At 70.4% G+C, this 55,660-nt stretch carries 55 protein-coding genes, 4 tRNA genes and 1 pseudogene (1 of these 60 cut by a window edge); 26 read left to right on the top strand and 34 right to left on the bottom strand.

What is annotated here, in order from left to right:
- The 3 genes from J2X68_RS10385 to J2X68_RS40280 form a co-directional block, all read left to right on the top strand.
- A protein-coding gene (locus tag J2X68_RS10385) for a hypothetical protein (RefSeq protein WP_020132649.1) crosses the window boundary here: on the top strand, positions 1-448 show its 3' portion. Its footprint begins 155 nt before the window's first position; only the last 448 of its 603 coding nucleotides appear in the window; its start codon lies beyond the left edge, outside the window; its stop codon occupies positions 446-448.
- A gap of 172 nt (positions 449-620) precedes the next feature.
- Positions 621-911, top strand: a complete 291-nt coding sequence (locus J2X68_RS10380) for a hypothetical protein (RefSeq protein WP_054238774.1) — start codon at positions 621-623, stop codon at positions 909-911.
- 116 nt (positions 912-1,027) lie between these two features.
- The gene (locus tag J2X68_RS40280) at positions 1,028-1,423 is read left to right on the top strand and encodes a hypothetical protein (RefSeq protein WP_399039650.1); all 396 of its coding nucleotides are present in this window, start codon (positions 1,028-1,030) and stop codon (positions 1,421-1,423) included.
- Between the two features lie 216 nt (positions 1,424-1,639).
- On the opposite strand, the gene J2X68_RS10370 is transcribed toward J2X68_RS40280, so the two are convergent.
- Positions 1,640-2,932 (bottom strand): hypothetical protein, encoded by a 1,293-nt coding sequence (locus J2X68_RS10370; protein WP_310432190.1) that lies wholly within the window; start codon positions 2,930-2,932, stop codon positions 1,640-1,642.
- A 317-nt stretch (positions 2,933-3,249) separates the two neighbouring features.
- Between J2X68_RS10370 and J2X68_RS10365 the strand changes: the two genes are divergently transcribed.
- Positions 3,250-3,459, top strand: a complete 210-nt coding sequence (locus J2X68_RS10365; protein ID WP_171398917.1) for a hypothetical protein — start codon at positions 3,250-3,252, stop codon at positions 3,457-3,459.
- A 102-nt stretch (positions 3,460-3,561) separates the two neighbouring features.
- On the opposite strand, the gene J2X68_RS10360 is transcribed toward J2X68_RS10365, so the two are convergent.
- The gene (locus tag J2X68_RS10360) at positions 3,562-4,239 is read right to left on the bottom strand and encodes a hypothetical protein (protein WP_310432189.1); all 678 of its coding nucleotides are present in this window, start codon (positions 4,237-4,239) and stop codon (positions 3,562-3,564) included.
- 28 nt (positions 4,240-4,267) lie between these two features.
- On the opposite strand from J2X68_RS10360, the gene J2X68_RS10355 reads away from it, so the two are divergent.
- The 14 genes from J2X68_RS10355 (at position 4,268) to J2X68_RS10290 (ending at position 17,591) form a co-directional block, all read left to right on the top strand.
- The gene (locus J2X68_RS10355) at positions 4,268-4,963 is read left to right on the top strand and encodes a hypothetical protein (protein WP_310432188.1); all 696 of its coding nucleotides are present in this window, start codon (positions 4,268-4,270) and stop codon (positions 4,961-4,963) included.
- A gap of 10 nt (positions 4,964-4,973) precedes the next feature.
- Positions 4,974-6,167 (top strand): phage tail protein, encoded by a 1,194-nt coding sequence (locus J2X68_RS10350; RefSeq protein ID WP_310432187.1) that lies wholly within the window; start codon positions 4,974-4,976, stop codon positions 6,165-6,167.
- The gene (locus J2X68_RS10345; RefSeq protein WP_310432186.1) at positions 6,164-7,453 is read left to right on the top strand and encodes a tape-measure protein; all 1,290 of its coding nucleotides are present in this window, start codon (positions 6,164-6,166) and stop codon (positions 7,451-7,453) included. Before J2X68_RS10350 ends, J2X68_RS10345 begins: the two co-directional genes overlap by 4 nt.
- Before the next feature lie 231 nt (positions 7,454-7,684).
- Positions 7,685-8,605: a phage distal tail protein gene (locus J2X68_RS10340; protein WP_310432185.1), complete on the top strand. Its 921-nt coding sequence runs from the start codon at positions 7,685-7,687 to the stop codon at positions 8,603-8,605.
- Positions 8,606-8,609: 4 nt separating this feature from the next.
- Complete coding sequence (locus J2X68_RS10335; protein WP_310432184.1) at positions 8,610-9,926, top strand: hypothetical protein; 1,317 nt, start codon at positions 8,610-8,612, stop codon at positions 9,924-9,926.
- Positions 9,927-10,083: 157 nt separating this feature from the next.
- Complete coding sequence (locus J2X68_RS10330; RefSeq protein WP_310432183.1) at positions 10,084-11,298, top strand: hypothetical protein; 1,215 nt, start codon at positions 10,084-10,086, stop codon at positions 11,296-11,298.
- Between the two features lie 18 nt (positions 11,299-11,316).
- Complete coding sequence (locus tag J2X68_RS10325) at positions 11,317-12,504, top strand: hypothetical protein (protein ID WP_310432182.1); 1,188 nt, start codon at positions 11,317-11,319, stop codon at positions 12,502-12,504.
- 43 nt (positions 12,505-12,547) lie between these two features.
- The gene (locus tag J2X68_RS10320; RefSeq protein ID WP_310432181.1) at positions 12,548-13,570 is read left to right on the top strand and encodes a hypothetical protein; all 1,023 of its coding nucleotides are present in this window, start codon (positions 12,548-12,550) and stop codon (positions 13,568-13,570) included.
- A gap of 37 nt (positions 13,571-13,607) precedes the next feature.
- Positions 13,608-14,753, top strand: a complete 1,146-nt coding sequence (locus tag J2X68_RS10315) for a hypothetical protein (RefSeq protein WP_310432180.1) — start codon at positions 13,608-13,610, stop codon at positions 14,751-14,753.
- Positions 14,753-15,493, top strand: a complete 741-nt coding sequence (locus J2X68_RS10310) for a hypothetical protein (protein ID WP_310432179.1) — start codon at positions 14,753-14,755, stop codon at positions 15,491-15,493. The genes J2X68_RS10315 and J2X68_RS10310 overlap by 1 nt, the downstream gene beginning before the upstream one ends.
- A gap of 29 nt (positions 15,494-15,522) precedes the next feature.
- On the top strand, positions 15,523-16,014 hold the full coding sequence (locus J2X68_RS10305) for an ATP-binding protein (RefSeq protein WP_310432178.1): 492 nt from the start codon (positions 15,523-15,525) through the stop codon (positions 16,012-16,014).
- 168 nt (positions 16,015-16,182) lie between these two features.
- Complete coding sequence (locus J2X68_RS10300) at positions 16,183-17,070, top strand: peptidoglycan-binding protein (RefSeq protein ID WP_310432177.1); 888 nt, start codon at positions 16,183-16,185, stop codon at positions 17,068-17,070.
- 15 nt (positions 17,071-17,085) lie between these two features.
- On the top strand, positions 17,086-17,334 hold the full coding sequence (locus J2X68_RS10295; protein WP_310432176.1) for a hypothetical protein: 249 nt from the start codon (positions 17,086-17,088) through the stop codon (positions 17,332-17,334).
- Positions 17,331-17,591, top strand: coding sequence for a hypothetical protein (locus J2X68_RS10290; protein WP_310432175.1), 261 nt, complete (start codon positions 17,331-17,333; stop codon positions 17,589-17,591). The genes J2X68_RS10295 and J2X68_RS10290 overlap by 4 nt, the downstream gene beginning before the upstream one ends.
- A 78-nt stretch (positions 17,592-17,669) precedes the next feature.
- Here the strand turns inward: J2X68_RS10290 and J2X68_RS10285 are convergent, their stop codons facing one another.
- The 11 genes from J2X68_RS10285 to J2X68_RS10235 all read right to left on the bottom strand — a co-directional run bounded on the left by J2X68_RS10285 (position 17,670) and on the right by J2X68_RS10235 (position 31,809).
- Entirely contained in the window at positions 17,670-21,569 is a 3,900-nt protein-coding gene (locus J2X68_RS10285; protein ID WP_062640268.1) for a DNA-directed RNA polymerase subunit beta', read from the bottom strand.
- A 97-nt stretch (positions 21,570-21,666) separates the two neighbouring features.
- Entirely contained in the window at positions 21,667-25,152 is a 3,486-nt protein-coding gene (rpoB, locus tag J2X68_RS10280; protein WP_310432174.1) for a DNA-directed RNA polymerase subunit beta, read from the bottom strand.
- A gap of 556 nt (positions 25,153-25,708) precedes the next feature.
- Positions 25,709-26,092 carry a 50S ribosomal protein L7/L12 gene (rplL, locus tag J2X68_RS10275; RefSeq protein ID WP_310432173.1) on the bottom strand — a complete coding sequence of 128 codons (384 nt, stop codon included), beginning with the start codon at positions 26,090-26,092 and terminating at the stop codon, positions 25,709-25,711.
- 111 nt (positions 26,093-26,203) lie between these two features.
- Positions 26,204-26,734, bottom strand: a complete 531-nt coding sequence (gene rplJ / locus J2X68_RS10270; RefSeq protein ID WP_020132671.1) for a 50S ribosomal protein L10 — start codon at positions 26,732-26,734, stop codon at positions 26,204-26,206.
- A gap of 295 nt (positions 26,735-27,029) precedes the next feature.
- Positions 27,030-27,851 carry a hypothetical protein gene (locus J2X68_RS10265; RefSeq protein ID WP_310432172.1) on the bottom strand — a complete coding sequence of 274 codons (822 nt, stop codon included), beginning with the start codon at positions 27,849-27,851 and terminating at the stop codon, positions 27,030-27,032.
- A 92-nt stretch (positions 27,852-27,943) separates the two neighbouring features.
- Positions 27,944-28,849: a hypothetical protein gene (locus tag J2X68_RS10260; protein ID WP_310432171.1), complete on the bottom strand. Its 906-nt coding sequence runs from the start codon at positions 28,847-28,849 to the stop codon at positions 27,944-27,946.
- A gap of 147 nt (positions 28,850-28,996) precedes the next feature.
- On the bottom strand, positions 28,997-29,722 hold the full coding sequence (gene rplA / locus J2X68_RS10255; protein WP_062640256.1) for a 50S ribosomal protein L1: 726 nt from the start codon (positions 29,720-29,722) through the stop codon (positions 28,997-28,999).
- An 85-nt stretch (positions 29,723-29,807) separates the two neighbouring features.
- The gene (gene rplK / locus J2X68_RS10250; protein WP_020132675.1) at positions 29,808-30,242 is read right to left on the bottom strand and encodes a 50S ribosomal protein L11; all 435 of its coding nucleotides are present in this window, start codon (positions 30,240-30,242) and stop codon (positions 29,808-29,810) included.
- Positions 30,243-30,409: 167 nt separating this feature from the next.
- The gene (gene nusG / locus J2X68_RS10245; RefSeq protein ID WP_310432170.1) at positions 30,410-31,255 is read right to left on the bottom strand and encodes a transcription termination/antitermination protein NusG; all 846 of its coding nucleotides are present in this window, start codon (positions 31,253-31,255) and stop codon (positions 30,410-30,412) included.
- 80 nt (positions 31,256-31,335) lie between these two features.
- A complete protein-coding gene (gene secE / locus J2X68_RS10240; protein WP_062640252.1) occupies positions 31,336-31,623 on the bottom strand; it encodes a preprotein translocase subunit SecE in 288 nt (95 codons plus the stop codon).
- Between the two features lie 113 nt (positions 31,624-31,736).
- Positions 31,737-31,809, bottom strand: a tRNA-Trp gene (locus J2X68_RS10235).
- 216 nt (positions 31,810-32,025) lie between these two features.
- On the opposite strand from J2X68_RS10235, the gene J2X68_RS10230 reads away from it, so the two are divergent.
- Together J2X68_RS10230 and J2X68_RS10225 are read left to right on the top strand one after the other, a co-directional pair.
- On the top strand, positions 32,026-33,252 hold the full coding sequence (locus tag J2X68_RS10230; RefSeq protein ID WP_310432169.1) for a pyridoxal phosphate-dependent aminotransferase: 1,227 nt from the start codon (positions 32,026-32,028) through the stop codon (positions 33,250-33,252).
- Between the two features lie 169 nt (positions 33,253-33,421).
- Positions 33,422-34,468 (top strand): adenosine deaminase, encoded by a 1,047-nt coding sequence (locus J2X68_RS10225; protein WP_310432168.1) that lies wholly within the window; start codon positions 33,422-33,424, stop codon positions 34,466-34,468.
- Here the strand turns inward: J2X68_RS10225 and J2X68_RS10220 are convergent.
- The 8 genes from J2X68_RS10220 to J2X68_RS10185 all read right to left on the bottom strand — a co-directional run bounded on the left by J2X68_RS10220 (position 34,465) and on the right by J2X68_RS10185 (position 39,417).
- Positions 34,465-35,520 carry a UDP-N-acetylmuramate dehydrogenase gene (locus J2X68_RS10220; RefSeq protein ID WP_310432167.1) on the bottom strand — a complete coding sequence of 352 codons (1,056 nt, stop codon included), beginning with the start codon at positions 35,518-35,520 and terminating at the stop codon, positions 34,465-34,467. The genes J2X68_RS10225 and J2X68_RS10220 overlap by 4 nt on opposite strands.
- A 169-nt stretch (positions 35,521-35,689) precedes the next feature.
- A complete protein-coding gene (locus tag J2X68_RS10215; RefSeq protein WP_310432166.1) occupies positions 35,690-37,138 on the bottom strand; it encodes a DHA2 family efflux MFS transporter permease subunit in 1,449 nt (482 codons plus the stop codon).
- 104 nt (positions 37,139-37,242) lie between these two features.
- On the bottom strand, positions 37,243-37,812 hold the full coding sequence (locus J2X68_RS10210; protein ID WP_310432165.1) for a TetR/AcrR family transcriptional regulator: 570 nt from the start codon (positions 37,810-37,812) through the stop codon (positions 37,243-37,245).
- Between the two features lie 103 nt (positions 37,813-37,915).
- A complete protein-coding gene (locus tag J2X68_RS10205; protein ID WP_310432164.1) occupies positions 37,916-38,344 on the bottom strand; it encodes a MaoC family dehydratase in 429 nt (142 codons plus the stop codon).
- A 7-nt stretch (positions 38,345-38,351) separates the two neighbouring features.
- Positions 38,352-38,834 carry a MaoC family dehydratase N-terminal domain-containing protein gene (locus J2X68_RS10200; protein WP_310432163.1) on the bottom strand — a complete coding sequence of 161 codons (483 nt, stop codon included), beginning with the start codon at positions 38,832-38,834 and terminating at the stop codon, positions 38,352-38,354.
- Positions 38,835-38,969: 135 nt separating this feature from the next.
- On the bottom strand, positions 38,970-39,134 hold the full coding sequence (gene rpmG / locus J2X68_RS10195; protein ID WP_003948671.1) for a 50S ribosomal protein L33: 165 nt from the start codon (positions 39,132-39,134) through the stop codon (positions 38,970-38,972).
- 91 nt (positions 39,135-39,225) lie between these two features.
- Positions 39,226-39,298: transfer RNA gene (locus tag J2X68_RS10190), tRNA-Met, on the bottom strand.
- 46 nt (positions 39,299-39,344) lie between these two features.
- Positions 39,345-39,417: transfer RNA gene (locus tag J2X68_RS10185), tRNA-Thr, on the bottom strand.
- 271 nt (positions 39,418-39,688) lie between these two features.
- Here J2X68_RS10185 and J2X68_RS10180 point away from each other — a divergent pair.
- On the top strand, positions 39,689-40,957 hold the full coding sequence (locus J2X68_RS10180; RefSeq protein WP_310432162.1) for a hydrolase: 1,269 nt from the start codon (positions 39,689-39,691) through the stop codon (positions 40,955-40,957).
- A 97-nt stretch (positions 40,958-41,054) separates the two neighbouring features.
- Positions 41,055-41,711: an SDR family oxidoreductase gene (locus J2X68_RS10175; RefSeq protein ID WP_310432161.1), complete on the top strand. Its 657-nt coding sequence runs from the start codon at positions 41,055-41,057 to the stop codon at positions 41,709-41,711.
- A gap of 113 nt (positions 41,712-41,824) precedes the next feature.
- Here J2X68_RS10175 and J2X68_RS10170 read toward each other — a convergent pair whose 3' ends face one another.
- Positions 41,825-42,046, bottom strand: a complete 222-nt coding sequence (locus J2X68_RS10170) for a hypothetical protein (protein ID WP_310432160.1) — start codon at positions 42,044-42,046, stop codon at positions 41,825-41,827.
- A gap of 98 nt (positions 42,047-42,144) precedes the next feature.
- On the opposite strand from J2X68_RS10170, the gene J2X68_RS10165 reads away from it, so the two are divergent.
- A complete protein-coding gene (locus J2X68_RS10165) occupies positions 42,145-42,456 on the top strand; it encodes a hypothetical protein (protein WP_310432159.1) in 312 nt (103 codons plus the stop codon).
- Positions 42,457-42,544: 88 nt separating this feature from the next.
- Here J2X68_RS10165 and J2X68_RS10160 read toward each other — a convergent pair.
- Positions 42,545-42,626, bottom strand: a tRNA-Tyr gene (locus J2X68_RS10160).
- Positions 42,627-42,851: 225 nt separating this feature from the next.
- Here J2X68_RS10160 and J2X68_RS10155 point away from each other — a divergent pair.
- Positions 42,852-43,340 carry a YajQ family cyclic di-GMP-binding protein gene (locus J2X68_RS10155; RefSeq protein WP_171398885.1) on the top strand — a complete coding sequence of 163 codons (489 nt, stop codon included), beginning with the start codon at positions 42,852-42,854 and terminating at the stop codon, positions 43,338-43,340.
- Between the two features lie 132 nt (positions 43,341-43,472).
- Here the strand turns inward: J2X68_RS10155 and J2X68_RS10150 are convergent, their stop codons facing one another.
- Positions 43,473-43,739, bottom strand: a complete 267-nt coding sequence (locus tag J2X68_RS10150) for a GlsB/YeaQ/YmgE family stress response membrane protein (protein WP_020132690.1) — start codon at positions 43,737-43,739, stop codon at positions 43,473-43,475.
- Positions 43,740-43,949: 210 nt separating this feature from the next.
- Here J2X68_RS10150 and J2X68_RS10145 point away from each other — a divergent pair, with 210 nt between their 5' ends.
- A complete protein-coding gene (locus J2X68_RS10145; protein WP_310432158.1) occupies positions 43,950-45,212 on the top strand; it encodes an APC family permease in 1,263 nt (420 codons plus the stop codon).
- A gap of 164 nt (positions 45,213-45,376) precedes the next feature.
- On the opposite strand, the gene J2X68_RS10140 is transcribed toward J2X68_RS10145, so the two are convergent.
- From J2X68_RS10140 to J2X68_RS10095, 10 genes are all read right to left on the bottom strand, one after another.
- The gene (locus tag J2X68_RS10140; RefSeq protein WP_310432157.1) at positions 45,377-45,949 is read right to left on the bottom strand and encodes an SMI1/KNR4 family protein; all 573 of its coding nucleotides are present in this window, start codon (positions 45,947-45,949) and stop codon (positions 45,377-45,379) included.
- 145 nt (positions 45,950-46,094) lie between these two features.
- Entirely contained in the window at positions 46,095-46,487 is a 393-nt protein-coding gene (locus J2X68_RS10135) for a YccF domain-containing protein (RefSeq protein ID WP_310432156.1), read from the bottom strand.
- Positions 46,484-47,347: a zinc metalloprotease HtpX gene (gene htpX, locus J2X68_RS10130; protein WP_310432155.1), complete on the bottom strand. Its 864-nt coding sequence runs from the start codon at positions 47,345-47,347 to the stop codon at positions 46,484-46,486. The genes J2X68_RS10135 and htpX overlap by 4 nt, the downstream gene beginning before the upstream one ends.
- 201 nt (positions 47,348-47,548) lie before the next feature.
- On the bottom strand, positions 47,549-49,084 hold the full coding sequence (locus J2X68_RS10125; protein ID WP_310432154.1) for an NADH-quinone oxidoreductase subunit N: 1,536 nt from the start codon (positions 49,082-49,084) through the stop codon (positions 47,549-47,551).
- Positions 49,081-50,679 carry an NADH-quinone oxidoreductase subunit M gene (locus J2X68_RS10120; protein ID WP_310432153.1) on the bottom strand — a complete coding sequence of 533 codons (1,599 nt, stop codon included), beginning with the start codon at positions 50,677-50,679 and terminating at the stop codon, positions 49,081-49,083. Before J2X68_RS10120 ends, J2X68_RS10125 begins: the two co-directional genes overlap by 4 nt.
- A 6-nt stretch (positions 50,680-50,685) precedes the next feature.
- Positions 50,686-52,680, bottom strand: coding sequence for an NADH-quinone oxidoreductase subunit L (locus J2X68_RS10115; protein ID WP_310432152.1), 1,995 nt, complete (start codon positions 52,678-52,680; stop codon positions 50,686-50,688).
- On the bottom strand, positions 52,677-53,072 hold the full coding sequence (gene nuoK, locus J2X68_RS10110; RefSeq protein WP_310432151.1) for an NADH-quinone oxidoreductase subunit NuoK: 396 nt from the start codon (positions 53,070-53,072) through the stop codon (positions 52,677-52,679). Before nuoK ends, J2X68_RS10115 begins: the two co-directional genes overlap by 4 nt.
- On the bottom strand, positions 53,072-53,731 hold the full coding sequence (locus J2X68_RS10105) for an NADH-quinone oxidoreductase subunit J (RefSeq protein WP_310432150.1): 660 nt from the start codon (positions 53,729-53,731) through the stop codon (positions 53,072-53,074). Before J2X68_RS10105 ends, nuoK begins: the two co-directional genes overlap by 1 nt.
- The gene (locus tag J2X68_RS10100; protein ID WP_310432149.1) at positions 53,728-54,336 is read right to left on the bottom strand and encodes an NADH-quinone oxidoreductase subunit I; all 609 of its coding nucleotides are present in this window, start codon (positions 54,334-54,336) and stop codon (positions 53,728-53,730) included. The genes J2X68_RS10105 and J2X68_RS10100 overlap by 4 nt, the downstream gene beginning before the upstream one ends.
- A complete protein-coding gene (locus J2X68_RS10095; RefSeq protein WP_310432148.1) occupies positions 54,336-55,304 on the bottom strand; it encodes a complex I subunit 1 family protein in 969 nt (322 codons plus the stop codon). The genes J2X68_RS10100 and J2X68_RS10095 overlap by 1 nt, the downstream gene beginning before the upstream one ends.
- Before the next feature lie 39 nt (positions 55,305-55,343).
- On the opposite strand from J2X68_RS10095, the pseudogene J2X68_RS10090 reads away from it, so the two are divergent.
- Positions 55,344-55,660: pseudogene (locus J2X68_RS10090) on the top strand (hypothetical protein); the annotation flags it as partial.

Genomic DNA, 55,660 nt, shown 5'->3' with positions numbered 1-55,660 from the left:
CGTCACCTTCAGCAAGAAGGACAAGCTGGAGCCGGTCGACGTGTGGCAGGCCGTGAGCCCGGTGCACTTCGTGTACTCGGACCGCGACCTGACCCTGAAGTTCTCGCTGATGCAGTTCAACGAGGACACGCTGCCGTTCTTCATGGGCGGCGGCGCGGTCGAGGCGGTCACCGGCTCGACCGGCGTCTACAAGTACGAGATCGCCGACCGCCCGTACGCCGACGTGCGCGCCCTCGGCCTGGAGTTCACGGACGTCCGCGCCTCCGACGGCGCCACGGTGACCTACCGCTTCGGTGTCCCGCGCGGCCAGGTCACGGCGGCTGACGACATCAAGCTGGCCCGCAAGTCGGCGGCGCAGCTCGGCATCACCTACACGGCGATGGCCGCCGCCGACGGCTCGGCGCTGGCCAGCTTCGTGATGAAGGACGCCGCGTACGCCGCGTCCTGACCCACCGGGTCGGGGCGGGCGCCGACGCCGGCCGCCCGCCCCCACCCGGGCCCCGCAACACCCCTCTCCCCCGCAGAACCCACTCTTCTGCGGACCTCTCCCTGCCGCACACCTCTCTCTTCCGCAGACCCAAGGATCCGAGGATCCACGGACCCAAGGAGCACCCATCGCCATGGCCCGTTTCGACGTCAACGCCGCCCGCGCCCAGCGTCTCGAAGCCCTCGGCCGCACCTGGTCGTTCGAGCTGGACGACGAGAGCTTCACCCTGCCCACGGAGCTGACCCGCGCCACCGCGAAGGCGCTGCGCGAGCTCGACGACAACGACGTGGACGGGCTGCTCGGGCTGCTCATGGGCGAGCAGCAGTTCGCCCGCTTCGAGCGGCACGAGGTCACCATGCAGGACATCGCGGCGATCCTGGAGGCATACGGCAAGGAGACCGGGCTCGGCCTGGGGGAAGGCTGAGCCTCGTCGGGTTCGTCGACGAACACGCCGAGGCCCTCGAAGCGGACCTGCTCCGCTATTACGGGATCGATCTGCTCGACTGGCACCGCGAGCACCTCTCCGCGCGGCGGCTCGCGGTGCTCATCAAGCAGTTGCCGCGCGACAGCGCGCTGAACCGGGAACTGCACGGCGAGGCCGCCGAGTGGTCGGTGACCGATCATCTGCTGGCCGCCGCCGTGGACCATCTGGCGGCCGCCAACTGGATGTTCGCCTGCGTCAACTCGGAGGAGGGAGACCAGCCGGACGCCCCGGCGCCGGTACCGCGTCCGGCGCACCAGGCCGAGAACGGCGCCCACGACGACGGCGACACGTACCCGGAGGACGAACGGGACCACGGGTACGAGGACTCGGGCGAACGGTCCGGGGACAACGGGCGGTCGGCTCCGGAATCGGTCCGCTCGCCGGACGGATCACGGGGCCCCGGGCCGGACGAGGCGCCGTCGGCGTTCCAACTGGCCCGCTTCTTCGGCTGATCCGCGCCACTCGTCGATCCGGCGCCACCCGGCCGACCCGCTGCACTCGGCCGACGCACTCCACCCGGCCGATCCACCGGGTGGTCCGCCGGACCGCCGGCAGGCCGGACACCACGGCGTGCACCAGACCGGACGGATCGGCCGGACGGATCGGCCGGGCTGCACAACCGGACGGCGCGGCCGGACGAAGGTGGCGGTGATGCCCGTCGGCTCCGCTCAGTGGGAGCCCGGCGGGCCGTTCCGTTCGTCCCGGCGCCGGCCGCCGGCCCGGCCCTCCAGTTCGTCCGCGAGGGCCCGGGCCTTGTCCGAGAGCAACCGGGGTTTGGGCTCGTCGCGGCCGCCCCGCGGATCGTCCGGCTCGACCGGTTCATCCGGTTCTGCGGGTTCGACCTGGACGACCGGCGCGACCGGCGCGACCGGTTCCGACCGCTCGACGTCGTCAGTCGGCTCGAACCGCGCCGACCGCTCGGTCTGCTGAGGCCTTTCGGTCCGCTCGGGCCGCCCGGGCTTCTCCGTCCGCTCGGGCCGCCCGGGCTTCTCCGTCCGCTCGGGCCGCTCCTGCGGGGGACGTTCCGCGGTCCCGGTGCCGTCCGGTCGGCGTGCCCGCTCCCGTCCGGTGGCCCCGATCTCGCCGGGCAGGGCCAGCGGCGGCACGCTGGGCCGGCCGTTGCGCCGGACCACCGGCCGCCGGTCGGACGACGTGACGCGCTTCCCCCGCACCTCACGGGCGGAGAGCAGGATGTCCCCCTCGGCGCCGGAACCTGGCTCGGGCCCACCGGCGCCTCCGGCCCCGCCGCCGTGCCGGTCCCCGTCGTGCGGGCCCCCGGCCCGGCTGCTGCTCGGGCTCGTCGGGCCGGCCGGGCCCGTCGTCCGGACAACGTTGGCCACGGCCGGGTCACCGTGCTCCCCGTGGGTTCCGTCCGGCGCGCCGAGCGGCCTGCTCCGGTCGCCGTAGGGGGCCTTTTCGGCCACGTCGGACTGCTCTGCCGGGGCGGGCGTCGGCACCGGGGTCCCGTCCGCCACGGACCGTTCCCGATCGCCGCGCTCCTCGACGCGCGTCCACGCCCCCGGCGGACGCAGCAGCTCGACGTAGGGAAGCTGAATGACCTCGCCGCCCCGCTCGTGCTCGTCCTCACGCTCGTACTCGCGCTCCCCCTCGGCACGTCGGGCCCGGCGGGGGCGGCGTCCGGTGCGGGCGTCCTCCTGGCCCTGGAGGTAGGCGGCGGTGATCCGCTCTTCGTAGGCGCGGCGGATCGCGGGCAGCTGTTCGTCGACCACGTCGGCCCAGCCCGCGCTGTACGCGGCCAGTTCCCGCCGGTCGAGTTCGCCGCGGGGAAGGACCACCAGGTCCTCCGGCGCATGGCCGAGCCGGAGGACCAGCTCCGAGACGCGGGCGATGAGATGCGGCAGATCGGAGGCCTGTTCGAGCCAGTCGATCACCTGCTCGCGCCGCACGTCGCTCGCGTCCCCGTCCACCCCGTAGGCCTTGCTCTCGTCCCCTGGCCCCATCGCGCCCCCGCGCGAGGACGGCTGTCCGTCGCCGTCCACCGTCGTCTGGCGGTCACTCAGTTCCCTTGCGGAGCGCCGCTGTTCACCTTTTCGAATCCGACGGGAGAACGGCCGGATCTTACTCCACGAACCTGAGCCGCCCTTCGGGCGCACCCCGGTATCACCGCAGGTCCCGACGGCTGAGCGACGTACGGTCCTCGCCAAAGCCGGAACGGCCCCACCGGATTACTCGTACACTAGTTCGAACACGCGTCTCGAACGCCCCAGAGACGCCACCTGTACCACAGCCCAGCGGACAGACCGGAAAGCAGGCCGACATGGTGACTGGCACGAGCAACTCCCCGAAGCAGCCGATCGACACCTACACCCGCCTCGCCCACCTCCTGCACACCACGCCCCCGGACCGCGAGGCCCTGCTCGACCGGGTGTACGAAGAGCTGCTCGCCCGGGAGTCCCGCGCCTACGCCGCCGGCTGGTCGGACGCCCTGACGGAGGCGCGGCGGGCGCGGGGCGGGCGCCGCCCGTAGCCCGCGCGGCCCCGCCCGAAGCTCGCGCCGCCCCGCCCGCCCCGCCCATGGACCGCGACACCCCCGCCCGCGCGGTCCCGCCCGAGGCGTCCGCCCGCACGGTCAGCCGTTCTTGGCCCAGCGCGAGAATCCCCGAAGGATGGCCCGCTTGCTCCACAGCCGGCCGATGTGGAAATTGAGCTGGGGCAGCACCTTGCCCTGATGTATCCCCTGCCTGGTCCAGAACGAGTAGTGGATGTCATCGGCATCCCCGAAAAGCTGCCAGAACGTGGCGTCGTCGTCGTACCGGCCGATGAATCGCGCCATCTCCTCGGCCTGGGTCATCCGGTCGAGCCAGAAGAGCACGAGGGTCGTGCCCTCGTGCCCGGCGTTCCATTCACCGATCGCCCGTACCGCAGGCAACGGCCGGCCGTACCAGGGTGCGTCGCCGACGCCAAGGCGCTCCTCCACCTTGCTGGCGGGGGCGGCGTCCTCGAAGAGCCCCCGGTCCATGTTCGGCCTGACCGCCCAGTCGCCGATCCATTCGGACAGCGATCCCCGCTCGAGCCGCGTATGGATCACCTCGGTGCCGGCATCTCCGTAATTCGAATCCGTCAATTCCTCCGGCTCTTTCGACTCACCGTAGAGGAAGACATCCACACCTCGCCCCGGATGGAATCCTTCGGCGATCCGAACGGCCCGTTCCGCAAACCAGGCGATCGAGCCTTTCCTTTTCGGCTCGAAATACCAATTCCAACTGGTGGGGACGGCGAGGACAACACGCACATCGTCAGAAGGCATGCGGGAACGCTAGCACAGGAGGGCAACCATGGGACGAGATCTCAAAAAAATCGACGAGGATCTCAAAAACCTTGAGGACAACACCACCACCAGTATCGCCGGGATAAACACCAAACTCGGCGTGCACGCCACGGACATCGCCGGGATAAACACCAAACTCGGCACCCACACCACGGATATCACCAAGCTCCAGCAGTCCTACAAAGGGCTCCGCACCACCCATAGCGGAATCTCCACATCCCTCTCGTGGATGAGCAACTCCATCGCCGCGCACACCAACGGCCTCACCGGCCTGGCGGCCAGCCTCACCCTGCTGACCGTCGGACTCTCGATCTTCAAGATCGACGAGAAGGGGATCACGTTCCTCGGCGCGACCCGGGAATTCCCCTGGAAGAAACACATCGACGAGCTGCAGAAATGGAGGTTGATGGAATCACGGGCACAGAAGGAGAGCCGCGAGAAGAAGGAAAGGCGCGAAAAGGTCGTAGACGACAACTTCCAGCACATCGAAAGACTCAAAGAGACCGAGCAGACGGTCGAGAAACTGAAGCAGCGACTCTTGGTTGTGCGCGACGCCGCAGACGCGGAACGCCGACGGCTGGAGGCAGATCCCAGGATGCGGACCGAACGGGGAATCGACCACTCGCTTCCCCTGGTCCGCGGTGTCGCCAGCGAGGTGACCGTTCTGCGCAGGGCTCTTCGCGAACTCACCGCAGCACTCTAAGGAGACATCCATGTCGTTGTCCTCAGCGGCGAGCCGGGCCGCCAACTCACTGCAACAGTTCAAGGCACAGGCCACCGGGGTCGCGACGGCGACCCAGAACCTCAGCCGTGCGGCACAGGGCGGAAAGGGCGAGATCGGCAAGCTCCGCTCCGCGTCCCAGGAGACGGCCAAGCAGCTGAAGGACCTCAAGACCGCCTCCGACCAGGCCGAGAAGTCGCTCGGCAAGGCCGGGAAGACGGGGTCCACCGCCGGCACGAATCTCGGCAAGTACGAGTCCGGGGCGAGCAAGGCGGCCAAGGGCCAGGACAAGATGAACAAGTCGATGAAGGGCAACTTCTTCGGCATGCTCATGGACCTGCTCCGGCCGCTGATCGAGAAGGTCGTCGACATGGCGGCCAACTCCAAGACCATGCAGAAGGTCCTGAAAACGGCCTTCGAGGTCATCAAGTCCGTGATCAGCACCGTCATGAAGGCCATCGGGCCGATCATGAAGAACGCGGCCAAGCTCATCAAGTCGGTCTGGAGCGGCATCAAGACGGCGATCTCGGCCGTCGTGAAGGCCGTCGCCACGGTCATCAAGACCTACGTCGGCATCTGGAAGAAGGTCATCACCACCGCGCTGAACGCGATCAAGACGGTCGTCTCCAGCGTCTGGAAGGGCATCAAGGCCGTCATCTCGCCGGTCGTCAACTGGGTCAAGTCCGCGATCCCGAACGCCTTCAGGGCCGTCAAGGACAAGCTGTCCAGCATCTGGGGCGGCCTCAAGGGCATCGCGGGCCGCGCGTTCGACGGCATCAAGAGCGCGGTGAAGGGCCCGATCAACGCGGTCATCGGCATCATCAACCGCGCGATCGGCGCCCTCAACGGCATCAAGGTGTCGATCCCGGGCTGGGTCCCGGGCGTGGGCGGCAAGAGCTTCGGCGTCAGCCTGCCCAGGATCCCGATGCTGGCCACCGGCGGTGTCGTCATGCCCCGCTCCGGCGGTGTCCCCGCGATCCTCGCCGAGGCCGGTGAGGCGGAGGCCGTCCTGCCGCTGAGCAAGCTGGACCGGCTGCTGCGACGGGCCGCCGCCCAGGGCTCGGCGTACGCCGGGACGAGCGGTGCGGGCGGCGCGCTGCACATCGAGCACTACTACGCGGCCGAGAGCAGCAGCCCGCAGCGGACCGCCGACGCCCTGATGTTCCTGGCGAAGGCGCGCGGATGAGCACCGCCGCGCTGTCCCCGGGAAGCGGGCCGGCCGACCTGCTCGCCGGGCTGGCACCGGCCCTGCGGGCCGTCCGGTCCCGGGTGGAACAGAGCACCGCCGCGGTGCGTTCCGTCGCCGGCCGGATCAAGAGTGCCGCAGGCGACATCGACCGCGTCCGGCCGGCGGCCTCCCAGGGCGCCACCGCCGTCCGCCAGGTCGCGGCGGCGGCCGACGCCGCGAGCCGCTCCGTCACGAAGGCCGGGCAGACCGCCACCAGCGCCGCCTCCGGCGTCAAGGCGGCCGGCGCCCGGGCCAAGGGCGCGGGCAAGTCGCTCGGCGCCCTGAACTCCGCGTTCGGCGGTGTCCTCGCGATCGTCGGCGCGCTGATCGAGGCCTCCGGCGTGCTCGGCGACCTCATGGGCGCCTTCGGCACCGCCATGACCATCGGCTCCGGCGTGATGCTGATCATCAACGCCCTCACCCGTGCCAACCCCGTCGGGTTCGTCACCGGCCTGCTCCTGCCCGTCGCCGGCTGGCTGATCGATCTCGCGCTGAACTCCGAGACCGGGCAACGGCTGATGGAACAGCTCGCCACCCTCGTGCTGAAGTACGTCGAGGGCTACCTGACCGTGATGGCGCCGCTGCTCAAGGGCATCGCGACCGCCGTGAACACGTACGTCACCGTGTACCTCGGGGTCTTCACGGCGGCGCTCACCGCGATCGGCGCGCTCGTCGGCACCGGCTTCGCCGTCCTGAAGGCGCTGACCACCGGGGACACCCGGGCGCTCAGCGGCAAGGTGTCGTCGGTCTGGCGGGGGTTCAAGGACGCGGTGCGGCCGGCGCTGGAGTGGATCACCAAGGACGTCCCCCGGATGTTCGCCCGGATCAAGGAGGCCACCTCCCGCACCCTCGACGCGATGGGCGGGTTCGTGACGACCGGCGCCCAGACCGTCGCCGGTGTGGTCAAGGGACCGATCCAGGGACTCATCGCCTTCGCCAACTGGGTCATCGACGGGCTCAACTCCCTGAGCTTCTCGATCCTCGGCAAGAAGTTCGGCGTCCACCTGGACAAGATCCCGATGCTCGCGGAGGGCGGCATCGCGGTCCCCGGCACCTCCCGGGGCACCGGCCGGGTGCTGCCGCTCACCGCGCTGGAGCGGCAGCGGGCGCTCGCCCGGCGGCAGGGGGCGCCGACGTCCCGGCCGGCCCACCGGGTCAAGGAGTTCCACGAGAGCGCGGGCACCGGCGCCCGGGGCACCGCGGAGGACCTGCTCTTCCTGGCCGCGGCCCACGCATGCGCCTGAACCCGCACGCGGACCCGCTGCCGCGTCCACCCGTGCGCCCACGTCCGCCCAGGAGCCCCGCGTCCACCCGTGCGCCGGAGTCCCCCCATGGGCCCGCGCCCGCCACGGCGCCCGCGCCCGTCCCCGGAACCCCGACCGCCCCTGAGCGCCCGAACACGCCTGCCCGGACGCCCGCACCCCAGCCGCACAGCCGCACACGAGCCCGCACACAAGGAGTGAGGTGACGGCCCGATGGCCGAGATCACGACAACCGCATACACCGACGACGTGGCCCCCGGCTCACTCATCACCCGCGACGGGCAGATGCAGTGGGCCGGACTGCTGATGGGCCCCGGCACCCCCTACGAGATCGACCGCGGCGGCCTCAGCGGCTGGGAGGACCTGCCGGAGTTCGACTCCTCCGACGCCGATCACCCCACCGCGCACGGCGCCTGGCCGGGCGCCCGCTACGCCAAGCCGCGCCGGGTCGGCGGCACCGTGTGGACCGTCCCGGCGCAGGACGACACCGCCTCCTCGCTCTCCGCCACCCGCGTGCTGCGCCAGGCGCTGCTGCTCGGCGACGCCGAACGCTGGCTGGCGGTGCGGCTGCACGGCGAGACGCTGGCCGTGCGGGCCCGGGTCAGCCAGCGGGTGCTGGCCGCCGACCGGACGTACACCACGCAGGGCGTCTCCCGGGCGTCCGTGCAGTGGTACGCCACCGACCCGCGCCGCTACTCGGTCACCGAGCAGAGCGCCGTCACCGGCGCCCCGCAGCCGGAGAGCGGTCTGACCTGGCCGCTGACCTGGCCGTTGTACTGGGGCCAGGCGGCCTCGACCGGGGACGTCACCGCTGACAACGGCGGCTCCGCGCCCACCCACCCGGTGATCACCTTCACCGGCCCGTGCTCCAAGCCGACGGTGACCGACCGGACCTCGGCGCAGCGGCTGCGCTACGAGATCGTGCTCGCCTCGGGCGACGAGCTCGTCGTCGACACCGCCGCCGGCACGGTGACCCTCAACGGCACCGCCTCCCGCCGGCACACCGCGGCCGCGGACAGCAGCCCCGAGGAACTCTTCGCGTTCGCCCCGGGCCGCGCCCAGCTGGCCTTCCGACCCGACACCTACGGCACCGGCGCCCAGATGACCGTGCGCTGGCGAGAAGCGGAGTGGTGACCCCATGACCGTGCGAGCCGCCTGGCTCACGGAGAGCGGCCAGACCCGGGAGGACACCCGGGTCACGCTGTCCGGACTCCTCACCCCGAACGCCCTGGTCGCGGAGAACGTCCCGCTGAAGGCCCGTGGCGGTATCGTCCCCGGCGGCTTCGCGCTCACCGGCGCCGCCGGGGGCATGACCTGCACGATCGGCACCGGCCGCGCCTTCGTCCAGGGCGGCCGGACCGGTCAGGGCGCCTACCCCGTGGCGGTCACCGACCCCGAGAGCCTCACGCTCGACGCCGGCGACCCCACGCACCCGCGCATCGACCTGGTCGAACTCGTCGTCCAGGACAGCGCCTACGACGGCACCGCGGACACCGTGGCACGCGTCCGCCTGGTCAAGGGCACCCCCGCGGCCACGCCCCGGCAGCCGGTCGGTCCCGACGGCAGCACCCTGCCGCTCTACCGGATCCTGGTACCCGCCGGGGCGTCGGCCGGCTCCGGCGGACTGGCCTGGGACACCGCCGTCACCAACCTGCGCTACGCCACGGTGGCGCTGGGCGGGATCGTCCCCGCCGCGGGCTTCGACGGCGCCTACGCCGGCCAGTACCGGGACAACGCCGGCGTGCTGGAGCGCTGGGACGGCACCGCCTGGGTCGCCTACCCCAAGGGCGTCGGCGGGATCCCGCCGGCGGGCACCCTGACCGCGGGCAGCTACGCCGGCCAGTACCAGGAGGACCCCACCGGCCCGCTCCAGCGCTGGAACGGCAGCGCCTGGGTCGCGTACCCGAAGTCCGTCGGCGGCATCGCCCCCTCCGGCACGGTCGCCACCGGCACGTACAACGGCCAGTACCGCGAGGACTCGGCCGGTCTGCTCCAGCGCTGGAACGGCAGCGCCTGGACGTACGCGGAGGGCCGCACGACCGTGCTGCTCAGCGTCTCGCAGACCAGCGAGCAGTCCGTGGTCCACAACACCTGGACGCAGATGATCCTGCAGAGCACCGACGTGGACGACGCGGACGGCTGGTCCGGGTCCAACACCTACACGGTGCCGAGAGCCGGCTGGTGGCGGGTGTCGGGGTCCGTCACCTGGCTCCTGCAGCCCTCGACGGGCTCGCGCGGTGCCCGCGTCTACCTCAACAGCGGCGGAGTCGCGCGCGCCACCTGGCTGATCGGCGCGGGTCCCGGCGCGACCTCGGTCGGCGGCACCGCCCTGATCAGGTGCGCCGCGGGCGACAAGCTCGCGCTCTACGGGCTGCAGAGCTCGGGCGTGACCATCAACACCCTCGGCGGGTCCGGCTACTACACCAACTTCACCGCCGAATGGCTCAGGTCCTGACGGCCCCTGACGGCCGGTCACCTCTTCCGTTCCCTCCCGCGTCCCCTCCCGCGTCCCGTCCCGCGCCCCCTCCCGCGTTCCCTTCCCCCTTCCCTCCCCCGTCCCCTCTTCCGCCCCCTCCCGGAGTCCGCCTCCGAAGACCACAGGAGACCAGCAGATGAACCTGCGCAGCTCATGGGTGGCCGAGATCGGCCAGACCCGCGAGGACACCCGTCTGACCCAGCTCGGCGCGACCACCCCGGCCAACCCGCTGGACGTCCGCTCCGGCATCCTGCCCGGCTCCTACGACGGCCAGTACCGCCTCGCGGGCTTCTGGATGGAGGGCGGCGCGGGCACCATGACCGCCACCGTCCACGAGGGCCGCGCCGTCGTCCAGGCCGACAGCAACCAGGGCGCCTACCCGGTCACGCTGGCCGAGCCGGTCACCCTCACCTTCGCCGACGGCGACGCCTCCTACGGCCGGATCGACGTCGTCGTCCTGCGCGTCTACGACGACCTGTACGACGACTCCGGCTTCACCAAGGCCGCCGTGGAGATCATCCGGGGCACCCCGGCGGCGACCCCGGTCGTGCCCGCGCTGCCGGAGATCGCGCTGCCGGTCTACCAGGTCGCCGTCCGGGCCGGCATCAGCGCCGGCAAGGGCGGGGTCAACTGGAGCACCGACGTGACCGACCTGCGCACGGCCACCGTCGCGGTCGGCGGCATCCTGCCCGTCTACGGCGACACCGGCAACGGCGCCTACCCGGGCCAGTACCGCGACTCCGGCGGAGCCCTCCAGCGCTGGGACGGCTCCGCCTGGGTGTCCTACCCCAGCGCCCTGGGCGGCATCGCCCCCTCCGGCGCCGTCGCGACGGCGAGCTACACCGGCCAGTACCGCGACAGCCCTGCCGGGCTCCAGCGCTGGAACGGCACCGCCTGGGTGACGTACCAGCCGGTCCCGACCTGGACGAACTACACGCCGGTCTGGCGCTGCGAGACCGGCACGGCGCCCACGATCGGCAACGGCACGCTGGCCGGGGCGTACGTGAAGCAGGGAACCGTCGTCACGTTCCGGATCTATCTCAAGATCGGTTCGACGACCAACCTGTCCGCCCAGGACGCCAACGGCGACTGGACCTTCTCGCTGCCGGCCGCGCCGGTCTCCACCGCCTGGAAGCTGGACGGACGGGTGGTGAACGCGGAGGCCTTCGACGACTCGGCCGTCCTGATGTACCAGGGCAGCGGACTCCTCGCGGTGGCCAACGGCGGAGTCGTCCGCTCGCTGCGCGACACCGTCAAGACCGGCACCAGCCCGTGGGACAAGTCGGCCCCGTTCACCTGGGCCGCCAACGACGTCCTCTCGATCCACGGCACCTACGAGTCGGCCTCCTGACGAAGGGAAACCCCTGCCATGACCGTACGTTCCGCCTGGCTGTCGCCCGACGGCCAGACCCGGGAGGACACCCGGGTCACCCAGATCGGGGCGGTCACCCCGGTCACCGACATCAAGGGGCGCTCCGGTGTCCTGCCGGGCTCCGAGAACGGTCTGTACCGGGTCACCGGTCTCTGGCTGAACGGCACCGCGGGCGGCATGACCGCCACCGTCGGGGTGGGCAGGGCCGTCGTCCAGACGTCCGTCGCCCGCGGCGCCTACCCGGTCGCCGTCACCGAACCGGTCCCGCTCGCCTTCGATGCCGGCGACCCCCAGTTCGGCCGCGTCGACCTCGTCGTCCTGCGGATCTACGACGACGACTACGACGGTTCCGGCCGCACCGAGGCCGCCGTGGAGATCGTCAAGGGCGCCGCGGCCGCCTCCCCGGTCGCCCCGGCCGTCCCGGACGCCGCCCTCGTCCTGTTCAGCGTCACCGTGGCCAAGAACGCCGGGGCCGGCAACGGCGGCATCGACTGGGACAGCGCCCGCGTCGACCTGCGCCCCACCACCGTCCCGGTCGGCGGCATCCTGCCGACCCGCTCCGACGACACCGCTCCCGGCGGCTACCCGGGCCACTACCGGGACGTCAACGACACCCTCCAGCGCTGGAGTTCCACCGCCTGGGTGCCCTACCCCAAGGGCGTCGGCGGGGTCGTCCCGGCCGGGGTGCTGACCACCGGCGGCTACGTCGGCCAGTACCGCGACTCCTCGCTCGGCCAGCTCCAGCGCTGGAACGGCGGCGCCTGGCAGCCGGCCGTTCCGGGGCCCGCCTTCGTGCAGTCGCTGGACGCCGGGACCACCGCCTCGACGACGTACACGGCCGCGCTGGCCTCCACCGCCGTCACGGCGCTCACGCTGAACTTCACCGCCCCGCCGTCCGGCTCCGTGATCATCAGCCTGGGCGCCCGGATGTCCTCGGGCGGCGAGACCGCGCAGGCGCACATGTCCCCGCAGGTCACGCTGGGCTCCACGGTGATCTGGGCGGCCGACGACGAGCGGGCCGCCTCCGGCTCGGGGGCGGTGTCGAAGTCGACGTCGACGCAGCTGCGCCTGAACTCCCTCACCGCCGGCTCGACCTACACCGTCACCGCGATGCACCGGTCGAGCAACGCGAGCTTCACCTGCGCCTTCGACACCCTCTTCCTGCGCGTCGACCCGATCGCCTGAACCACCGCCCCGCTCCCGCCCGTTCTCCCGAAAGGAGCCGACCATGCCCGTGCGTTCCGGGTGGCTCTCCCCCGACGCCCAGTCCCGTGAGGACACCCGCCTCGTCTCGCTCGGCGCCCTGACCCCCACCTCGCCCGTCGCCACCCGCTCCGGTGTCCTGCCGGGCTCCGCCGACGGTGCCTTCCGCATCTCCGGCTTCACGCTCACCGGCACGGCGAACAGCATGTCCGGCACGGTCAGCCCCGGCCGGGCCGTGCTGCAGAGCACCGACGCCCGGGGCGCCTACCCGGTCGCCCTCACCGAGTACGCACCGGTGACGTTCGCGGACGGCGACGCCCAGTACCACCGCGTCGACCTGCTCGTCCTGCGGATCTACGACGACGCCTACGACGGTTCCGGCCGCACCGAGGCCGTCGTCGAGATCGTCCCGGGCACCCCGGCCGCCGCCCCGACGGTACCGGTGCCGCCCGGCCTGTCCCTCCCGCTGTACGAGGTCACCGTGCCGTCCAAGGCCAGCGCGGGCACCGGCGGCATCGCCTGGGCCACGGCGCTGGTCGGCCGCCGCACCGCCACGGTCGGCGTCGGCGGCATCCTCCCGGTGACCACGGACACCTCCAACGGCGCCTATCCGGGCCAGTACCGGGACCTGAACGGCGTGATCCAGCGCTGGTCGGGCACCGCCTGGGCCGACTACCAGCCGCCGCTCGTCGTGGAGACGACCACCGCCGGCGTCACCGCCCAGGGCAACTGGACGCTGTCCTGGTTCGGCGCCCGCCGCACCCGCGGCGTGTGCTCGTTCTCCGTCGGGCTCACCCGCACCACCAGCGCCCTCACCGCGACGGCCGCCGGCACCACCAACCCGGGCAACGTCGGCGACGAGCTGATCTGCACCCTCCCGGCCGGCTGGCGGCCGGTCGTCGAGACGTACGCGTCCGCGAGCGACGGCTACGCCGACGGCGCCGTCCGGATCGCCGCCGACGGATCGGTCCAGCTGATCACCTGGTCGACCAGCGGCGTCATCCAGGTCGGCAACGTCGTGCGCTTCTCCGCCTGCTTCGTGCTGTGAGCGCCGACCCGAACCGGCCCTGGGAGCTGATCGCCGTATGACCACGACCACCACCCCCTACCGCGCGATCTTCTGCGATCTGCGCACCGACGACACCATCGACATCCTGCCCCTGCGGGACGTCACCGTGGACGACTACATCGGGAAGGCCGGGTCGCTCTCCGGCACCGTCCCCGTCCCCAACGCGGAGATGGCCGCCCGCGTCCGCCGCATCGAGGAGGGCCGCACCTCGGTCTACCTCCAGCGCGGCAACGACCTGTGGTGGGGCGGCATCATCTGGACGTCCACCTTGCAGAGCGACGACCGGGGCGTGCTCAGCCTCGGCATCCAGGCGGCCACCTTCGAGTCGTACGCGGGCCGCCGCCGCATCCGTCAGGACCTCGCCTTCCCGGGGACCGACGACCAGCTGGAGGTGGCGCGGAAGCTGTGGCGGCACCTCCAGACCGGCGAACTCGCCGACGACGGCACCCCGCCCGCGCCGACCGGCGGCGACATCGGCGTCACCTACGGGAGCGAGACCTCGGGGCGGGCCCGCTCGGCGTCGTACCGCGACGGTGACGAGACCGTCTACCTGGAGGCGATCGACGCCCTGGCGGCACTGGAGAACGGCTTCGAGCACTACATCGCCGTCTACCGCGACCCGGTCTCCGGCACCCGGGTCCGCCGGCTGCGGCTCGGCAGCCCGAAGATCACCACCGGCAGCACCGACCTGGTGATGGACCGGCCCGGCACGATCCTGTCGTACACCTTCCCGCGCGACGCCACCCGCGGCGGGACCACCGCCCGGGCCCGCGGCGCCACGGACAACACCAACCAGGCCGTCGAGTCCCGCCCGCTGTTCGCCGACGCCGACATCCCCGACGGCGAGGCCCTCATCGCGGTCGGCTATCCGCGGATCGACCTCGCCTCGGACCACAACGACATCGCCAGCACGACGATCCTGCGGTCCCTGGCCAACGCCGAACTCGCCGAGGGCACCGGCGCGGTGGTGATCCCCGAGATCAGCGTCCGCCTCGACGACCTGGTGCCGTCCGCCCTGCTGGGCCGCACCGTCCGGCTCCGGATCACCGACGAGTGGTGGACCGAGGGCCTGGACGCCCGCTACCGGATCATCGGCGTCAAGGTCAGCCCGGCCCAGCGCGGCCGCCCCGACACCGCCGAGCTCTACCTGGAGGAGGCCTGATGCCCCAGCTCCCCGAAGACATCATCGACCGGCTCACCCAGATGGAACGCCGCATCCAGCAGCTGTCCACCGCCGTGAACACCCGCCCCGCCCTCAACACGATCACCGGCGGCGAGGTGGAGATCAAGGACGGCACCCTCAAGGTCACCGACGGCGGCACCCTCCTGGTCCAGCGGCCCGGCAGCACCGACACGATGTTCCGGGTCGGCTCCTGGAAGGACGCCGAGTACGGCCTGGAGATCCACCGCCAGACCGGCAGCCTCGCCATGACCCTGTTCAACGGGGACGGCAACGCCAACTCGCTCCAGCCGCTGCGGATCTACGACAACGGCAACCGGGAGATCTTCTCCGACGACGTGAACAGCGGCGGCCTGGCCCGGCCCTGGCTGGCCATGCTGCCCCCGCAGGACTCGGCGCAGGCCCGCTGGCCGCAGACCACCTCGACGTCCTGGGCGACGATCGCGATGTCGTACAACCCGGTCTGGCAGCCGAAGATGCGGCTGCGGCTGAGCACCGCGGCCGCTTCCGGCGCGACCGGCCAGGTCCGGGTGCTGGTGAACAGCGCCCAGTGGGGCCCCACCGTCGCCGCGGGCACCGAGTTCGACTACACGGACCTGGTCGGCACTCCCTTCTCCTCGGTGTACACCACCACGCTCAAGGTGGAGATCCAGGCCATCGTCACCAGCGCCTCCGGCACCGTCTACGCCAACCCGGTCCTCATGCACGGCCGCCAGAGCTGACCCCGACACCACAGGAAGGCAGCGCGACCATGGACATCGACCCCACCCAGCCCTGGGGCATCGCGATCGACTACGCGGGCCGGGCCACCCTCACCGAGAGCGGCCACACGATCCACGTCAACGTCTCCGACACCAGCCTCAGCTCGGTCATCGGTCCCGACTCGATCAGCGGCGCCTACTCGCCGGTCAACGTCACCGCGCAGTTCACCGAGACCGGCGAGGGCGGCGCGGTCCTGCGCGGCACCGGCCGCATCACGATCATGCCGGTCGGCGCGGACCCGGTCGTCCCCGACCCTACGGCCGTCCAGCAGGCGGTCACCGCGGCCCTGACCGACTTCGCGGCCGCCGCGGCGGCCTACGTCGCCCTGTGCGCCCGGTGGCAGCAGGACGACGGCGACGCCACCACCCCGGACCCGGGGACCGACCCCGTGACCGACCCCGCTCCTGTTCCTGCCGCGGAAGCCGATGCCGACGGCGATGCCGATGCCGACGGCGGGACCGAAGCCGGCATCACGGCCTGAGGGCCGGGCCACAGCCCGAGCAGCACCGCGGCCCGGGCCACGCCGAGCCCGCGCCACACCCCCCACGGTCGGACCGCCCCCGCCGCAGAACCACCCCCAGCACCCCGAGCCGCTCCCCCGCCGGCCGGGGTTTTCTCCTGCCCGAACACTCCCCAGGGAGGCACCACCATGGCCAACCCCCTCTCCGCCGACGCCCTCGTGTCCGCGCTGCGGGCCGAGGGCGTCACCGTCGTCGAGCACTCCGGATGGCGCGCCAACAACCGCAATCACAAGGGAAGCTGGGGCCCGGTCAACGGGGTGGTCGTCCACCACACCGTGACCTCCGGGACCAGCGACAGCGTGAGCCTGTGCTTCAACGGCCACTCCGCCCTGCCCGGCCCCCTCTGCCACGGGGTGATCGCCAAGGACGGCACGGTCCACCTCGTCGGCAACGGCCGCGCCAACCACGCGGGCAGGGGTGACGGCGACGTCCTGAAGGCCGTCATCGCCGAGAAGGCGCTGCCCGCGCCGAACCGGAACGACACGGACGGCAACGTCCACTTCTACGGCTTCGAATGCGTCAACCTCGGCGACGGCAAGGACCCCTGGCCCGCGGTGCAGCTGGACGCCATGGTCCGCGCGTCCGCCGCGCTGTGCCGGGCGCACGGCTGGTCGGCCGCCTCCGTGATCGGCCACAAGGAGTGGACCAGCACGAAGATCGACCCACGCGGCTTCACCATGGCCGACTTCCGCGCCCGGGTCGCGGCCCGGCTGGGCAAGCCGACAACCCCGACCCCCGGCACCGGCACCGGCACCGGCAAGCCGCAGTTCCAGCCCTTCCCCGGCGCCGCCTGGTTCCGCAAGAACCCCAGGTCGGCGATCGTCACCGCGCTGGGCAAGCGGCTGGTCGCCGTCGGCTGCTCCGCCTACGCCTCGGGTCCCGGCCCGCAGTGGACCGAGGCCGACCGGCTCTCCTACGCCAAGTGGCAGCGCAAGCTCGGCTACACCGGCTCGTCCGCCGACGGCTGGCCGGGCGCCAAGTCCTGGGCGGCGCTGAAGGTCCCGTACACCTCCTGAGAAACGAGGCTCCCGATGTCAGAGGCCGCCAAGCGCACCCTCCGTACCGTCCTCCAGACCGCTGTCGGCCTGTGCGTCCTGTTGCCGACGGTCGTCGACGCCGCCGACATCCCCGGCACCCTGCCCTGGGTCGCCGCGGCACTCACCGCCGCCGCCGGCCTGACCAGGGTGATGGCGCTGCCCGCCGTGCAGACCCTGCTCCCCTCATGGCTGCGCACGGAGACCCCGGCGGGCGGAACGCCCAGCGAAAAGAGCGACGCGTGAACGAACCCTTCTCCGACCCGGCCGCCGTGGCCCTGGAACTGGAGCGGCTGCGCGGCACCGTGGAGGCCGGCTTCGCCCGCGTCGACGGCTCGCTCGCCCTGCTGGTCCAGCGCAGCGACCAGACCGACAAACAGATCGCCGACCACGAACAGCGCCTCGACGCCCTGGAACGCTCCCGCTGGCCGCTGGCCAGCATCGGCGCCCTGGCCGGTCTCGCCACGGTCGCCGTCGCCGCCTGGGAGCTGACCGGCCGCTAGCGCCGCTTCCCGGGCATGCCGAAGGGCGGCCACCCCGCGCAACGGGGTGACCGCCCTTCAGTACGTCAGACGTACGCCTTACTGGTTGTACGGACCGTAGTCGTAGTCCTCCAGCGGAACGGCCTGGCCGGAGCCCGTGCCGAACGGCGAGTAGTCGATGTCGTCGTAGCCGACGGCCGAGTACATCGCGGCCTTGGCCTCCTCGGTCGGCTCGACCCGGATGTTGCGGTAGCGGGACAGACCCGTACCGGCCGGGATGAGCTTACCGATGATGACGTTCTCCTTGAGGCCGATCAGGGAGTCGGACTTGGCGTTGATCGCCGCGTCCGTCAGCACCCTGGTCGTCTCCTGGAAGGACGCCGCCGACAGCCAGGACTCCGTGGCCAGCGAGGCCTTGGTGATACCCATGAGCTGCGGACGACCGGAGGCCGGGTGACCGCCCTCCTGCACCACACGACGGTTCTCGACCTCGAACTTCGAGCGCTCGACGAGCTCGCCGGGCAGCAGCTCGGCGTCGCCGGACTCGATGATCGTCACACGGCGCAGCATCTGCCGGATGATGATCTCGATGTGCTTGTCGTGGATCGACACACCCTGCGAGTTGTACACCTTCTGGACCTCGCCGACCAGGTGGACCTGGACGGCACGCTGACCCAGGATGCGCAGCACGTCGTGCGGGTTGGTGGCACCCACGGTGAGCTTCTGGCCCACCTCGACGTGCTCGCCCTCGCTGACCAGAAGACGGGCGCGCTTCGAGATCGGGAACGCCGTCTCGTCGCTGCCGTCGTCCGGCGTGATGACGATCTTCTTGGTCTTCTCGGTCTCCTCGATCCGCACGCGGCCCTGGGCCTCGGAGATCGGGGCGACACCCTTCGGGGTACGGGCCTCGAAGAGCTCGACGACACGCGGCAGACCCTGGGTGATGTCGTCACCGGCCACACCACCGGTGTGGAAGGTACGCATCGTCAGCTGGGTACCGGGCTCACCGATGGACTGGGCGGCGATGATGCCGACCGCCTCACCGATGTCGACCAGCTTGCCGGTGGCCAGCGAGCGGCCGTAGCACATGGCGCAGGTGCCGACCTGGGACTCACAGGTCAGGATCGAACGGGTCTTGACCTCCTCGACACCGTGGCGCACGAGCTGGTCGATGAGCACGTCGCCCAGGTCCACGTTGGCCGGCGCGATCACCTTGCCGTCGATGACGACGTCCTCGGCGAGCATGCGGGCGTAGACGCTGGTCTCGACGTCCTCGGCCTTGCGCAGCACGCCGGCCTCGTCGTGCGAGGCGATCCGCAGCTTCAGACCGCGCTCGGTGCCGCAGTCCTCCTCGCGGATGATGACGTCCTGCGAGACGTCCACCAGACGACGGGTCAGGTAACCCGAGTCGGCGGTACGCAGGGCGGTGTCGGCCAGACCCTTACGGGCACCGTGCGTCGAGATGAAGTACTCGAGGACGGACAGGCCCTCACGGAACGAGGCCTTGATCGGACGCGGGATGGTCTCGTTCTTCGCGTTCGACACCAGACCACGCATACCGGCGATCTGCCGCATCTGCATCATGTTTCCTCGGGCACCCGAGTCAACCATCATGAAGATGGGGTTCGTCTTGGGGAAGTTCGCGTTCATCGCCTCGGCGACCTCGTTGGTCGCCTTGGTCCAGATCGCGATGAGCTCCTGCGTGCGCTCTTCCTTGGTGATCAGACCGCGCTCGTACTGCTTCTGGACCTTCTCGTCCTGCGCCTCGTAGCCCGCGACGATGGCCTTCTTCGCCTCGGGGACGACGACGTCGGAGATGGCCACGGTGACACCGGAGCGGGTGCCCCAGTAGAAGCCGGCCGCCTTCAGGTTGTCGAGCGTCGCCGCCACGATGACCTTGGGGTAGCGCTCCGCGAGGTCGTTGACGATCTCGCCGAGCTGCTTCTTGCCCACCGAGTAGTCGACGAACGGGTAGTCCTCGGGCAGCAGCTCGTTGAAGAGCGCGCGGCCCAGGGTCGTCCGCAGGCGGAAGGTGTCACCCTGCTGCCACTCCGGCTCGCCCTCTTCGCGGGCCGGCGGGGTCCAGCCGCGCGGCGGGATGGTGCCCACCGGGAAGCGGATGTCGATCGCCGACTGCAGCGCGAGCTCACCGGCGTCGAACGCCATGATCGCCTCGGCCGTGGAGCCGAACGCGCGGCCCTCGCCCTTGGTGTCACGCAGTTCACCGTCGGTGGTGAGGAAGAACAGACCGAGGACCATGTCCTGGGTCGGCATCGTCACCGGACGGCCGTCGGCGGGCTTGAGGATGTTGTTCGAGGACAGCATCAGGATGCGGGCCTCGGCCTGCGCCTCCGCGGAGAGCGGCAGGTGCACGGCCATCTGGTCACCGTCGAAGTCCGCGTTGAACGCGGTGCAGACGAGCGGGTGGATCTGGATGGCCTTGCCCTCGACCAGCTGCGGCTCGAAGGCCTGGATGCCGAGGCGGTGCAGGGTGGGCGCACGGTTCAGCAGAACCGGGTGCTCGGCGATGACCTCTTCGAGGACGTCGTACACGACCGTGCGGCCGCGCTCCACCATGCGCTTCGCGCTCTTGATGTTCTGCGCGTGGTTCAGGTCGACCAGGCGCTTCATCACGAACGGCTTGAAGAGCTCCAGCGCCATCGCCTTCGGCAGACCGCACTGGTGCAGCTTCAGCTGCGGACCGACGACGATCACGGAACGCGCGGAGTAGTCCACACGCTTGCCGAGCAGGTTCTGACGGAATCGACCCTGCTTGCCCTTCAGCATGTCGCTGAGGGACTTCAGCGGGCGGTTACCGGGACCGGTGACCGGGCGACCACGACGACCGTTGTCGAAGAGGGCGTCTACGGCCTCCTGGAGCATGCGCTTCTCGTTGTTCACGATGATCTCGGGCGCACCGAGGTCGAGAAGGCGCTTCAGGCGGTTGTTCCGGTTGATCACACGGCGGTACAGGTCGTTCAGGTCGGAGGTCGCGAAGCGGCCACCGTCCAGCTGCACCATCGGGCGAAGGTCCGGCGGGATGACCGGCACGCAGTCGAGCACCATGCCCTTGGGGCTGTTGCTCGTCTGCAGGAACGCGGAGACGACCTTGAGGCGCTTGAGCGCGCGGGTCTTCTTCTGGCCCTTGCCGGTGCGGATGATCTCGCGGAGGCGCTCGGCCTCCTCGTCGAGGTCGAAGGACTCCAGGCGCTTCTGCAGCGCCGCGGCACCCATCGAGCCGTCGAAGTACGTGCCGAAGCGGTCACGCAGCTCGCGGTAGAGCAGCTCGTCGCCCTCGAGGTCCTGGACCTTGAGGTTCTTGAAGCGGGCCCACACCTCGTCGAGACGGTCGATCTCGCGCTGGGCGCGGTCGCGCAGCTGCTTCATCTCCCGCTCGGCGCCTTCGCGCACCTTGCGGCGCACGTCGGCCTTGGCGCCCTCGGCCTCGAGCTCGGCCAGGTCGGTCTCGAGCTTCTTGGCGCGGGCCTCGAGGTCGGCGTCGCGACGGTTCTCGATCTGCTGACGCTCGACGGAGACGTGCGCCTCCAGCGAGGGCAGGTCACGGGTCCGGCGCTCGTCGTCGACGTACGTGATCATGTACGCCGCGAAGTAGATGACCTTCTCGAGGTCCTTGGGAGCCAGGTCGAGCAGGTAGCCCAGACGGCTCGGGACACCCTTGAAGTACCAGATGTGCGTCACGGGAGCGGCGAGCTCGATGTGGCCCATCCGCTCACGGCGCACCTTGGCGCGGGTCACCTCGACGCCGCAGCGCTCACAGATGATGCCCTTGAAGCGGACACGCTTGTACTTGCCGCAGTAGCACTCCCAGTCCCGGGTCGGACCGAAGATCTTCTCGCAGAAGAGTCCGTCCTTTTCGGGCTTGAGCGTGCGGTAGTTGATGGTCTCGGGCTTCTTGACCTCGCCGTGGCTCCACTGACGGATGTCGTCAGCGGTAGCCAGACCGATCCGGAGCTCGTCGAAGAAGTTGACGTCGAGCACTATGCGTCAATCCCTCTCAGGGTTGTAAGTCTTAGGGTCTGATACGGGGGTCCCGGGGCCGGCAGGGCTCAACGTCGTGAGCCCTGCCGAACTCCCGTCAGACCTCTTCGACGCTGCTCGGCTCGCGCCGGGACAGGTCGATGCCGAGCTCCTCCGCAGCGCGGAAGACATCCTCGTCGGTGTCGCGCATCTCGATGGACATACCGTCACTGGACAGCACCTCCACGTTCAGGCAGAGAGACTGCATCTCCTTGATGAGCACCTTGAAGGACTCGGGGATGCCAGGCTCGGGGATGTTCTCGCCCTTGACGATGGCCTCGTAGACCTTCACGCGGCCGGTGACGTCGTCGGACTTGATCGTCAGCAGCTCCTGGAGGGCGTACGCGGCGCCATAAGCCTCCAGCGCCCACACCTCCATCTCACCGAAGCGCTGACCGCCGAACTGCGCCTTACCACCCAGCGGCTGCTGGGTGATCATCGAGTACGGACCGGTCGAGCGGGCGTGCAGCTTGTCGTCGACCAGGTGGTGCAGCTTCAGGATGTACATGTAGCCGACCGAGATCGGGTCCGGGAACGGCTCACCGCTACGGCCGTCGAACATCCGCGCCTTACCGGTCGGGAGCACCATGCGCTCGCCGTCGCGGTTCGGAATGGTGTGGTTCAGCAGACCCGCGAGCTCGTCCTCACGCGCACCGTCGAAGACCGGGGTGGCCACGTTGGTGCCCGGGGCGACCCGGTCGGCGCCGATGCCCTGAAGGCGCTGCGCCCAGTCCTCGCCGAGACCGGAGACGTCCCAGCCGCGGCTGGCGAGCCAGCCGAGGTGGATCTCCAGCACCTGTCCCGGGTTCATTCGGGACGGCACACCCAGCGGGTTGAGGATGATGTCGACCGGGGTCCCGTCCTCGAGGAACGGCATGTCCTCGATGGGCAGGATCTTGGAGATGACACCCTTGTTGCCGTGACGGCCGGCGAGCTTGTCACCGTCCGTGATCTTGCGCTTCTGCGCCACGTAGACCCGAACCAGCTGGTTCACGCCCGGCGGCAGCTCGTCGCCTTCCTCACGGTCGAAGACGCGGACGCCGATGACCTTGCCGATCTCGCCGTGCGGCACCTTCAGCGAGGTGTCACGGACCTCACGGGCCTTCTCACCGAAGATGGCGCGCAGCAGGCGCTCCTCCGGCGTCAGCTCGGTCTCGCCCTTGGGCGTGACCTTGCCGACGAGGATGTCGCCGGCGACGACCTCGGCACCGATACGGATGATGCCGCGCTCGTCGAGGTCGGCGAGGACCTCCTCGGAGACGTTCGGGATGTCCCGGGTGATCTCCTCCGGGCCGAGCTTGGTGTCACGGGCGTCGACCTCGTGCTCCTCGATGTGGATCGAGGAGAGGACGTCGTCCTGCACGAGGCGCTGCGACAGGATGATCGCGTCCTCGTAGTTGTGACCCTCCCACGGCATGAACGCCACGAGCAGGTTCTTGCCCAGGGCCATCTCGCCGTTCTCGGTGGCCGGGCCGTCGGCGAGGACCTGACCGGTGATGATCCGGTCGCCCTCGTTGACGATGACCTTCTGGTTGACCGAGGTGCCCTGGTTGGACCGGGAGAACTTGGCCAGGCGGTACGTGATGTACGTGCCGTCGTCGTTGGTCGTGGTGATGTAGTCCGCGGAGACCTCCTGGACCACACCGTCCTTCTCGGCCTTGACCACGTCGCCGGCGTCGACGGCGGAGCGGTACTCCATGCCGGTGCCGACGAGCGGGGCCTCGCTCTTGATGAGCGGCACGGCCTGACGCATCATGTTCGCGCCCATGAGGGCACGGTTGGCGTCGTCGTGCTCGAGGAACGGGATCATGGCGGTCGCGACCGACACCATCTGGCGCGGCGAGACGTCCATGTAGTCCACGTCGTCACCGGGGACGTAGTCGACCTCACCGCCACGGCGGCGGACCAGGACGCGGTTCTCGGTGAAGCGCAGGTCGTCGTCGAGCGTGGCGTTGGCCTGCGCGATGACGAACCGGTCCTCTTCGTCGGCCGTCAGGTAGTCGACCTCGTCGGTGACGACACCCTCGGTGACCCGGCGGTACGGCGTCTCCACGAAACCGAACGCGTTGACGCGGCCGTAGGAGGCGAGCGAACCGATCAGACCGATGTTCGGGCCTTCGGGGGTCTCGATCGGGCACATGCGTCCGTAGTGGGACGGGTGCACGTCACGGACCTCGAAGCCGGCCCGCTCACGGGACAGACCACCCGGACCGAGGGCGTTGAGACGACGCTTGTGCGTCAGGCCCGACAGCGGGTTGTTCTGGTCCATGAACTGCGACAGCTGGCTGGTGCCGAAGAACTCCTTGATGGAGGCGACGACCGGCCGGATGTTGATCAGGGTCTGCGGCGTGATCGCCTCGACGTCCTGGGTCGTCATGCGCTCGCGCACGACGCGCTCCATACGAGCCAGACCCGTGCGGACCTGGTTCTGGATGAGCTCGCCGACGCTGCGGATACGACGGTTGCCGAAGTGGTCGATGTCGTCGGTCTCGACCATGATCGAGCGACCGGACTCACCGACCGTCTCGGTCTCCCCGGCGTGCAGCTTGACCAGGTACTTGATCGTCGCGATGACGTCCTCGACGGTCAGGACACCCGCGTTGAGCGGGGCCTCGCCGCCGAGCTTCTTGTTGACCTTGTAGCGGCCGACCTTGGCCAGGTCGTAGCGCTTGGGGTTGAAGTAGAGGTTCTCGAGCAGCGTCTGCGCGGCCTCACGCGTGGGCGGCTCGCCCGGACGCAGCTTGCGGTAGATGTCCAGCAGCGCGTCGTCCTGGCCCTGGGTGTGGTCCTTCTCCAGGGTGGCGCGCATGGACTCGTACTCGCCGAACTCCTCGAGGATCTGCTCGGTGGTCCAGCCGAGAGCCTTCAGAAGGACGGTGACGGACTGCTTGCGCTTGCGGTCGATGCGGACACCGACCATGTCGCGCTTGTCGATCTCGAGCTCCAGCCAGGCGCCCCGGGACGGGATGACCTTGGCGGAGAAGATGTCCTTGTCGGACGTCTTGTCGATCGAGGAGTCGAAGTAGACACCCGGCGAACGGACCAGCTGCGACACGACGACACGCTCGGTGCCGTTGATGACGAAGGTGCCCTTGTTGGTCATGAGCGGGAAGTCGCCCATGAAGACCGTCTGGGACTTGATCTCGCCGGTCTCGTTGTTGGTGAACTCGGCCGTCACGAAGAGCGGGGCCGCGTACGTGAAGTCGCGGTCCTTGCACTCGTCGATGCTGTTCTTCGGAGGCTCGAAACGGTGGTCGCGGAAGGTCAGCGACATCGACCCGGAGAAGTCCTCGATCGGAGAGATCTCCTCGAAGATCTCCTCCAGACCGGACTTGGTGGGGACGTCCTGACCGGACTCCAGGGCGGCCTCGACGCGACCCTTCCAGGCGTCGTTGCCGAGCAGCCAGTCAAAGCTCTCGGTTTGCAGCGCGAGAAGGTTCGGAACCTCGAGGGGCTCCCTGATCTTTGCAAAGGAGATGCGCAGCGGGGCGGTGCTGGCGGCGTTGTTCGTATTCGCGATCGAGGCGTTGCGCGAGGCGGCCAAGAGGGGGTCCTTCCGAGGGCTCGGACTCACTACGCGCGTACCGGCTCCTCTCCTGCGCACAGAGACAGAAATCCCAGGTCGGGGATTGTCTGGTCGTCCGGCTCAAGTGAGGGCATGCCCCTGGTGACGGGCAGGGAACAGCTAACAGGCAGCGCAAAGGGTCAGTGTAGCCACTTGGCACACTGATGTCCAGTGCGGGTTTCTGGAGACCCTCGTAGTTCTCAACGCCCTCGGTCTGCTAGCCCTCAACGCACGGTGATACTGCCCTCTTCGCCGTCGATCCATGCCTCGGATTCGGATCCTTGTGACGACGCGTCCTGAGAATTGCGCGCTGCGTGCGGTTCGTCAAGGCCCCCCTGCGCGACTCGGGCGCCCGGAGACACGATGAAGATCACCATACCCCCCGGTCACGGGGGTGCAAGGCAACCGTGGCCGCGCTCCCAGGAACGCCGAAGAGCGACCACCCAGATGGATGATCGCTCTTCGGTGCGTGAGCGTTACAGCCCCGGAGGGACTGATTCAGCCTGCGCGTCCGGTCGTCGCCGACCGGGAGGTGTTACTTGACCTCGACCGAGGCGCCGGCGGCCTTGAGGGACTCGGCGGCCTTCTCAGCGGCCTCCTTGGCGACCTTCTCGAGGACGGGCTTCGGAGCGCCGTCGACGAGGTCCTTGGCCTCCTTCAGACCCAGGGAGGTGAGCTCGCGCACGACCTTGATGACCTGGATCTTCTTCTCGCCGGCGCCGGTGAGGATGACGTCGAACTCGTCCTGCTCCTCGACGGCCTCGGCGGCGGCGGCGGGGCCGGCCGGGGCAGCGGCGACCGCGGCGGCGGCGGTGACGTCGAACTTCTCCTCGAACGCCTTCACGAACTCGGAGAGCTCGATGAGGGTGAGGTTCTCGAACTGCGCGAGCAGCTCTTCCTGGGACAGCTTCGTCGCCATGGTGGGCGATCCTTCCATTCAATTCGGCAGGTGCCGGATGTACATGTCGGCGGGCGTACGTTCGGCCCGCGTCGACCGTCGCCTCAGGCGGCGGTCAAAGTGCGAGCCGAATTACTCGGCACCGCCCTGCTCGGCCAGCTTGACGCGAAGCGCCTCCGCGGTGCGGACGAACTTCGACGGAAGCGCCTGGAAGAGCGAGGCAGCCTGGGACTGCTTGCCCTTCATGGCGCCCGCCAGCTTGGCGAGCAGAACCTCGCGGGACTCGAGGTCCGCAAGCTTCTTGATCTCGTCGGCGGACAGCGCCTTACCGTCAAGGACACCGCCCTTGATGACGAGGTTCGGGTTGTCCTTGGCGAAGTCACGAAGACCCTTCGCCGACGTCACCGGGTCACCAGTGATGAAGGCAACCGCCGTCGGACCGTTGAACAGGTCGTCGAGCGTCGAGATCCCGGCCTCGTTGGCCGCGATCTTGGTCAGCGTGTTCTTCACCACGGCGTACTGGGCGTCTTCACCGAGCGAACGACGCAGCGTCTTGAGCTGCGCCACGGTGAGACCCCGGTACTCGGTCAGCACAGCGGCGTTCGAGCTGCGGAACTGGTCCGCGAGCTCGGCTACCGCGGCAGCCTTGTCGGGCCTTGCCATAGAGCGTCGGCCTCCTTCCGGGTGATGAGGACCGCTCAGAAGGGGCTGGGACAAACGAAACGCCCCGGCGCAGGCGCACGGGGCGTAGCTCGACCGAACGAATTCCGTGGGAGGATTCCGATCCGGGAGCGTATCCACTGACACCTGCGCGGGTCGTCCGCATTGCAGCGGATCCTTCGGCCACCGCCCCCTCTTGCGAGAGCACGGCAACGACCAGCGGTCTTTGGCTTCTCGAGGAGAGTACGTGAACGGGGCGCCGTCAAGCAAATCCGCCCGTACGGGGCCGGGACGGCCCTCACTCGCGGCCCTTCTTCAGCTCCTCGGCCATGTCCAGCGTGTCCGAGGCGGGCGGCGCCTTCACGGTCACGGGCTTGCCGAAGTCGAGGAAGGTGAGGGTGAGGTCGAGTTCCCCGTGCCGCCCGAAGCCCTGCACCCGCAGCTTCCGCGTCCGGTCCTCGGCGTCGACCCACAGATCCATGGTGAGTGCGTCCACGCCCTGCTTCTCGTACTGGGCGAGGCTCTTCTCGGTCCGCTGCCGGACGGCCTTGTCCTCGTCCCGGTAGGCGACGCGGATGTCGTCGACGGTGGCCGTTCCCGTGTAGCGGGTGGTGCGCACGCCCTCGACCGTCTCGGAACCGGCCGTCCTCAGGTCGTCGGCCGCGGTGAGGAAGCCGCCCTCGTGGGAGGGGTTGTCCCGGACCCGGTCCACCATCGTGCCGGTGTCGACCTCGATGCCGCTGGGGGTGTCGGAGCTGCCCGGCGCCCCGAACCTGATCCAGTGCTTACCGTCCTCCCCGGCTTCGTCGGTGCCGACGTACAGCACCCCGCCGACCAGCCGGAACTCGCCCGTGCCCCGGTCGGGCCCGCTGAGCCTGGTGGACTTCAGGCTCATGGCCGGCGGCGCGACGCCGATCGCCGCCTCGGCCGTGATCCGGCCCTCCTCCGGCGTCCGCCCGGTCATGCGGTAGCGCAGGGAGACGGTCTCCTCCGCCTTCTCCGCGGCCCGGGCGACGGCGGCCGCGGCGGCGGAGTCACCCCCGCTCTCCGTGCCGCCCGCCGCCGCACACCCGGCGACGAGCAGCGCGGCCAGCCCGAGGACACCCACGGAAACCCTCATCCCACTTCCCCCAGAACCCGATACAGCGACCACACGGCCGGTTCACAGCAAGATCGTGAAGATATACCGGGGATCGGGGGAGGTCCCGTGATTTACGAGCCGGTGCCCGCCCCCTGCTGCTTCACGAGCTCCGAGAAGTCCGCTGTGTCGCTCGCCGGAGGCACCTCGGCGGAGACCTCCGTGCCGTAGTCGGTGTAGTACGCGGTCTGGGCGTAGGCGCCGGCCGTGGTCTCGCCCTTCTCGACCTTCTTGACCAGCAGATCCCGGTCGTCGACCCAGATGTCGATCGTCTCCGTGGTGACGCCGGCCTGCTCCAGCGTCTTCCGCAGGTCGTCGAGCTGGCTCCGGCTGAGGTCGGAGTTCTTCTCGGCGAGATCCGCCACCTCGACCGTCCCCGAGTAGTGCGTGGTCCGCTGGCCCCGCACCTTCTCCTCACCGACCTCCCGGACATCCCCGGAGGCCAGCAGCAGCTTCACCGACTGGTTGGGGGTGGTGTTCTGCATCTGGTCCTTCAGATACGCGCCGGAGCTGCCCCCGAGGCTCTCCAGGTCGTCGTACGCGTATCTGATCCAGTGCCGGCCGCCGGCCTGCTCCGCGAAGGTGTCGCCCATCCTCGCGTAGTAGGCGTCGGGCAGATAGCGGGCCTCCATCGACGTGGTGCCCATCTGGCGCATGGTGTCGGCCATGGTGCCGCCGGTGTACGTGATGGTGAGCGTGCCGGTGAGGCCGTCCCCCCAGCCGAGCGCGCCGTCGGCGGTCATCGACATCACCGAGCCCATGGTCGTGGTCGACTCGACCTTCGCGGAGTCGGCGCCGTCGGTGGACTTCTCGGCGGTGCGCAGGGCCGCGATGGGGCTGAGCCGGGGCCTGTCGTCCCCGCCCTTCCCGGAACCGTCGGAGCCGCCGGAACCACCGGAACCCCCGCAGGCCGTCACCCCCGTCAGCAGGGCCGCCGTGACGATCGAGAGGCCCGCGCGGCGCAGGGTCGTGCGCTTCATTCGTCCCACCCCCATGGATTCCTGTCACTGAACGCTAACGCACAGCACTGACAGTCGTACGAAAAAAGATACGTACGGCAAAAGGGACGAGCCCCGCACCTCGAAAGGTTGCGGGGCTCGTCGCCGACTGAGGGTGAGCTGTCAGGCTCAGACCGCGGCCGGGTCCTCCTCGACGAGAAGGTTGCGGGTGCGGTTCGGGTCGACCAGGATGCCGGGGCCGATCGTGGTGCTGATCGCGGCCTTCTTGATGTAACGACCCTTGGCGGCGGACGGCTTCAGACGGAGGATCTCCTCCAGCGCCGCGCCGTAGTTCTCCACCAGCTTCTCGTCGTCGAAGGACGACTTGCCGATGATGAAGTGCAGGTTCGAGTGCTTGTCGACGCGGAACTCGATCTTGCCGCCCTTGATCTCCGTCACGGCCTTGGCCACGTCGGGGGTGACCGTGCCGGTCTTCGGGTTCGGCATCAGACCACGCGGACCGAGCACGCGGCCGAGGCGGCCGACCTTGCCCATGAGGTCCGGGGTGGCGACGACGGCGTCGAAGTCCAGACGGCCCTTCGCGACCTCGTCGATCAGTTCGTCGGAGCCGACGATGTCGGCGCCCGCGGCCTCCGCGGCCGCAGCACGGTCACCGGTCGCGAAGACCAGGACCCGGGCGGTCTTGCCGGTGCCGTGCGGCAGGTTCACGGTGCCACGGACCATCTGGTCGGCCTTGCGCGGGTCGACGCCCAGGCGGAAGGCGACCTCGACGGTGCCGTCGAACTTGCTCGTGGAGGTCTCCTTGGCGAGACGGACGGCCTCGAGCGGGGCGTAGAGCTTCTCCCGGTCGATCTTGGCGTCCGCAGCGCGGAGGGACTTGCTGCGCTTGCTCACTACTGCTCCTGTGTGTCTTGAGGAGTCGTGGTACGGGCCGAGCAGGCCCTTCCACGGTGCTACGAAGGTGCTACGGGGCTGGGGATCAGCCCTCGACCGTGATGCCCATGGAGCGGGCGGTGCCGGCGATGATCTTCGACGCGGCGTCCAGGTCGTTGGCGTTCAGGTCGGGAAGCTTGGTCGTGGCGATCTCGCGGACCTGCGCCTCGGTGATCTTGGCGACCTTGGTCTTGTGCGGCTCGCCGGAGCCCTTCTCGACACCAGCGGCCTTGAGGATCATCTTCGCGGCCGGCGGCGTCTTGGTGATGAAGGTGAAGGAGCGGTCCTCGTAGACCGTGATCTCCACCGGGATCACCCAGCCACGCTGCGACTCGGTCGCGGCGTTGTAGGCCTTGCAGAACTCCATGATGTTGACGCCGTGCTGGCCGAGCGCGGGGCCGACCGGCGGCGCGGGGTTGGCCGCACCGGCGTTGATCTGGAGCTTGATGAGCCCCGTGACCTTCTTCTTCTTGGGAGGCATTGCTCTCTCCGGGTCCTAGTGAGAGTTTTCAGCCTCATTCCGGATGATCCGGATGGAGGCATACCGCACAACGATAACGGGTATCCATGCGCGGCCAAAAACCGAGCAGGTCAGACCGGCTGCGAAAGCCTGTCTGACCTGATCGGAGGCTTGTGCTCCAGAGGACGCTAGTTCTTCTGGATCTGGTCGAAGCTCAGCTCGACCGGGGTCTCGCGGCCGAAGATCTCGACGAGGCCCTTGACCTTCTTCGAGTCGGCGTTGATCTCGTTGATCGTGGCCTGGAGCGTGGCGAACGGGCCGTCGGTGACGGTGACCGAGTCGCCCACCTCGAAGTCCAGCACCTGGACCTCGACCTTGCGGGCCGGAGCCGGCTTGCCCTCGGCCTCGGCGGCCTCACGGGCGGCCTTCTCCTCCGCCTCCGGGGCGAGCATCTTGACGATCTCGTCCAGGGTCAGCGGGTACGGGTCGTACGCGTTGCCCACGAAGCCGGTGACGCCGGGGGTGTTGCGGACGACGCCCCAGGACTCGTTCGTCAGGTCCATGCGCACCAGCACGTAGCCGGGGAGCTTGTTCTGACGGATGGTCTTGCGGTCGCCGTTCTTGATCTGGACGACCTCTTCCTGCGGCACCTCGGCCGCGAAGATGTAGTCCTCGACGTTCAGCGAGACGGCGCGCTGCTCCAGGTTGGTCTTCACGCGGTTCTCGTAGCCGGCGTACGTGTGGATGACGTACCACTCGCCGGGGAGGGTGCGCAGCTCCTCGCGCAGGGCGACGACGGGGTCGACGGGCTCGGCCGGCTCTTCTTCCTCGGCCTCGTCGACGACGTCCTCGGCCTCGACGTCCTCGTCGGCTTCCTCGCCCTCGACGTGGAGTGCGGCTTCCTCCGCGGGTTCGCCCGCTTCGGCCTCGGCAGCCTCGAACTCGTCCACCTCGTCCGCGCCCTCGACGATGTCGAGCTCGTCGTCCACGGACTCTTCCGGCTCGATGGCGTCGTTCAGGTTCTGGTCAGACACGGTGGCTGCTTCTTCCTGGATACATAGGGGTGGAACATGCGAAAGGGGCGCCGGATACCTCGGCGCCCTTCGCTCTAGGCTCAGCCAAAGACGTACTTGGCGGCGTGGCTGAGTCCATAGTCAATCACGGTCACCAGGCCGATCATGATGACGACGAAGACGATCACCACGGTCGTGTACGTCGTCAGCTGGCTCCGCGTGGGCCATACGACCTTGCGGAGCTCGGCGACGATCTGGCGATAGAAGAGCGCGAGACGCTTCAGCGGGCCCTTCTTGGCGCGCTTGCCGCCCTTGCGGGTCTTCTTCTGCGCCTCAGGCACCTCGTCCTGGGCATCAGGCGTGTCGATGGAGCCCACGGCGTCCGCCATTCGTCCTCACCTGTTCCCGGGTCGTGGCCGTGCCGCGCCCGGTCTGAGCCGCACGGCGATGCATTGCTGTACGTACATGCGCTGCGCACACATCCTGGTGACGGAGTGTGTAGCAGGGCCGGAGGGACTTGAACCCCCAACCGCTGGTTTTGGAGACCAGTGCTCTACCAATTGAGCTACGACCCTTTGTGTGTTCCCCAACGTACCGCATCCGACCGGGTGCTCGGTGTGCACCTGTTGGGGCGCGGCTGTCGAAGGCCAACGACGTGTGAGTGTACGTGGTCTTGAGCGCCTCGTCGAACGGAAAGCGGCCTTGATCGGAATCACTCTGATGTTCAGTCGGCTGACCAGTCCGTGAAACCCGTGTGCCGGGCCGGTTTCCGGTCTGAAACCATGGGTGCCATGAGCGCTGCAACCCCTCCCACCGAGCGCCGGGTCTCCGCCCGCGTCGGCGCGATCTCCGAGTCCGCCACCCTTGCCGTGGACGCCAAGGCCAAGGCCCTGAAGGCCGCCGGGCGTCCGGTGATCGGCTTCGGCGCGGGCGAGCCCGACTTCCCGACCCCGGACTACGTCGTCGAGGCGGCCGTCGAGGCCTGCAAGAACCCCAAGTACCACCGCTACACGCCGGCCGGTGGTCTCCCCGAGCTGAAGACCGCGATCGCCGCGAAGACGCTGCGTGACTCGGGCTACGAGGTGGACGCCTCGCAGATCCTGGTCACCAACGGCGGCAAGCAGGCGATCTACAACGCCTTCGCGGCGATCCTCGACCCGGGCGACGAGGTCATCGTCCCGGCGCCGTACTGGACGACGTACCCCGAGTCCATCCGGCTGGCCGGCGGTGTCCCGGTGGAGGTCGTCGCCGACGAGACGACCGGCTACCGGGTCTCCGTCGAGCAGCTGGAGGCGGCCCGCACGGAGAACACGAAGGTCGTGCTCTTCGTCTCCCCGTCCAACCCGACCGGCGCCGTGTACAACGCCGAGGACGCCGAGGCGATCGGCCGCTGGGCCGTCGAGCACGGCCTGTGGGTGATGACGGACGAGATCTACGAGCACCTCGTCTACGGCGACGCGAAGTTCACCTCGCTGCCGGGGATCCTGCCGGAGCTGCGCGACAAGTGCATCGTGGTCAACGGCGTCGCGAAGACGTACGCGATGACCGGCTGGCGGGTGGGCTGGATCATCGGCCCGAAGGACGTCGTCAAGGCCGCCACGAACCTCCAGTCGCACGCCACCTCGAACGTCTCCAACGTGGCGCAGATCGCCGCGCTGGCCGCCGTCTCCGGCGACCTGTCGGCCGTCGAGAAGATGCGCGAGGCCTTCGACCGGCGGCGCAGGACGATCGTGCGGATGCTGAACGAGATCGACGGCGTCCTGTGCCCGGAGCCCGAGGGCGCGTTCTACGCGTACCCCTCCGTCAAGGCGCTGCTCGGCAAGGAGATCCGCGGCAAGCGTCCGCAGGACTCGGTCGAGCTGGCCGCGCTCATCCTGGAGGAGGCCGAGGTCGCGGTCGTCCCAGGTGAGGCCTTCGGCACGCCGGGCTACCTGCGGCTGTCGTACGCGCTGGGCGACGAGGACCTCGTCGAGGGCGTGAGCCGCATCCAGAAGCTGCTGGCGGAGGCCAGGGACTGACGTCCCCGTCCTCACGCGCGCGTGGCGGGCCGCCTTCCCCCGGGGAGGCGGCCCGCTTCTTCGTGTCCGCGCTCCTCACGCCCGCGTGCTCTTCGTGTCTGCGTGCGAGCAAGACCACGATCGGGGAAAGCGCTACCGGGAGGACGGGAAGGTACGGCAGGATCCTGGAATGGAGCGTGTACGTGATGTCTCTGAGCTGCCGAAAGCCCATCTGCACCTGCACTTCACCGGGTCGATGCGGGCCACCACCGTGCTGGAACTGGCCGACAAGTACGGCGTGCACCTGCCGGACGCGCTGAACGAGGCGCTGACCAGCGGGGAGCCACCCAGGCTGCGGGCCACGGACGAACGGGGCTGGTTCCGCTTCCAGCGCCTGTACGACGCGGCCCGCTCGTGCGTGCGCGAACCGGAGGACATCCGGCGGCTGGTGCGGGAGGCCGCCGAGGAGGACCTGAAGGACGGCTCCGGCTGGCTGGAGATCCAGGTGGACCCGACGTCGTACGCGCCCCGGCTGGGCGGTCTGATCCCGGCGCTGGAGATCATTCTGGACGCGGTGGAGACCGCCTCGCGCGACACCGGGCTCGGCATCCGGGTCCTGGTCGCGGCCAACCGGATGAAGCACCCGCTGGACGCCCGGACCCTGGCCCGGCTGGCCGTGCGGTACGCGGACCGGGGCGTGGTCGGTTTCGGACTGTCGAACGACGAACGCAGGGGCATGGCGAGGGACTTCGACCGGGCCTTCGCCATCGCCCGGGAGGGCGGGCTGCTGTCCGCCCCGCACGGCGGCGAGTTGACCGGTCCCGCGTCCGTGCGCGACTGCCTGGACGACCTGGACGCGACCCGGCTGGGGCACGGGGTGCGGGCGGCCGAAGATCCGCGGCTGCTGAAGCGGCTCGCCGACCGGGGCGTGACCTGCGAGGTGTGCCCGGCGTCGAACGTGGCGCTGGGTGTGTACGAGAAGCCGGAGGACGTTCCGCTGCGGACGCTCTTCGAGGCCGGGGTGCCGATGGCCCTGGGCGCCGACGACCCGCTGCTGTTCGGCTCGCGCCTGGCGGCCCAGTACGACATCGCCCGCCGCCACCACGCCTTCACGGACGAGGAGTTGGCGGAGCTGGCCCGGCAGTCGGTACGGGGCTCGGCTGCGCCGGACGACGTCAGGGCGAAGCTTCTGGCGGGCGTGGACGACTGGCTGGCCGCCGAGCCGTCGGCCGGCTAGAGCCCGGCGCCCACCATCACCGGCTCGTTGACCAGCGTGACCCCGAAGGCCTCGCGCACCCCGGCCACGACCTCACGGGCCAGCGCCAGCAGGTCCTCCGTGGTGGCGGCGCCGCGGTTGGTGAGGGCGAGGGTGTGCTTGGTGGAGATGCGGGCGGGCCCGCTGCCGTACCCCTTGGTGAAGCCCGCCTTGTCGATCAGCCAGGCCGCGGAGGTCTTGGTGTGCCCCGGGCCCGCCGGGTACGCGGGCGGCTCCGCGCCGTCGCCCAGCCGCTCCCGCACGCGCGCGTGGAACGCGGCGAAGTCGGCGTCGGTGAGGATCGGGTTGGTGAAGAAGGAACCGGCCGACCAGGTGTCGTGGTCCTCCGGGTCGAGGACCATGCCCTTCCCGGCGCGGAGCTTCAGCACGGTCTCGCGGGCCTCGGCGAGCGGCACCCGGTCCCCGGGCTCGACGCCCAGCGCGCGTGCCGTCTCGGCGTACTTCAGGGGCGCCGACAGCCCGTCCGCGTCCTCGAGCCCGAAGCGGACGCGCAGGACGACATAGCGCTCGGGGTCGGCCTTGAAGCGGCTGTGCCGGTAGGAGAAGGCGCACTCCTCGTTGGTGAGGGTGACCGTCTCGCCCGCCCGGCGGTCGTAGGCGATCACCTCGGTGATCGTCGTGGAGACCTCCTGGCCGTACGCCCCCACGTTCTGGATCGGGGTCGCGCCCGCCGAACCGGGGATGCCGGCCAGGCACTCGACGCCGGCCAGCCCGGCTTCCACCGTGCGGGCGACGGCGTCGGTCCAGATCTCGCCCGCGGCCAGCTCCAGCCGTGTCCCGACGAGTTCGCAGCCGCGCGTGGCGATGCGCAGGGCGGTGCCCTCGAAGCCCTTGTCGCCGATGACGAGGTTCGAGCCGCCGCCGACGATCAGCAGCGGCGTGCCGTCGGCGTCGGCCTCGCGCACGGCGGCGATCACCTCGGCGTCGGTCGTCGCGGTCACCAGCCTGGTGGCGGGACCGCCCAGCCGGAAGGTGGTCAGCGGGGCGAGCGGGGCATCGTGGAGTTCCTGCACGCGCCCAGCCTACGAGACACCACCGACAGCCCCGTCCGCCCATGCCCCCGGCGGACCGGTCCGCCCGCCTCCGCCCGGTCGTCACGCGCGCGTGTACGGCCCCGCCGGGGTGGACGGGGCCGTACGCGCGCGTGCCGGACGGGTCGGGGCATGTGCCGCGCCGTGTGTCTCAGCGGGCGGCGGGTTCCAGCAGCTGAGCGGCTTCGGAGCCGGTCCCGGAGTCCGTCGCGTCGAGGTCCGCCCGGCGTCGGGCGGGTATCAGCAGGGCGGCGAACCCGGCGAGGGCCACCACGGCCGACCCGGTGACCAGCGCGGGCCGCAGTCCGTCGACGAAGCTCCGGCCGGACTCGTAGCCGCCCTGCGCCGCGAAGATCGACGACATGATCGCGATGCCGAGGGCCCCGCCGACCTCCCGCAGCGCGTTGTTGGCGCCGGAGGCGATGCCCTGCTCCTGCGGCCGGACGCTGGACATCACCAGGGCGGAGGCAGGGGCGAAGAACAGCGCCATGCCGATGCCGCTGACGATCAGACCGGGAAGCTGGACGGCGTAGGAGGCGTCGACGGTCGCCACGGCGGCCATCCAGCCGAGACCCACGGCCTGGAGGAAGAGCCCGGTGGCGACGACCGGCCGGCCTCCGACACGGTCGGAGAGGATGCCGGCGATCGGCGCGACGAGCATCGGCATGCCGGTCCACGGCAGCATCCGCAGACCCGCCTCGGTGGGCGAGTAGCCGAGGACGCCCTGCATGTACTGGCTGAGCAGGAAGATCGAGCCGAACATCCCGAGGAACATCAGCAGGCTCGCCGCGTTGATCCCGGCGAAGGCGCGGGACCGGAAGAGCCGCATGGGCAGCATCGGGTTCTTGGCCCGCAGCCCGTGCAGGACGAACCCGACGAGCAGGACGGCGCCCGCGAACAGTCCGGTCAGCACGAGCGGGCTGGTCCAGCCGTCGGCCGGTCCGCGCACCAGGCCGTAGACGAGCCCGAAGAGGCCGCCGCTGGCGAGCAGGGTGCCGGGGAAGTCGAGCGGGGCGCCGGTGCCGTAGGACTCGGCGAGGCGCAGCCGGGCGAGCGGCAGCAGGGCGAGGCCCAGCGGAACGTTCAGCCAGAAGATCCAGTGCCAGGAGACGTGTTCGGTGAGGCTGCCGCCGATGAGCGGCCCGGAGGCGACCGCGAGTCCGTTGACCGCGCCCCAGATGCCGTAGGCCATGCCGCGCTTGGCGGCGGGCACCGCGGCCGTGAGGAGGGTGAGCGTCAACGGCATCATGACGGCCGCGCCGACGCCCTGGACCGCGCGGGCGGCGATGAGGGAGTCGATGCCGGGGGCCATGGCCGCGGCGGCGGAGGCGGCGGTGAAGACGGTGAGCCCGGCGAGGAACATCCGCCGGCGACCGAACCGGTCACCGAGCGCCGCGCCGAACATGAGCAGCACGGCGAAGGTGAGCGTGTAGGCGCTCACGGTCCATTCGAGGTCGCCCAGTCCGCCGCCGAGGTCCTCGCGGATGGACGGCAGGGCGGTGGTGACGACGAGGTTGTCGAGGGCCGCCATGAACCCGGCGACGCTGGTGATGACGAGGGCCCAGACGGCTCCCCCGCGACGTGCGGTCTGCTCTGACATCGCTCCCCCAGCGGGTGATCGAACTTCGGTTAGTTATGGATGACTAACTTTCGCGCCCAAAAAAGGGCGCCCATCGGTCGCGTGGGCGAACCGCGCCGCCCGCGTTACTTCTCCAGCCGGCCCTTGAACCGGGCGGACGGATACAGCCCGTCCCAGACCCGGTGGTCGGGCGGAAAACCCATGGCCACCAGGCAGTTGACGAGCATGCCGTACGCCATGAAGGTCGTCGTCTCGTTCACGTCGGCGCCGAGGGGCACATGGACGATGTCCCAGAGCCGCATCCACCCGGCACGGACGGCCTCCCCGAACCCGTGGTCGCCCTCCGCCTCGGCGGCGGCCACCGCGACATACATCTGCATCTGCAGCATCAGCCGTTCGGGCTGCTCCTCGATGACCTTGATGTACGCGTTCGCCATGGCGTGCAGGGCCTCTTCGCCCTCCAGCCCCCTGGCCGCCTCCTCGAACGTGCGGACGGTCTCCTCCATGCAGCGCTCGGAGGCCGCGAGGAAGATCGCCTTCTTGCCCGCGAAGAGCCGGAAGAGATAAGGCTGCGAGACACCCACCCGCTTGGCGATCGCCTCGGTGGACGTGCCGTGATAGCCGCCGCGGGCGAACTCGCTCGTCGCCGCGCGGATGACGCTCTCACGCCTCTCGTCTGCGCTCATCCTGACCATGCGGCAAAGTTAGTGCTCAATCACTAACTATGTCAAGGCCCGCCCACGCGTAAGGGACGCCCTCCTCTGGAGAGCGCCCCTTACCTCGCGTGCCGCCTCGCGGTCAGGCCAGTCGTACGACCGCCCGGGACATCCCGAGGACCTTCTGCCCGCCGCTGGTCACCGTCAGGTCGACCCGCACGGTGTTGTCGTCGAGCTTGGCGCCCACCTTGCCGGCGACCTCGATCACGGCGCCCTGGTCATCGTTCGGGACGACGACGGGCTTGGTGAAGCGGACGCCGTAGTCGACGACCGCGCCCGGGTCGCCGGTCCAGTCGGTGACGACGCGGATCGCCTCGGCCATGGTGAACATGCCGTGCGCGATGACGTCCGGCAGACCCACCTCCTTGGCGAACCGCTCGTTCCAGTGGATGGGGTTGAAGTCCCCTGAGGCGCCCGCGTACTGCACCAGCGTGGCGCGGTTCACAGGGAAGGACCGGGCCGGCAGCTCGGTGCCGACCTCGACGTCGTCGTAAGCGATCTTCGCCGTCATCGGTTCCTCACACCTTCCCGTCCGTGGCGGCCGCGGTCTCCGCCGGTTCCGCCGCGCGGGCGACGAGCTTGGTCCAGGCGGTCACGACGTGCTCACCGCTCTCGTCGTGGACCTCGCCCCGGATGTCCAGGATGTCGTTGCCGGCCATGGACTTGACCGCCTCGATGGTCGAGGTGACCGTGAGCCGGTCCCCGGCCCGCACCGGCCGCCGGTAGGCGAACTTCTGGTCGCCGTGCACCACCCGGCTGTAGTCGAGGCCCAGCTGAGGGTCCTGGACGACCTGCCCCGCCGCCTTGAAGGTGATCGAGAACACGAAGGTCGGCGGCGCGATCACATCGGCGTACCCGAGCGCCTTGGCGGCGTCCGGGTCGGTGTACGCCGGGTGGGCGTCGCCCACGGCCTCGGCGAACTCGCGGATCTTCTCCCGACCGACCTCATAGGGATCGGTGGGCGGGTAGGTCCGCCCGACGAAGGACTGGTCGAGCGCCATGGCCTCGGCACCTCCTGGTTGCTCTGCTGCTTGTCGCTGTACCGGTCAGTGTCGCTCTACTGGCCGGTACCGGTCGCTCAACGACGCGAGGCCGCCCCCGATCACTCGGGGACGGCCTCGCATACGAGCCTGAAACTATCGCGTTTCGCGGTGCGCGGTGTGCGCGTTGCAACGCGGGCAGTGCTTCTTCATCTCCAGTCGGTCCGGGTTGTTACGCCGGTTCTTCTTGGTGATGTAGTTCCGCTCCTTGCACTCCACGCAGGCCAGCGTGATCTTCGGGCGGACGTCGGTGGCAGCCACAGGAGTGCTCCTTGACGAACGGATGGGACGAGATATAACGCATGAAAGAGTAGCCGATCGAAGGACCGACCCCACAATCGGCTACTGTCAGTAGCGGTGACCGGACTTGAACCGGTGACACAGCGATTATGAGCCGCTTGCTCTACCGACTGAGCTACACCGCTTTGATGGGATCAGGTCCCGCCTTGCGACGGGAACCTCACCCACCAGAGCCCCAATACGGAATCGAACCGTAGACCTTCTCCTTACCATGGAGACGCTCTACCGACTGAGCTATTGGGGCGAGCGATGAAGACATTACACGGTCCGCAGCCGTTCACCCAAATCCGTTTCCCGAGGCCTCTGCGGACCGCCCCGAGGGCCGATTCCCCGAGGTCCCGGCGACCCCACGGGCCCCTCCCGCACGCCGGACCACACCGGTACGACTATTGCGCTCCTCCCCGCTCGCGCCGAAACCCCGTCCTAGGCTCGACTCACTCTGCGTGATCTTGCGTCCCCGCGACCGTGCGTCACCCGCGTCCCCGCGCAGTCCCGAGCCGAGCCCCTGGAGCGCGATGCCCGACAGCCAGCCGCAGCCGCCCCCTTGGCCGTCGTCCTCGTCCGGCGTCCCGGGAGGCGTGCCGGACCCCGCCGCCCTCCTGCTGTCCGGCGCGCGCCTGGCGGACGGCCGCACCGTGGACGTACGGCTGGGCCGCGGGCGCATCGAGGCGGTCGGCACGGCGGGCAGCCTGACCACCGGCCCCGGCCGCGGCGGGACGCGCGTGGACCTCGGCGGCTACCTCCTGCTCCCCGCCCCCGCCGAACCGCACGCGCACGCCGACACCGCGCTCACCGCCGACGCCGACGGCCCGGTCTCGTACGCCCCCGAGGACGTCCAGCGCCGCGCCACGGAGGCGGTACTGCTGCAGCTGGGCCACGGCGCGACGGCGCTGCGCGCCCACGTGCACGTGGGCGACGTCCAGGGCCTCGGCGCGCTGGCCGCCGTCCTGCAGGCCCGGCGTTCCCTGCGCGGCCTCGCCGAACTGACGGCGGTGGCGATGCCCCGGGTGCTGACCGGGGCGGCCGGGGCGGACGGACTCGCGATGCTGCGGGACGCGGTGAAGATGGGTGCCTCCGTGGTGGGCGGCTGCCCGGACCTGGACCCCGACCCGACGGGCTACGTGGAGACCGTCCTGGAGGTCGCCTCCGAGCACGGTTGCCCCGTCGACCTGCACACCGACGCCGCCGACCCGGCCCGCCTCGCCCGCCTCGCCGCGATGGCCGGCGGCCTGCGCCCCGGCGTCACCCTGAGTCCCTGCGGCGGCCTCGACGACCTCCCGGCCGAGACGGCCACCCGCACCGCCGACCAACTCGCCGCCGCCGGCGTGACGGTGGTCTGCCTCCCCCAGGGCGGCTGCGGCGCCGTCGACCACCGGGAGGTGGCGCCCGTACGGCTGTTGCGCGCGGCCGGTGTGCGGATCGCGGCGGGCAGCGGGGCGTTGCGGGACGTCTGCAACCCGGTCGGCCGCGGCGACCCCCTGGAGGCGGCCTACCTGCTCGCCTCACGCCACGGTCTGCGCGCCGAGGACGCCTACGACGCCGTGAGCACGTCCGCGCGGGCCGCGCTGGGCCTCCCCGAGGTCCGCGTGGAGGCGGGGTTCCCGGCCGACCTCCTGGCCGTCCGCGGGGACCGGCTGGCAGGCGCCCTGTCCCTGGCGTACAGCAGGATCGTGATCCACCAGGGCCGCGTGGTGGCCCGCACGAGCGCGGTCCGCGAGTACCGCAACTCGACGGCCGCCCCGGAGTGGGGCCTGCCGAGGCAGGGACGGGGACAACTGTCGTAGGACGGCGGGGACCGGCCGGGGAGTTGAGCCGGGATCGGGCCGGGCCCCGGGCGGAGTCGTGCGGCGGATGCCGGGGTCCGGGCGTACGGTCGGAAGCATGCGCATTGTCATCGCTGGTGGTCATGGTCAGATCGCGCTGCGGCTGGAGCGTCTGCTCGCCGCGCGCGGGGACGAGGTCGCGGGGATCATCCGCAAGGCGGAACAGGGCGACGACCTGAGAGCGGCCGGCGCCGAACCGATCGTCCTGGACCTGGAGTCGGCGTCCGTCGAGGCCGTCGCGGAGCGGCTGCGGGGCGCGGACGCGGCGGTGTTCGCGGCGGGCGCCGGCCCGGGCAGCGGAGTGGACCGCAAGCACACCGTGGACAAGGGAGCGGCGGTCCTGTTCGCGGACGCGGCGGTCCGGGCGGGCGTACGGCGCCTCGTCCTCGTGTCGTCCATGGGCGCGGACCCCGGCCACCGGGGTGACGAGGTCTTCGACGTCTACCTGCGCGCCAAGGGCGAAGCGGACGCGTACGTGCAGGGACTGGACTCCCTCGACTGGACGATCCTGCGCCCCGGCTCGCTGACGGACGACCCCGGCACCGGCCTGGTCCGGCTGGAGGCCCGCACGGGCCGCGGCACCGTTCCACGCGACGACGTGGCCGCCGTGCTGGCCGAACTGCTGGACACCCCGGCGACGTCCGGCCTCACCCTGGAGCTCATCAGCGGCTCGGTCCCGGTCCCGGTGGCGGTCAAGGCGCTGGCGGGGAACTGACGCGGTCCGGAGCACGTTCACGGAGCGGCTGCGGGGCGCGGCCCGGGGGACGGTCACAGAGCGGCTGCGGGGCGCGGCCCGGGGGTGCGAGGGGCCCGGCGGCGGAAGGCGCCCTAGAAGAGGGGCAGCTGCCCGGGAAAGTCCGGGACCACATAGCCGTCCAACGACGGCTGGGCCGCGCCCAGTTGCGCCGCGCTGCGCGAGCCGGGGCAGGAGACGAGGTCCCCGGTCCCGCGCGCCCCCGGCGGGTCGTGCCGGGCGAACCGTCCGGCGACGACGGCGATCTCGCGACGGCAGACGGGGCAGGTTCTACGACGGCTGGACGCGGTGGACATGGGATCAGTCTGCCCCAGTGGGCCACGCGGGTACCCCGTGCCGGGACGCGCCCCGCTCGCCGCGCGGAAGTGCGAGCACGTCCCTAGCATCCGTACACGTGGCACATACCTTCGAGGAACTCGTGGAGAAGCAACGCGCGGCCGACGAGGCACACGCGAGGGTCGAGGCGCTGCGGGACACGTACGGCGCACCCACGGCCACCCCCTGGCCGGACATCCAGACCGACACCTACGAAACCGCCTGGCGCGCCTGGCGCGACCTCGCCCGCGACGTACAGGCCGCGGTGACCGAGCACGCCAAGGACGAGAACAGACCACGCAACGATGTCGAGGCAGAGGTGAAGAGAGCGGCGAAGACACCCCCGCCGCGGGCCTCCGAGCCCCCGGAAGACCCCGCCGAAGGGAAGTGAAGCCCGCTGCCGCCCAGACCGTCGCCGCCAACGAAGAAACCCCTCCGCTCTGCGTTTCCGCAGTACGGAGGGGTTCCCTCTCTCAGCGTGGCGGCGCCAGGATTCGAACCTGGGAAGGCTGAGCCGGCAGATTTACAGTCTGCTCCCTTTGGCCGCTCGGGCACACCGCCGGGTTTGCCGCCGGTTCGAACCGCTTTTCGGCGGTGCTCCCTGGCAACGACGTAAACGATACCCGATGCCCAGGGGTGCTTCGCCACCTGATTCCTCGCCGCCCGGAGGGAGCGGGGTGGCTAGGCTTGTGCGGATGCGGCCCGGCATCCCACCGGGCTCGGCGGTCGCCCCCACGCACGCCGATACGCACCCGACAAGCACCCCGATACAAGGAGCCACAGGACATGGCCGACTCCAGTTTCGACATCGTCTCGAAGGTCGAGCGGCAGGAGGTCGACAACGCCCTCAACCAGGCCGGCAAGGAGATCTCGCAGCGTTACGACTTCAAGGGCGTCGGCGCCTCGATCTCGTGGTCCGGTGACAAGATCCTCATGGAGGCGAACTCGGAGGACCGCGTGAACGCCGTCCTCGACGTCTTCCAGTCCAAGCTGATCAAGCGCGGGATCTCCCTCAAGGCGCTGGACGCGGGCGAGCCCCAGCTCTCCGGCAAGGAGTACAAGCTCTTCGCGGAGATCAAGGAGGGCATCTCCCAGGAGAACGCGAAGAAGGTCGCGAAGCTCATCCGCGACGAGGGCCCCAAGGGCGTGAAGGCCCAGGTGCAGGGCGAGGAACTGCGTGTCAGCTCCAAGAGCCGCGACGACCTCCAGACCGTCATCAACCTGCTCAAGGGCCAGGACTTCGACTTCGCTCTCCAGTTCGTGAACTACCGGTAGTCGACCGGCCGGTCACGAGCCGGACAGACGCGAGCCGGACCGAGTCGAGCCGAGTCGAACCGGACAGCTGTGAGCAAGGGTGGGCGCCCGTCCGGCACCCACCCTTCTCGGCCGGTCCCCTGGGGGCGGCGCTCAGTCGCGTGAGTTGCCGAACAGCAGGCGGTAGACGATCAGCAGCACCAGCGAACCGCCGATCGCCGCCGCCCAGGTCGCCCCGTCGTAGAAGTCCTTGGTGATGGGGTGGTCCAGCCAGCGGGCCGATATCCAGCCGCCGATGAACGCGCCGGCGACGCCGATGAGGGTCGTGCCGATGAAACCGCCCGGGTCGCGGCCCGGCAGCAGAACCTTGGCGATGACTCCGGCCAACAACCCCAGGATGATCCAGCTGATGATGCTCATGTCCTGAACCTGCCCTTCCGTGCTGTGCCCGCGCTGTCGGGGCACTGTGATGTAGCTCGCTCCGGACGGGCGGTGCTCGTTTCCGTCGCACCCCGCGCCCCGCGTCGCACGCGGGCTCGTGCCGTCGTGTCGTGTCGTGTTCGTGTCGTGTTGCTGGGGACGACGTCACCGCGGCACCCGGTGGTTCCGCCGATCAGTAGGGTGCGGCCCATGACACAGTCCGGATCGCGCGCCGAACTGCGGCGGACGCTGGGCCTGGGCGACGCCGTGCTCATCGGGCTCGGCTCGATGATCGGCGCCGGCGTCTTCGCCGCGCTCGCCCCCGCCGCGCGGGCCGCGGGCTCCGGGCTGCTCCTCGGACTCGCGCTCGCCGCGCTGGTCGCCTACTGCAACGCCATGTCCTCGGCGCGACTCGCCGCCCTGTATCCGGCCTCGGGCGGCACGTACGTGTACGGGCGTGAGCGGCTCTGCGTGTTCTGGGGGTATCTGGCGGGCTGGTCGTTCGTGGTCGGCAAGACGGCCTCCTGTGCGGCGATGGCTCTGACGGTAGGTGCGTACGTCTGGCCGGCGCAGGCGCACGCGGTGGCGGTCGCGGCCGTGGTGGCGCTGACCGCGGTGAACTACGGCGGCCTCCAGAAGTCGGCCTGGCTGACCCGGGCGATCGTGGCGGTGGTGCTGGCGGTCCTCGCTTCCGTGGTGGCGGTGTGCCTGGGGTCCGGCGCCTCCGACGAGGGGCGGCTGGACGTGGGGGCCTCCGGGGGTGTCGGCGGGGTGCTGACGGCCGCCGGGCTGCTGTTCTTCGCCTTCGCCGGGTACGCCCGCATCGCGACCCTGGGCGAGGAGGTGCGTGACCCGGCCCGCACCATCCCCCGCGCGATCCCGCTGGCCCTCGGGATCACTCTGGTCGTGTACGCGTGCGTGACGGTCGCCGTCCTTTCGGTGCTGGGGTCGGGTGGTCTCGGACGGGCGGGGGCCCCGTTGGCCGACGCGGTGCGGGCGGCGGGGGTGCCCGGGCTGGTGCCGGTCGTACGGGTCGGGGCGGCGGTCGCGGCGCTGGGCTCGCTCCTCGCGCTCATCCTGGGCGTCTCGCGCACGACGCTGGCCATGGCCCGGGACCGGCACCTGCCCGGCGCCCTGGCCGCCGTGCATCCGCGCTTCCAGGTGCCGCACCGGGCTGAACTCACCGTGGGTGCGGTGGTCGCGGTCCTGGCCGCCACGGTGGACGTCCGGGGCGCTATCGGCTTCTCCTCCTTCGGCGTGCTGGCGTACTACGCGGTGGCCAACGCGTCGGCCTGGACGCTCGATCCGGCTCCGGCGAAGCGGCTGCTGCCCGCGGTGGGGCTCCTGGGCTGCGTGGTGCTCGCGTTCGCGCTGCCGAGGACCTCGGTGATCGTCGGGGCGGGGGTACTGGCGGTGGGCGCGCTCGCCTACGGGGTACGGCGGCGCCGGGCGGGCGGCGCGCGGCAGCCGTAGGCCGACGGACACCCGGGCGCGGTCGGCTGACGCCGGGTGAGGGACGGCAGACGGCAGGCGACGGACGACGGACGACGGGCCGCGAACGACGGAGGACGAACGACGGCGGGGGCGCCGGCAGGGGCGGGCAGCGGTGCCCGGGCAAGGGTGCGTGCCTGGACGCCCTACGGCGTCGTCGACCCGGTCGTCGATGTGCGTATGCGGAACTCGGTCCAGGGGGCCAGTTTCAGGTCATCGCCCAGGGTGTCGTACCAGCCCGTGCCGTCGAGCCAGGTGTGCAGCCAGGCCGTGAGGCTGGGGGCGTCCATGAACCAGGCGTGGTCGGGGTCGCCGGGGTTCGGTTCGAAGAGCAGGACCGTCGCCTGCGGGGAGAGACAGTCCACGCAGGCGTACATCGCGCAGCCCCGGTGGGATATCGGCAGGACGCCCTCGGGCCAGGGCCAGTCGGGGTCTTCGCGACCGCTTTCCCGCTGGGCGAGGTACTGGGCGACGGCGGCGGGTTCACCGGCCGGAGAGCTGTCGAGGAGGGGCAGCAGGCCGTATTCAGGGCCGAATCCGCCGTCCCCTGTACGCAGGTAGAGGGCGGCGAGCAACGACGGCAGGCGGAAGCCGAGCGCGGCCTCGGCACGGGCCACGGTGGCCGCGTCCACGGGGTCGGGGAGGGAAGGCCGACCCCGGGGGCGGGTGGTGGCCGCCTTGGCCGCCACCCTTGCCCACAACTGCTCGTTCTCGGTCATGCGTTCATGATGCAAGCCGCCGCTGACAACCGGGCCGGCCTGTGGACAACCCGCGGCCTGTGGACAACCGGCGCGATCGGCCGTCGGAGGGCGGTAGCCCGGTCCCTGACGGGCCGTGGACCGCGAGCGGATCGGGTCCGGCCCGTCAGCGCGCCGCGAACGGCTGGTCCGTGGGCACGATTTCGCGGCCCAGCGGGAACAGCGATACCGGAATCAGCTTGAAGTTCGCGATGCCGAACGGGATGCCGATGATGGTCACGCAGAGGAGGAGGCCTGTGACGATGTGCCCGATGGCCAGCCACCAGCCGGCGAGGACCAGCCACAGCACGTTGCCGAGGCAGGAGGGCGCGCCCGCGTCGCGGCGCTCGATCGTCGTGTAGCCGAAGGGCCAGAGGGCGTAGACGCCGATACGAAAGGCGGCGATGCCAAAGGGAATGCCGATGATCGTGATGCAGAGCAGCGCTCCCGCCGCCAGGTAGGCGAGGAACAGCCAGAATCCGCTCAGGATCAGCCAGATGACGTTCAGGATGGTCTTCACTGGTGGCGACCTGCCATTTTCTCGAGCCGGGCGATGCGGTCCGCCATCGGCGGGTGCGTCGAGAACATCTTGGAGAGTCCCTGGCCCGGGCGGAAGGGATTCGCGATCATCATGTGACTCGCGGTCTCGATGCGGGGCTCCGGGGGCAGTGGAAGCTGCTTGGTGCCCGTCTCCAGTTTGCGCAGCGCGCTCGCGAGGGCCAGCGGGTCGCCGGTGAGCTGGGCGCCCGAGGCGTCCGCCTCGTACTCCCGGGAGCGGCTGATGGCGAGTTGGATGACGCTGGCGGCGAGCGGGCCGAGAATCATGATCAGGAGCATGCCGAGGATGCCCGGGCCGTCGTCGTCGTCCGAGCGGCCGATCGGGATCAGCCAGGCGAAGTTGACCAGGAACATGATCACGGAGGCGAGCGCGCCCGCGACCGAGGAGATGAGGATGTCCCGGTTGTAGACGTGGCTGAGCTCGTGGCCGATGACGCCGCGCAGTTCGCGCTCGTCGAGGAGACGCAGGATGCCCTCCGTGCAGCACACGGCGGCGTTGCGCGGGTTGCGGCCGGTGGCGAAGGCGTTGGGCGCCTCCGTCGGGGAGATGTACAGGCGGGGCATGGGCTGGCGGGCCTGGGTGGAGAGCTCGCGGACCATCCGGTACAGGGCGGGGGCCTCGAACTCGCTCACCGGGCGGGCGCGCATCGCGCGTAGCGCCAGTTTGTCGCTGTTCCAGTAAGCGTACGCGTTGGTGCCGAGCGCGATCAGGACGGCCACGACCAGCCCCATGCGGCCGAAGAAGCTGCCGATGACGATGATGAGTGCGGACAGTCCCCCGAGGAGTACTGCGGTCCTGAGCCCGTTGTGCCGGCGGTGCACGGTACGCCCTCCAAGTCGTGCAGCAGGGGAACCCTTTGCTTGCGGATCTTGCTCTGTCCGGTGGCACTGTGCCGTGGTGTCACATCCAGTGCACCTTCCCGTACTGGTCAACGCCAGGCGGGAGGCACTAGTTCCCTTGTGCCTGCGGGCACGGGTGTGGGCCGTCCGGGTGAGGACGGGGGCCTGCGCGCGCGTGCGGGCTCAGAAGAGGCCGGTGTCGGTGAAGCGCAGGACCAGCTGGGGTGCTCCGGAGAGGACGATGCCGAGGACCGCGGTGAGGGCGATCGCGGCGGTGAGCGGGGCGGGGACGTGGTGCTTCTCGGGCTCGCCTTCGGGGGCGCGGAAGAGCAGGGCCGTCCACTGGAGGTAGTAGTACAGGGCGATCACCACGTTGACGGCCATGACGACCGCGAGCCAGCCGAGGCCCGCGTCGACGGCTGCCGAGAAGACGGTGACCTTCGCGAAGAGACCGATGATGCCGGGCGGCAGTCCGGCGAGGCAGAGCAGGAAGAAGGCCAGGATCAGGGCCGCCGCCGGGTTCTTCGCGTAGAGGCCCCGGTAGTCCGTGATCCGGTTCGTCGCGCTGCTGCGGCCCACCAGGGCGGCCACCGCGAAGGCGCCCAGGTTCACGGCGGCGTACATGAGGGCGTAGGCGACGGTGGAGCCGATGGCGTGCTCGGCGTCGTCGGAGTACGCGGCGGCGGCGATCGGTACGAGGAGGTAGCCGGCCTGGCCCACGGAGGACCAGGCGAGCAGGCGTACGGCGCTGTACGCGCGCGTGGCTTGCTGCCGGAGGGCGCCGACGTTGCCGACGGTCATGGTGAGCGCGGCCAGCACGGCCAGCGCGGGGCCCCAGACGTCGGCGTAGGACGGGAAGCCGATGACGGTGACGAGGATGAGGCCGGAGAAGCCGACCGCCTTGCCGACGACCGACAGGTAGGCGGCGATGGGCAGGGGGGCGCCGACGTAGGTGTCGGGGACCCAGAAGTGGAAGGGGACGGCGGCCGTCTTGAAGGCGAAGCCGATCAGGGTGAGGACCACGCCGGTCTGGGCCAGGGTGTCCAGCCGGCCGTCGACATGCTGGATGCGGTCGGCCACCTGGGTGAGATAGAGGGTCCCGGTCGTCGCGTACACGAAGCTGATGCCCAGGAGGCTGACGGTGGTCGCGGTGACGGACGACAGGAAGAACTTCAGTGCCGCCTCGGAGGACCTGCGGTCGCCGTGCCGGATGCCGACCAGGGCGAAGGCGGGCAGGGAGGCGACCTCTAGGGCGACGACGAGGGTGGCGAGGTCGCGGGAGGCGGGCAGCAGGGCGGCACCGGCGGCGGAGGACAGCAGCAGGAACCAGAACTCCCCCTCGGGGAGCCGCCCGCGCGCGTCCTTCAGGGCGGTGACCGACAGCAGCGCCGCCAGGAGCGCTCCCCCGAGCACCAGGAACTGGATGACCAGGGTGAAGCGGTCGGCCGTGTAGCTGCACACGTGTGTGTCGCCGGTCAGGCAGAAGGTGGAGCGGTCGCCGTCCAGGAGGGGCAGGAGGAGGGCCGTGGAGGCGGCGAGTCCCGCGACCGACAGCCAGCCGAGGAGCGGCTTGCGGGCGTCGCCGACGAAGAGGTCGGCGACGAGGACGACGAGGGCGACGACCGCCGCGAGGGTGGGCGGTGCGATGGCCGTCCAGTCGACGGACTGGACCAAGGGCGCGGCCAGGGGCTGGAACACGGGCTGGGCCAGGGAGCTCATCGGGTGCCTCCTGCGAGGAGCTGCTGCACGGCCGGGTCGGTCAGCCCGAGGAGGGCCTTCGGCCACAGACCGGCGACGACGGTGAGGGCGACGAGCGGGGCCCAGGCCGCGAACTCGTAGGTCTGCACGTCGGAGAGGCGCGGAGCGTCCTGGGGGACGACGCCCATGCAGACGCGGCGGACCACGGCGAGCAGGTACGCGGCCGTCAGCAGGGTGCCGAACGCGGCGATCGCCGTGAAGGTGAGGAAGGCGGGGCGGCTGAGGTCGGCGGCGGGGTCGAAGGCGCCGAACAGGGCCAGCATCTCGCCCCAGAAACCGGCGAGGCCCGGCAGGCCCAGCGAGGCGACGGCGGCGAAGGCGAGGAGGCCGCCCAGGCGGGGCGTCCTGCCGTACAGCGCGGCGCCGGTCTGCTCGGCGAGGGTGTCCAGGTCGGTGGTGCCGGTGCGGTCCTTCAGCGCTCCGACCAGGAAGAAGAGCAGGCCCGTGATGAGGCCGTGGGCGATGTTGGCGAACAGGGCGCCGTTCACGCCGGTCGGGGTCATGGTCGCGATGCCGAGCAGGACGAAACCCATGTGCCCGACGGAGGAGTAGGCGATGAGGCGCTTGAGGTCGCCCTTCGCGCCCCGCTTGGCGAGGGCCAGACAGGCCAGGGACCCGTAGATGATCCCGACGACGGCGAAAGCGGCGAGGTAGGGCGCGAAGGTGCGGAAGCCGTCCGGCGCGACGGGCAGCAGGATCCGGACGAACCCGTACGTGCCCATCTTCAGCAGCACGCCCGCCAGCAGGACCGAACCGACGGTCGGGGCCGCGGTGTGGGCGTCGGGCAGCCAGCTGTGCAGCGGCCACATCGGAGTCTTGACGGCGAGCCCGATCCCGATCGCGAGAACGGCGATGACCTGCACGGACGTGGTGAGCGACCGGCCGTTGTCAGTGGCGAGTGCCACCATGTCGAAGGTGCCCGCCTTGATGCCGATCAGGAGCAGGCCGAGCAGCATGACCACGGATCCGAGCAGCGTGAACAGGATGAACTTCCAGGCGGCCTGGGTCCGGCCCGCGCCGCCCCAGCGCGCGATGAGGAAGTACATCGGGACGAGGACCATCTCGAAGGCGAGGAAGAACAGCAGCAGGTCGAGGACGGCGAAGGCCGCGAGGGTGCCGGACTCCAGGACGAGGACGAGCGCGACGAAGGCCTTCGGGGACGGGTCCGCGGTCTGCGAGGCCGGCGGCTGCTGTTGCCGCCTGAAGTAGGAGTACACCGCGCAGAGGAAGGTCAGCAGCGCGGTCAGGACCAGCAGGGGGAGGGAGATGCCGTCGATGCCGAGGTGGATGCGCACGTCGAGTGCGGGGATCCAGCTGATGTCCGTGGTGGCCTGCATCTTCGACGGATGGTCATGGTCGAAGCCGAGCGCGAGGACGATCGCGGCGATGAGGATCGCGCCGGTCACGGTCATGCCGTGGCGGAGCACGGCCTGCTCGGGTGACTTCCCCTTCAGTCCCGGCGGAGCAGGCAGTAGAGCGGTGACGGCGCCCAGGAGCGGGCCGACCACGATGAATGCAAGAAGGAACTGCATCACGGACTCGTTGATACCGATCACGCCCGCTCACGCTCCCGAAGCGACGAGAAGGGCGGCGACCGCCAGGACGACGGTGCCGGCGAGCAGCGCGCTCACATAGGTCTGGACGTTGCCGGTCTGGGCGCGCCGTACGGCGGCCCCCAGCCAGCGGGGCAGGGCGCCCGCGCCGCGTACGTAGGTGTCGACGACCTCGTGGTCGAGGAACCGGACGAGACGCGCGCCGGCCTGGACCGGGCGGACGAACAGTGCCTGGTACACGGCGTCGAGGTGGAAGCCGACGGCCGCGTGGCGGTGCAGCGGACCGAGCAGAAGCCGTCCGGGGTCCGCCGGGTCGGGGGCGAAGGCCACGTCTCCGTAGGCGGGCGCGTGTGTCGCGATGGCCTCGGCCTCGACGCGTCCCGCGTCGCCCTCGGGGTGGGCGGCGACCGCGCCCAGCGGCACGCGGGCGGCGAGTCCGGCGCGATGGCGCCAGGCGGCGTAGGTGACGAGCCCGCCGGCCAGGGCCACGCCCGTGCCGAGCACGGAGGTGACGAGGGTCGGGGCGAGGTCGTTGCCGTCGAACCAGTCGGGGAGGGTGCGGTAGGCGAGCCCGCCGAGGGCCAGGGACGGGACGGCCAGGACCCACAGCACGACGGTCATGGTCAGGGGCTGGCGGCCGTGGTCGGGAGCCTCGGCGCCCCGGCCCTGGAAGGTCAGCAGCCACAGGCGGGTCGCGTAGGCCGCCGTGAGGAGGGCGGTGACCAGACCGGCGACGAGGACGATCCAGCCCGCGGCGCCGGGCGCGTGCTCGGTGTGGCCCGCGGTGATGTGCTCGGCGGCGCCGAGCACCGACTCCTTGGAGAAGAAGCCGCTGAACGGGGGGATCGCGGCGAGCGCGAGAAGCGCCACGGTCATTGTCCAGAAGGCGTCGGGGACGCGCTCGCGCAGGTGGCTCATGCGGGACATGGCGGCCAGCGAGTTGGTGCCGGCGGCGTGGATGATCACGCCGGCCGCGAGGAACAGCAGTGCCTTGAACGCGCCGTGCGACAGGAGGTGGAAGACGGCGGCGCCGCGGTCGCCGACGGCGAGGGCGCCGGTCATGTAGCCGAGCTGGCCGATCGTCGAGTAGGCGAGGACGCGCTTGATGTCGTCCTGCGCGAGGGCGGCCAGGCCCGAGCCGAGCATGGTGACGGCGGCCATCGCGGCGAGGGTCACCATCGCGGCCGAGGACGCCTCGAAGACCGGAAGGAGGCGGGCGATGAAGTAGACGCCGGCGGCGACCATCGTGGCGGCGTGGATGAGCGCGGAGACGGGCGTGGGGCCCGCCATCGCGTCCGGGAGCCAGGTGTGCAGGGGGAACTGCGCGGACTTGCCGGCCACGCCCGCGAGGAGCAGCAGGGCGATGACCGTCGGGTGGTCGAGTCCGCCGTGGGCGACGGTGTCGAGGACCTTCGTGATCCGGAAGGACCCGGCGTCGGTGGCCAGGGCGAACAGGCCGATGAGAAAGGGGACGTCACCGAGTTTGGTGACGAGGAAGGCCTTGATGGAGGCGGCGCGGGCCTCCGGGGTCTCCCAGTAGTGGCCGACCAGGAAGTAGGAGCAGATGCCCATGACCTCCCAGCCCACCAGCAGCACGATCAGGTCGCCGGAGTAGACGACCAGGAACATCGCGGAGGTGAAGAGGGAGACGAGCGCGGCGTAGGAGGGGTAGCGCGGGTCATCGCGGAGGTAGCCGGTCGAGTAGATCTGCACGCAGGTGGCGACGAGGCCGACCACGAGGGCGACGAGGGCGGCGAAGCCGTCGATGTAAAGCGCCAGTTCGATCGGGATCGAGCCGGTGGGGGTGAGTTCGGTGGCCGCCGTGATCGAGGCGTCGCCGCCCTGGCGTACGGCGACGATCGCGGCCAGTACGAGGGCGGCGAGGGTCGGCAGGACGGCGAGCGGGCGTACGAAGCCGGGAGCGGTCCGGCCGAGGAGCAGTCCGGCGGCCGCGCCCAGGAACGGGAGGAGGGGGACGAGGACGGCGAGGGTGGTCGTGGTCACGCGGTGGCCTCAGCCTTCTCGGCGGCCGTTCCGGTCGCGGGGGTGTCGCTGTCGGGGCCGTCGGGGCTCTCGTGGCCTTCGGCGGTGTCGCGGAGACGGTCGATGTCCGCGGTGCCCCGGTTGCGGTGGACGGCGAGGACGATCGCCAGACCGATGCCGATCTCGGCGGCGGCGATGGCGATGGTGAACAGGGTGAGCGCCTGGCCGGAGTGCAGGGTCTCCTCGGCGGTCCTGCTGAGCCAGACGTCGAAGGCGACCAGGTTGAGGTTGACGGCGTTGAGCATCAGCTCGACGGACATCAGGACGAGGATCGCGTTGCGGCGGGCCAGGACGCCGTACAGGCCGGTGCAGAAGAGCAGGGCGGACAGGACGGCGGGATAGGCGAGGTGCATCAGCGGGTGCCTTCCTGCTCGGCCGGGTTCTCGCGGGCGTCCGGCACAGAAAGGGAACTCTCTGTGACTGATCGGGAACTCTTGGTGGCGGGCCGGGAGTTCACGGGGGGAGAGCTCGACTCCGCCTTCGCCTTGCGGGACAGGACGATCGCGCCGACCAGTGCCGCGAGGAGAAGGACGGAGAGCGCCTCGAAAGGCAGGACCCAGTTCTGGAAGAGGCTCGCGCCGGTGACCTCGGTGGAGCTGGCGACCGGACCGTCCAGATCGATCCAGGTGGCACGGAAGGCGTCGACGACCACCCAGACGAGCGCGGCGGCCGCGGCGACGGCCACCGTGAGAGCGGCCCAGCGGTTGCCGGAGTCCGCGTCCGGGGAGCGGCCGATGGGGGCCTTGGTGAGCATCAGACCGAAGAGGAGGAGCACGACGACGGAACCGACGTAGATGAGGACCTGCACCCAGGCGATGAACTCGGCGGTGAGCAGGAGGTACTCGACGGCGAGGCCGCCGAGGGCGACCACGAGCCAGAGGGCGGCGTGCACCAGTTGCCTGGTGGTCACGGTGACGAGGGCAGCGCCGAAGGTGACGAGTCCGACGAGCAGGAAGGCGATCTCGACGCCGGTCGGGGAGAGAAAGCCGTGGGGTGCCTGAGCGAGGGTCACGATTCTCCTCCCCGGGGTGACTTCGGCTCGGGTGCCTGGGGCGCGTTCGGCTCGGGTGTCCGAGGAGCGTTCGACTCGGCCTGGGCCGCCGCCAGCTTCTCGGCCGTCTTGCGGGCGGCCGCGATCTCCTTCGGCTCCTCGGCGGCGGGGTCGAGGGCGGGTGGGGCCGGGACGGTCCACATCCACTCGCGGAGCTTGTCGCGTTCGTGGGTGAGTTCGTGGATGTCGGTCTCGGCGTACTCGAACTCCGGGGACCAGAACAGGGCGTCGAAAGGACAGACCTCGATGCAGATACCGCAGTACATGCACAGGGCGAAGTCGATGGCGAAGCGGTCGAGGACGTTGCGGCTGCGCTCGCGGCCACCCGGGGCGGCGGGCGGGACCGTCTCCTTGTGGGAGTCGATGTAGATGCACCAGTCGGGGCACTCACGGGCGCAGAGCATGCAGACCGTGCAGTTCTCCTCGAACAGGCCGATGACGCCGCGGGTGCGGGGCGGGAGTTCGGGCTGCGCGTCCGGGTACTGCTCGGTGACGGTCTTCCGCGTCATCGTGCGGAGGGTGACGGCGAGGCCCTTGGCGAGGCCGCTGCCGGGGATGGGGGCCATTACCGGATCACCACCTTGACGATGCCGGTGAGGGCGATCTGAGCGAGGGAGAGAGGGACGAGGAGGGTCCAGGCGAACTTCTGGAGCTGGTCCTCGCGCAGGCGGGGGTAGGTGACGCGGAGCCAGATCACGACGAAGGCGAGGACGGCCGCCTTGAGCAGGGTCCAGACCCAGCCGAGGCCTTCGGCGCCCCAGGGGCCGTGCCAGCCGCCCAGGAAGAGGACGGTGGTCAGCCCGCACAGGACGACGATCCCGGCGTACTCGGCGAGGAGGAAGAGGGCGAAGCGCAGGCCGGTGTACTCGGTGTACGCGCCGAAGATGATCTCCGAGTCGGCGACGGGCATGTCGAAGGGGGGCCGCTGCAGTTCGGCGAGACCGGCGACGAAGAAGACGAACGCGCCGGTGATCTGCCAGGGCAGCCACCACCACTCGAAGGCGTCGACGATGCCGGGCAGGGAGACCGTGCCGGCCGCCATCGCCACCGAGGCGGCGGTGAGCAGCATCGGGAGTTCATAGGCGAGGAGCTGGGCGGCGGTGCGCAGGCCGCCGAGAAGGGAGAACTTGTTGGCGCTGGCCCAGCCGGCCATGAGGGAGCCGAGCACGCCGATGCCCATCACCGCGAGCACGAAGAAGATGCCCGCGTCCACGACCTGGCCGACGGCGCCTTCTCCCGGGCCGATGGGGATGGCGAGGAGGACCACGAGGTACGGGAGGAGGGCTACGGCCGGCGCGAGCTGGAAGATACGGCGGTCCGCGCCCGCGGGGACGATGTCCTCCTTCTGGGCGAACTTGACGCCGTCCGCGACGAGCTGGGCCCAGCCGTGGAAACCGCCCGCGTACATGGGCCCCAGGCGGCCCTGCATATGGGCCATCACCTTGTGCTCGGTCTGACCCACGATGAGGGGGAAGGTGAGGAAGACGACGAAGACGACCAGGAGTCGCAGGGCGACGTCGAGAGCGTCGTTCACTGCGGGCCTCCTGTGGGGTTCTCGGGAGCGGGGGGTTCCGTGCCGTCGGCACGGCGGGACTCGCCGCGGTGGGGCGAGGGCTTCTGGTTCGGTTCCGGGGCCTGGGCCGACTCCGGCTTCGGCTCGTGGTCCGGCCTGGACTCCGGGACTGCGTCCGGTTCCGGAGTCGAACCCGGCTTCTGGGCCGAGGCGGGTGCCTGGACCGGCTCCGGTTTCTGGTCCGGTTCCGGTGCCTGGACCGGCTCCGGGGCCTGGACCGGCTCCGGGGCCTGGGCCGACTCCGGCTTCGGCTCGTGGTCCGGCCTGGACTCCGGGACTGCGTCCGGTTCCGGAGTCGAACCCGGCTTCTGGGCCGA

The sequence above is a fragment of the Streptomyces sp. 3330 genome (genome assembly GCF_031456635.1).
Lineage (GTDB): Bacteria > Actinomycetota > Actinomycetes > Streptomycetales > Streptomycetaceae > Streptomyces.
Note: the sequence above shows the minus strand (reverse complement) of the source record. Positions and strands in the feature narration are given on the sequence as shown.

What these genes read in the sequence shown, in the direction of transcription:
- J2X68_RS10305 (WP_310432178.1), top strand. Translation starts at nt 15,523, where the DNA reads ATGGACATCGACCCCACCCAGCCCTGGGGCATCGCGATCGACTACGCG.
- J2X68_RS10140 (WP_310432157.1), bottom strand. Translation starts at nt 45,949, where the DNA reads ATGACCGAGAACGAGCAGTTGTGGGCAAGGGTGGCGGCCAAGGCGGCC.
- J2X68_RS10260 (WP_310432171.1), bottom strand. Translation starts at nt 28,849, where the DNA reads ATGAAGCGCACGACCCTGCGCCGCGCGGGCCTCTCGATCGTCACGGCG.
- J2X68_RS10210 (WP_310432165.1), bottom strand. Translation starts at nt 37,812, where the DNA reads ATGGTCAGGATGAGCGCAGACGAGAGGCGTGAGAGCGTCATCCGCGCG.
- secE (WP_062640252.1), bottom strand. Translation starts at nt 31,623, where the DNA reads ATGGCGGACGCCGTGGGCTCCATCGACACGCCTGATGCCCAGGACGAG.
- J2X68_RS10335 (WP_310432184.1), top strand. Translation starts at nt 8,610, where the DNA reads ATGACCGTGCGAGCCGCCTGGCTCACGGAGAGCGGCCAGACCCGGGAG.
- J2X68_RS10175 (WP_310432161.1), top strand. Translation starts at nt 41,055, where the DNA reads ATGCGCATTGTCATCGCTGGTGGTCATGGTCAGATCGCGCTGCGGCTG.
- J2X68_RS10300 (WP_310432177.1), top strand. Translation starts at nt 16,183, where the DNA reads ATGGCCAACCCCCTCTCCGCCGACGCCCTCGTGTCCGCGCTGCGGGCC.
- J2X68_RS10350 (WP_310432187.1), top strand. Translation starts at nt 4,974, where the DNA reads ATGTCGTTGTCCTCAGCGGCGAGCCGGGCCGCCAACTCACTGCAACAG.
- J2X68_RS10380 (WP_054238774.1), top strand. Translation starts at nt 621, where the DNA reads ATGGCCCGTTTCGACGTCAACGCCGCCCGCGCCCAGCGTCTCGAAGCC.
- rplK (WP_020132675.1), bottom strand. Translation starts at nt 30,242, where the DNA reads ATGCCTCCCAAGAAGAAGAAGGTCACGGGGCTCATCAAGCTCCAGATC.
- J2X68_RS10265 (WP_310432172.1), bottom strand. Translation starts at nt 27,851, where the DNA reads ATGAGGGTTTCCGTGGGTGTCCTCGGGCTGGCCGCGCTGCTCGTCGCC.
- J2X68_RS10310 (WP_310432179.1), top strand. Translation starts at nt 14,753, where the DNA reads ATGCCCCAGCTCCCCGAAGACATCATCGACCGGCTCACCCAGATGGAA.
- J2X68_RS10215 (WP_310432166.1), bottom strand. Translation starts at nt 37,138, where the DNA reads ATGTCAGAGCAGACCGCACGTCGCGGGGGAGCCGTCTGGGCCCTCGTC.
- rplJ (WP_020132671.1), bottom strand. Translation starts at nt 26,734, where the DNA reads ATGGCAAGGCCCGACAAGGCTGCCGCGGTAGCCGAGCTCGCGGACCAG.
- J2X68_RS10325 (WP_310432182.1), top strand. Translation starts at nt 11,317, where the DNA reads ATGACCGTACGTTCCGCCTGGCTGTCGCCCGACGGCCAGACCCGGGAG.
- J2X68_RS10205 (WP_310432164.1), bottom strand. Translation starts at nt 38,344, where the DNA reads ATGACGGCGAAGATCGCTTACGACGACGTCGAGGTCGGCACCGAGCTG.
- J2X68_RS10180 (WP_310432162.1), top strand. Translation starts at nt 39,689, where the DNA reads ATGCCCGACAGCCAGCCGCAGCCGCCCCCTTGGCCGTCGTCCTCGTCC.
- J2X68_RS10155 (WP_171398885.1), top strand. Translation starts at nt 42,852, where the DNA reads ATGGCCGACTCCAGTTTCGACATCGTCTCGAAGGTCGAGCGGCAGGAG.
- J2X68_RS10230 (WP_310432169.1), top strand. Translation starts at nt 32,026, where the DNA reads ATGAGCGCTGCAACCCCTCCCACCGAGCGCCGGGTCTCCGCCCGCGTC.
- J2X68_RS10125 (WP_310432154.1), bottom strand. Translation starts at nt 49,084, where the DNA reads ATGAGCTCCCTGGCCCAGCCCGTGTTCCAGCCCCTGGCCGCGCCCTTG.
- J2X68_RS10150 (WP_020132690.1), bottom strand. Translation starts at nt 43,739, where the DNA reads ATGAGCATCATCAGCTGGATCATCCTGGGGTTGTTGGCCGGAGTCATC.
- J2X68_RS10360 (WP_310432189.1), bottom strand. Translation starts at nt 4,239, where the DNA reads ATGCCTTCTGACGATGTGCGTGTTGTCCTCGCCGTCCCCACCAGTTGG.
- J2X68_RS10340 (WP_310432185.1), top strand. Translation starts at nt 7,685, where the DNA reads ATGGCCGAGATCACGACAACCGCATACACCGACGACGTGGCCCCCGGC.
- rplL (WP_310432173.1), bottom strand. Translation starts at nt 26,092, where the DNA reads ATGGCGACGAAGCTGTCCCAGGAAGAGCTGCTCGCGCAGTTCGAGAAC.
- J2X68_RS10200 (WP_310432163.1), bottom strand. Translation starts at nt 38,834, where the DNA reads ATGGCGCTCGACCAGTCCTTCGTCGGGCGGACCTACCCGCCCACCGAT.
- J2X68_RS10145 (WP_310432158.1), top strand. Translation starts at nt 43,950, where the DNA reads ATGACACAGTCCGGATCGCGCGCCGAACTGCGGCGGACGCTGGGCCTG.
- J2X68_RS10320 (WP_310432181.1), top strand. Translation starts at nt 12,548, where the DNA reads ATGCCCGTGCGTTCCGGGTGGCTCTCCCCCGACGCCCAGTCCCGTGAG.
- J2X68_RS10345 (WP_310432186.1), top strand. Translation starts at nt 6,164, where the DNA reads ATGAGCACCGCCGCGCTGTCCCCGGGAAGCGGGCCGGCCGACCTGCTC.
- J2X68_RS10100 (WP_310432149.1), bottom strand. Translation starts at nt 54,336, where the DNA reads ATGGCCCCCATCCCCGGCAGCGGCCTCGCCAAGGGCCTCGCCGTCACC.
- J2X68_RS10315 (WP_310432180.1), top strand. Translation starts at nt 13,608, where the DNA reads ATGACCACGACCACCACCCCCTACCGCGCGATCTTCTGCGATCTGCGC.
- J2X68_RS10225 (WP_310432168.1), top strand. Translation starts at nt 33,422, where the DNA reads ATGGAGCGTGTACGTGATGTCTCTGAGCTGCCGAAAGCCCATCTGCAC.
- J2X68_RS10295 (WP_310432176.1), top strand. Translation starts at nt 17,086, where the DNA reads ATGTCAGAGGCCGCCAAGCGCACCCTCCGTACCGTCCTCCAGACCGCT.
- nuoK (WP_310432151.1), bottom strand. Translation starts at nt 53,072, where the DNA reads ATGCACCTCGCCTATCCCGCCGTCCTGTCCGCCCTGCTCTTCTGCACC.
- J2X68_RS10330 (WP_310432183.1), top strand. Translation starts at nt 10,084, where the DNA reads ATGAACCTGCGCAGCTCATGGGTGGCCGAGATCGGCCAGACCCGCGAG.
- J2X68_RS10355 (WP_310432188.1), top strand. Translation starts at nt 4,268, where the DNA reads ATGGGACGAGATCTCAAAAAAATCGACGAGGATCTCAAAAACCTTGAG.
- J2X68_RS10170 (WP_310432160.1), bottom strand. Translation starts at nt 42,046, where the DNA reads ATGTCCACCGCGTCCAGCCGTCGTAGAACCTGCCCCGTCTGCCGTCGC.
- J2X68_RS10365 (WP_171398917.1), top strand. Translation starts at nt 3,250, where the DNA reads ATGGTGACTGGCACGAGCAACTCCCCGAAGCAGCCGATCGACACCTAC.
- J2X68_RS10370 (WP_310432190.1), bottom strand. Translation starts at nt 2,932, where the DNA reads ATGGGGCCAGGGGACGAGAGCAAGGCCTACGGGGTGGACGGGGACGCG.